General features: G+C 71.2%; 52 protein-coding genes, 1 tRNA gene and 1 pseudogene. 27 read left to right on the top strand and 27 right to left on the bottom strand.

From position 1 onward, the window contains the following. Positions 1-201: 201 nt before the first annotated feature. Positions 202-1,704: a PAS domain-containing protein gene (locus EXE44_RS15030; protein WP_137717819.1), complete on the bottom strand. Its 1,503-nt coding sequence runs from the start codon at positions 1,702-1,704 to the stop codon at positions 202-204. A gap of 73 nt (positions 1,705-1,777) precedes the next feature. Between EXE44_RS15030 and EXE44_RS15025 the strand changes: the two genes are divergently transcribed. Next, positions 1,778-3,295 (top strand): ATPase domain-containing protein, encoded by a 1,518-nt coding sequence (locus EXE44_RS15025; protein WP_137717818.1) that lies wholly within the window; start codon positions 1,778-1,780, stop codon positions 3,293-3,295. Positions 3,296-3,306: 11 nt separating this feature from the next. On the opposite strand, the gene EXE44_RS15020 is transcribed toward EXE44_RS15025, so the two are convergent. Further along, positions 3,307-3,942 carry a tRNA (cytidine(56)-2'-O)-methyltransferase gene (locus EXE44_RS15020; protein ID WP_137717817.1) on the bottom strand — a complete coding sequence of 212 codons (636 nt, stop codon included), beginning with the start codon at positions 3,940-3,942 and terminating at the stop codon, positions 3,307-3,309. 169 nt (positions 3,943-4,111) lie between these two features. Between EXE44_RS15020 and EXE44_RS15015 the strand changes: the two genes are divergently transcribed. Then, positions 4,112-5,158 carry a phosphoribosylaminoimidazolesuccinocarboxamide synthase gene (locus EXE44_RS15015; protein WP_137717816.1) on the top strand — a complete coding sequence of 349 codons (1,047 nt, stop codon included), beginning with the start codon at positions 4,112-4,114 and terminating at the stop codon, positions 5,156-5,158. A gap of 401 nt (positions 5,159-5,559) precedes the next feature. Here EXE44_RS15015 and EXE44_RS15010 read toward each other — a convergent pair whose 3' ends face one another. Then, on the bottom strand, positions 5,560-8,280 hold the full coding sequence (locus EXE44_RS15010; RefSeq protein WP_137717815.1) for an AAA domain-containing protein: 2,721 nt from the start codon (positions 8,278-8,280) through the stop codon (positions 5,560-5,562). Positions 8,281-8,401: 121 nt separating this feature from the next. Between EXE44_RS15010 and EXE44_RS15005 the strand changes: the two genes are divergently transcribed. After that, entirely contained in the window at positions 8,402-8,953 is a 552-nt protein-coding gene (locus EXE44_RS15005; RefSeq protein WP_121562719.1) for a hypothetical protein, read from the top strand. An 84-nt stretch (positions 8,954-9,037) separates the two neighbouring features. Further along, positions 9,038-9,205 carry a hypothetical protein gene (locus tag EXE44_RS20830; RefSeq protein ID WP_199241220.1) on the top strand — a complete coding sequence of 56 codons (168 nt, stop codon included), beginning with the start codon at positions 9,038-9,040 and terminating at the stop codon, positions 9,203-9,205. Positions 9,206-9,242: 37 nt separating this feature from the next. On the opposite strand, the gene EXE44_RS15000 is transcribed toward EXE44_RS20830, so the two are convergent. From EXE44_RS15000 to EXE44_RS14975, 6 genes are all read right to left on the bottom strand, one after another. After that, complete coding sequence (locus tag EXE44_RS15000) at positions 9,243-9,641, bottom strand: hypothetical protein (protein ID WP_137717814.1); 399 nt, start codon at positions 9,639-9,641, stop codon at positions 9,243-9,245. Positions 9,642-9,711: 70 nt separating this feature from the next. Then, positions 9,712-10,887 (bottom strand): hypothetical protein, encoded by a 1,176-nt coding sequence (locus tag EXE44_RS14995; protein WP_137717813.1) that lies wholly within the window; start codon positions 10,885-10,887, stop codon positions 9,712-9,714. Positions 10,888-10,890: 3 nt separating this feature from the next. After that, positions 10,891-11,274 (bottom strand): phosphoribosyl-AMP cyclohydrolase, encoded by a 384-nt coding sequence (hisI, locus tag EXE44_RS14990; protein WP_137717812.1) that lies wholly within the window; start codon positions 11,272-11,274, stop codon positions 10,891-10,893. Between the two features lie 80 nt (positions 11,275-11,354). Continuing rightward, the gene (locus tag EXE44_RS14985) at positions 11,355-11,858 is read right to left on the bottom strand and encodes an N-acetyltransferase (RefSeq protein ID WP_137717811.1); all 504 of its coding nucleotides are present in this window, start codon (positions 11,856-11,858) and stop codon (positions 11,355-11,357) included. 1 nt (position 11,859) lies between these two features. Further along, the gene (locus EXE44_RS14980; protein ID WP_137717810.1) at positions 11,860-13,194 is read right to left on the bottom strand and encodes a DUF92 domain-containing protein; all 1,335 of its coding nucleotides are present in this window, start codon (positions 13,192-13,194) and stop codon (positions 11,860-11,862) included. A 274-nt stretch (positions 13,195-13,468) separates the two neighbouring features. Next, positions 13,469-14,248: an HAD-IIA family hydrolase gene (locus EXE44_RS14975; RefSeq protein WP_137717809.1), complete on the bottom strand. Its 780-nt coding sequence runs from the start codon at positions 14,246-14,248 to the stop codon at positions 13,469-13,471. 149 nt (positions 14,249-14,397) lie between these two features. Here EXE44_RS14975 and EXE44_RS14970 point away from each other — a divergent pair, with 149 nt between their 5' ends. The 4 genes from EXE44_RS14970 (at position 14,398) to EXE44_RS14955 (ending at position 17,112) form a co-directional block, all read left to right on the top strand. Further along, positions 14,398-15,171, top strand: coding sequence for a GTP cyclohydrolase III (locus tag EXE44_RS14970; RefSeq protein WP_137717808.1), 774 nt, complete (start codon positions 14,398-14,400; stop codon positions 15,169-15,171). A gap of 98 nt (positions 15,172-15,269) precedes the next feature. After that, positions 15,270-15,509: a hypothetical protein gene (locus tag EXE44_RS14965; RefSeq protein ID WP_049931624.1), complete on the top strand. Its 240-nt coding sequence runs from the start codon at positions 15,270-15,272 to the stop codon at positions 15,507-15,509. A 157-nt stretch (positions 15,510-15,666) separates the two neighbouring features. Beyond that, positions 15,667-16,578, top strand: a complete 912-nt coding sequence (locus EXE44_RS14960; RefSeq protein ID WP_137717807.1) for a 1,4-dihydroxy-2-naphthoyl-CoA synthase — start codon at positions 15,667-15,669, stop codon at positions 16,576-16,578. 90 nt (positions 16,579-16,668) lie between these two features. After that, a complete protein-coding gene (locus EXE44_RS14955; RefSeq protein WP_121562710.1) occupies positions 16,669-17,112 on the top strand; it encodes a CBS domain-containing protein in 444 nt (147 codons plus the stop codon). Between the two features lie 22 nt (positions 17,113-17,134). On the opposite strand, the gene EXE44_RS14950 is transcribed toward EXE44_RS14955, so the two are convergent. Beyond that, positions 17,135-19,423, bottom strand: a complete 2,289-nt coding sequence (locus tag EXE44_RS14950; protein ID WP_137717806.1) for a nitric-oxide reductase large subunit — start codon at positions 19,421-19,423, stop codon at positions 17,135-17,137. Positions 19,424-19,664: 241 nt separating this feature from the next. Here EXE44_RS14950 and EXE44_RS14945 point away from each other — a divergent pair, with 241 nt between their 5' ends. Both EXE44_RS14945 and EXE44_RS14940 read left to right on the top strand, forming a co-directional pair. Beyond that, positions 19,665-20,117, top strand: a complete 453-nt coding sequence (locus EXE44_RS14945; RefSeq protein ID WP_137717805.1) for a MoaD/ThiS family protein — start codon at positions 19,665-19,667, stop codon at positions 20,115-20,117. A gap of 57 nt (positions 20,118-20,174) precedes the next feature. Next, the gene (locus tag EXE44_RS14940; protein ID WP_137717804.1) at positions 20,175-20,393 is read left to right on the top strand and encodes a hypothetical protein; all 219 of its coding nucleotides are present in this window, start codon (positions 20,175-20,177) and stop codon (positions 20,391-20,393) included. 271 nt (positions 20,394-20,664) lie between these two features. On the opposite strand, the gene EXE44_RS14935 is transcribed toward EXE44_RS14940, so the two are convergent. The 4 genes from EXE44_RS14935 to EXE44_RS14920 all read right to left on the bottom strand — a co-directional run bounded on the left by EXE44_RS14935 (position 20,665) and on the right by EXE44_RS14920 (position 21,941). After that, positions 20,665-20,749: transfer RNA gene (locus EXE44_RS14935), tRNA-Leu, on the bottom strand. A gap of 45 nt (positions 20,750-20,794) precedes the next feature. Next, positions 20,795-21,151 (bottom strand): ferredoxin, encoded by a 357-nt coding sequence (locus EXE44_RS14930; protein ID WP_137717803.1) that lies wholly within the window; start codon positions 21,149-21,151, stop codon positions 20,795-20,797. Between the two features lie 72 nt (positions 21,152-21,223). Beyond that, complete coding sequence (locus EXE44_RS14925; RefSeq protein WP_137717802.1) at positions 21,224-21,463, bottom strand: hypothetical protein; 240 nt, start codon at positions 21,461-21,463, stop codon at positions 21,224-21,226. Between the two features lie 19 nt (positions 21,464-21,482). Next, positions 21,483-21,941, bottom strand: coding sequence for a DUF5796 family protein (locus tag EXE44_RS14920; RefSeq protein WP_121562704.1), 459 nt, complete (start codon positions 21,939-21,941; stop codon positions 21,483-21,485). Between the two features lie 158 nt (positions 21,942-22,099). Between EXE44_RS14920 and EXE44_RS14915 the strand changes: the two genes are divergently transcribed. From EXE44_RS14915 to EXE44_RS14895, 5 genes are all read left to right on the top strand, one after another. Further along, a complete protein-coding gene (locus EXE44_RS14915; RefSeq protein WP_137717801.1) occupies positions 22,100-23,455 on the top strand; it encodes a hypothetical protein in 1,356 nt (451 codons plus the stop codon). Then, positions 23,452-23,913: a hypothetical protein gene (locus tag EXE44_RS14910; protein ID WP_137717800.1), complete on the top strand. Its 462-nt coding sequence runs from the start codon at positions 23,452-23,454 to the stop codon at positions 23,911-23,913. Before EXE44_RS14915 ends, EXE44_RS14910 begins: the two co-directional genes overlap by 4 nt. After that, positions 23,910-24,548: a hypothetical protein gene (locus EXE44_RS14905; protein ID WP_137717799.1), complete on the top strand. Its 639-nt coding sequence runs from the start codon at positions 23,910-23,912 to the stop codon at positions 24,546-24,548. The genes EXE44_RS14910 and EXE44_RS14905 overlap by 4 nt, the downstream gene beginning before the upstream one ends. Before the next feature lie 96 nt (positions 24,549-24,644). After that, entirely contained in the window at positions 24,645-25,571 is a 927-nt protein-coding gene (locus EXE44_RS14900) for a shikimate kinase (RefSeq protein WP_137717798.1), read from the top strand. Positions 25,572-25,606: 35 nt separating this feature from the next. Then, on the top strand, positions 25,607-25,900 hold the full coding sequence (locus EXE44_RS14895) for a chorismate mutase (RefSeq protein ID WP_121562700.1): 294 nt from the start codon (positions 25,607-25,609) through the stop codon (positions 25,898-25,900). A gap of 34 nt (positions 25,901-25,934) precedes the next feature. Here EXE44_RS14895 and EXE44_RS14890 read toward each other — a convergent pair whose 3' ends face one another. From EXE44_RS14890 to EXE44_RS14870, 5 genes are all read right to left on the bottom strand, one after another. After that, positions 25,935-26,519, bottom strand: coding sequence for an isoprenylcysteine carboxylmethyltransferase family protein (locus EXE44_RS14890; RefSeq protein WP_137717797.1), 585 nt, complete (start codon positions 26,517-26,519; stop codon positions 25,935-25,937). Between the two features lie 79 nt (positions 26,520-26,598). Further along, positions 26,599-26,991: a CopG family ribbon-helix-helix protein gene (locus EXE44_RS14885; protein WP_053770881.1), complete on the bottom strand. Its 393-nt coding sequence runs from the start codon at positions 26,989-26,991 to the stop codon at positions 26,599-26,601. 174 nt (positions 26,992-27,165) lie between these two features. After that, positions 27,166-28,326: an acyl-CoA dehydrogenase family protein gene (locus tag EXE44_RS14880; protein WP_121562698.1), complete on the bottom strand. Its 1,161-nt coding sequence runs from the start codon at positions 28,324-28,326 to the stop codon at positions 27,166-27,168. Between the two features lie 180 nt (positions 28,327-28,506). Continuing rightward, positions 28,507-29,727, bottom strand: a complete 1,221-nt coding sequence (locus EXE44_RS14875) for a mandelate racemase/muconate lactonizing enzyme family protein (protein ID WP_137717796.1) — start codon at positions 29,725-29,727, stop codon at positions 28,507-28,509. Positions 29,728-29,762: 35 nt separating this feature from the next. After that, a complete protein-coding gene (locus tag EXE44_RS14870; RefSeq protein ID WP_137717795.1) occupies positions 29,763-30,872 on the bottom strand; it encodes a mandelate racemase/muconate lactonizing enzyme family protein in 1,110 nt (369 codons plus the stop codon). A gap of 120 nt (positions 30,873-30,992) precedes the next feature. Between EXE44_RS14870 and EXE44_RS14865 the strand changes: the two genes are divergently transcribed. The 8 genes from EXE44_RS14865 to EXE44_RS14830 all read left to right on the top strand — a co-directional run bounded on the left by EXE44_RS14865 (position 30,993) and on the right by EXE44_RS14830 (position 38,536). Next, a complete protein-coding gene (locus EXE44_RS14865) occupies positions 30,993-32,312 on the top strand; it encodes a DUF362 domain-containing protein (protein WP_137717794.1) in 1,320 nt (439 codons plus the stop codon). A 121-nt stretch (positions 32,313-32,433) separates the two neighbouring features. Beyond that, positions 32,434-33,222, top strand: a complete 789-nt coding sequence (locus EXE44_RS14860) for an SDR family oxidoreductase (RefSeq protein WP_137717793.1) — start codon at positions 32,434-32,436, stop codon at positions 33,220-33,222. Further along, positions 33,219-33,566, top strand: a complete 348-nt coding sequence (locus EXE44_RS14855; RefSeq protein WP_137717792.1) for a cupin domain-containing protein — start codon at positions 33,219-33,221, stop codon at positions 33,564-33,566. Before EXE44_RS14860 ends, EXE44_RS14855 begins: the two co-directional genes overlap by 4 nt. 7 nt (positions 33,567-33,573) lie before the next feature. After that, entirely contained in the window at positions 33,574-34,395 is an 822-nt protein-coding gene (locus tag EXE44_RS14850; protein ID WP_137717791.1) for a fumarylacetoacetate hydrolase family protein, read from the top strand. Between the two features lie 52 nt (positions 34,396-34,447). Further along, the gene (locus tag EXE44_RS14845) at positions 34,448-34,876 is read left to right on the top strand and encodes a universal stress protein (RefSeq protein WP_137717790.1); all 429 of its coding nucleotides are present in this window, start codon (positions 34,448-34,450) and stop codon (positions 34,874-34,876) included. 173 nt (positions 34,877-35,049) lie between these two features. After that, entirely contained in the window at positions 35,050-36,159 is a 1,110-nt protein-coding gene (locus EXE44_RS14840) for a TAXI family TRAP transporter solute-binding subunit (protein ID WP_137717789.1), read from the top strand. Between the two features lie 155 nt (positions 36,160-36,314). Beyond that, entirely contained in the window at positions 36,315-38,306 is a 1,992-nt protein-coding gene (locus EXE44_RS14835) for a TRAP transporter fused permease subunit (protein ID WP_137717788.1), read from the top strand. Next, positions 38,303-38,536, top strand: a complete 234-nt coding sequence (locus tag EXE44_RS14830) for a hypothetical protein (RefSeq protein ID WP_053770891.1) — start codon at positions 38,303-38,305, stop codon at positions 38,534-38,536. The genes EXE44_RS14835 and EXE44_RS14830 overlap by 4 nt, the downstream gene beginning before the upstream one ends. Positions 38,537-38,785: 249 nt before the next feature. Here EXE44_RS14830 and EXE44_RS14825 read toward each other — a convergent pair whose 3' ends face one another. Next, complete coding sequence (locus EXE44_RS14825; protein WP_137717787.1) at positions 38,786-39,703, bottom strand: heavy-metal-associated domain-containing protein; 918 nt, start codon at positions 39,701-39,703, stop codon at positions 38,786-38,788. An 83-nt stretch (positions 39,704-39,786) separates the two neighbouring features. Further along, complete coding sequence (locus tag EXE44_RS14820; RefSeq protein ID WP_137717786.1) at positions 39,787-40,656, bottom strand: CheF family chemotaxis protein; 870 nt, start codon at positions 40,654-40,656, stop codon at positions 39,787-39,789. 232 nt (positions 40,657-40,888) lie between these two features. On the opposite strand from EXE44_RS14820, the gene fer reads away from it, so the two are divergent. From fer to EXE44_RS14805, 3 genes are all read left to right on the top strand, one after another. Next, positions 40,889-41,278, top strand: coding sequence for a ferredoxin Fer (fer, locus tag EXE44_RS14815; RefSeq protein ID WP_049931604.1), 390 nt, complete (start codon positions 40,889-40,891; stop codon positions 41,276-41,278). Positions 41,279-41,486: 208 nt separating this feature from the next. Further along, positions 41,487-41,861: an Htur_1727 family rSAM-partnered candidate RiPP gene (locus EXE44_RS14810; RefSeq protein ID WP_137717785.1), complete on the top strand. Its 375-nt coding sequence runs from the start codon at positions 41,487-41,489 to the stop codon at positions 41,859-41,861. After that, complete coding sequence (locus EXE44_RS14805; protein ID WP_137717784.1) at positions 41,858-43,093, top strand: TIGR04347 family pseudo-SAM/SPASM protein; 1,236 nt, start codon at positions 41,858-41,860, stop codon at positions 43,091-43,093. The genes EXE44_RS14810 and EXE44_RS14805 overlap by 4 nt, the downstream gene beginning before the upstream one ends. Positions 43,094-43,112: 19 nt before the next feature. On the opposite strand, the gene EXE44_RS20275 is transcribed toward EXE44_RS14805, so the two are convergent. The 3 genes from EXE44_RS20275 to EXE44_RS14795 all read right to left on the bottom strand — a co-directional run bounded on the left by EXE44_RS20275 (position 43,113) and on the right by EXE44_RS14795 (position 45,130). Continuing rightward, positions 43,113-43,280, bottom strand: a complete 168-nt coding sequence (locus tag EXE44_RS20275; protein WP_158293464.1) for a hypothetical protein — start codon at positions 43,278-43,280, stop codon at positions 43,113-43,115. Positions 43,281-43,349: 69 nt separating this feature from the next. Beyond that, positions 43,350-43,958 (bottom strand): helix-turn-helix domain-containing protein, encoded by a 609-nt coding sequence (locus EXE44_RS14800; protein ID WP_137717783.1) that lies wholly within the window; start codon positions 43,956-43,958, stop codon positions 43,350-43,352. Between the two features lie 128 nt (positions 43,959-44,086). Continuing rightward, entirely contained in the window at positions 44,087-45,130 is a 1,044-nt protein-coding gene (locus EXE44_RS14795; RefSeq protein WP_173230077.1) for a hypothetical protein, read from the bottom strand. Between the two features lie 146 nt (positions 45,131-45,276). Between EXE44_RS14795 and EXE44_RS14790 the strand changes: the two genes are divergently transcribed. Then, positions 45,277-46,110 (top strand): geranylgeranylglycerol-phosphate geranylgeranyltransferase, encoded by an 834-nt coding sequence (locus tag EXE44_RS14790; RefSeq protein ID WP_137717781.1) that lies wholly within the window; start codon positions 45,277-45,279, stop codon positions 46,108-46,110. Between the two features lie 90 nt (positions 46,111-46,200). Here the strand turns inward: EXE44_RS14790 and yciH are convergent, their stop codons facing one another. The 3 genes and pseudogenes from yciH to EXE44_RS14775 all read right to left on the bottom strand — a co-directional run. Continuing rightward, positions 46,201-46,494 (bottom strand): stress response translation initiation inhibitor YciH, encoded by a 294-nt coding sequence (gene yciH, locus EXE44_RS14785; protein ID WP_004596695.1) that lies wholly within the window; start codon positions 46,492-46,494, stop codon positions 46,201-46,203. Between the two features lie 54 nt (positions 46,495-46,548). Beyond that, a complete protein-coding gene (locus tag EXE44_RS14780; RefSeq protein WP_137717780.1) occupies positions 46,549-48,831 on the bottom strand; it encodes a DUF3488 and DUF4129 domain-containing transglutaminase family protein in 2,283 nt (760 codons plus the stop codon). Further along, positions 48,828-49,063 (bottom strand): annotated as a pseudogene (locus EXE44_RS14775) (DUF58 domain-containing protein); the annotation flags it as partial. The gene EXE44_RS14780 and the pseudogene EXE44_RS14775, both read right to left, overlap by 4 nt.

The raw sequence follows: 49,063 nt of genomic DNA, 5'->3' as shown, positions 1-49,063 counted from the left end.
GAGCGCGTGGCGCAGCGCGGCGTCCCGGTCGGCCTTCGGGAGGGCGAGCAGCCGCTCCTCGACCGCCTCTCGCTCGTCTCCATGGCCGACGCCGAGACGGGCCGCGTCCGCGGGACGAGCCGGCAGGAGGCCCGGACGCGGCTCGCGCGGCTCCGCTCGAAGCGGACGCTGTAGGAGGGGGCCCGCCGGTCCCGGTCCGACTCAGGGCCGCGCCGGGACCCGGAGCCGGACCGTCGTCCCGTCCCCGCCGGTGTCGACGTCGAACTCGCCGCCCGCCTTGGCGACGACCCAGTACATGAGCCAGATGCCGAGCCGGTCGGCGTGGGTCAGCGAGGTCTCGCCCGCCTCCAACACCTCCGTCTCGTGGTCCGGGATCCCGGGGCCGTCGTCGTCGACCTCGATGGTGACCCACCCCTCGGGGCGGCGTTCGACGCGCACCTCGACCGACGGCGACTGCGCGTCGTTGTGCTTCACGGCGTTCTCGACCGCCTCCCCGACGGCGACGGCGAGGCCGACGACCGTCACTTCGATCGGGTCGTCGCCCGGGAGCGAGAGCGTCACCTCGGCGTCCGGATAGCGGCTGCGGATCCGGTTCCGGATCTCGACCAGCTCGTCGCGGAGGTCGACCGGGGCGTCGAGCGCGGGGGCCGAGACCGTCTCGTCGACCGTCTGAACCGCCTCCGCGATCCCCGTGAGGTCCGCGGCCGTCTCGGTGATGACGTCGATCGACCGGCGCCGCGACTCCTCGTCGGGGTCGTCTCGCAGCAGGTCCGTGTACCCCGTGATGAGGTTCATCTTGTTCCGGAGGTTGTGGTTGAGAACTCGGGCCATCACTTCCAGCCGCCGCTCGCGGATCTTCCGATCGGTGATGTCCGTCTGGAACCCGACGAAGTGCGTGGTCTCGCCCGCCTCGTTCCGCAGGGGCTCGATCTGGAGCCGGTTCCAGAACTTCTGTCCGTTCGCCCGGTAGTTGAGGATGTCCACGTCCACCGACCGCCCCTCCCTGAGGCCCGCCCGGATCTCCGCGCGCGTCTCGTCCGAGGTGTCGGGGCCTTGGAGGAACCGGCAGTCCTCGCCCAGGCGCTCCTCGCCGTAGCCGGTCAGCGTCTCGAACCCCTCGTTGATGTACAGGAGGGGGTTGTCGTCGCCCGCCGCCCGCGCGAGGGTGATCCCGACGGGCGCCTCGTCCATCGCCCGCTCCTTGAGCCGCAGGTCCGCGACGGTCCGCCTGAGGCGGAGCGAGGTCAGCCGGCGCTCGATCAGGTTCGAGACCCGGGTGAGCAGAGCCTGGCGCCCGACCGGCAGCTCGATGACGTCGTCGACGCGCCCCCACGTGCGCTCGGTCGGCCGCCCCCGCGACTCCTCGCTCACCAACAGCACGAACGGGAGAAACGTCGGGTCGGCGCGCTCGCGGCGGGCGTCGAGCTCGTCGCCGACGGCCTCGAACGCGCCCGCGTCGAGGAGACAGCAGTCGAACGCGGCGTCGAGCGCGGCGGGGTCTGACTCGGCCCGGACCCGATAGCGCTCCCCCAACGCCTCGACGAGAAGGTCGCGGTTACGGTCGTCGCCCATCAACAGGAGGACGGTCGCGTCGTCGCCCGCGGAGGCCAGTGGGGACTCGTTCTCGGTGGTCAGCGGCACCTCGCGCTCGCCGGACTCGTCGTCGCCGACGCGGTCGGCCGAGGGGTCCGAGTCCGAGTCCATCTCTTTCCTACAAGGCGCGGCACTCACTAAGAACTACCTCATTTATATGTCGATCGCCGCCGACTGGTGTGGTATGCCATCACCGCTATCCGAGCGAGCGTCGACGGGGGTCGCCGGGCTCGACGAGGTACTCTCCGGGGGGCTCATCCCCGCGCGAAGCTACATGGTCCGCGGGCAGGCGGGGAGCGGGAAGACGATCCTGAGCTTCCACTTCCTTCAGGCCGGAATCGACGAGGGCGAGACGGCGCTTTTCATCAACCTCGAAGAGGACCTCCGCGACCTGAAGGCGAACGCGGCGGCGCTCGGGTTCGACACCGACGCGATCGACTTCCTCGACCTGAGTCCCAGCGCGGACGCCTTCGTCGAGGACGAGTCGTACGAGGTGTTCGCGCCCTCGGAGGTCGAGCGCGAGCCCCTGACCGACCGGATCGTCGAGGGGGTCTCCGAGGTCGACCCGGACCGCGTCGTCGTCGACCCGCTGACCCAGCTCCGCTTCCTGCTGTCCGACGACTACCAGTTCCGGAAGCAGGTGGTCGGATTCATGCGGTTCCTGAAAGACCGGGACGCGACGGTGCTGTTCACCGTCCAGAACACCGACTCGCTGCCGACGGACGACCTGGAGTTCATCACCGACGGGACGATCCGGCTCGACGCGGCGCAGTACGGCAAGACGGTCCGCGTGCCGAAGTTCCGCGGGTCGTCGACGCAGAGCGGCGATCACGCCTACCGGGTCACCGACTCCGGGATCGAGGTGTACCCCGCGCTCCAGCCCGGGTCGAACCGCGCCGGCGACGCCGAGTTCGAACAGATCTCCTCGGGCATCCCTGAGGTCGACGAGCTGCTCCACGGCGGGATCGAGCGCGGCACCGTCAGCATCGTGAGCGGGCCGACCGGCGTGGGGAAGACCACCCTCAGCACGCAGTTCATGAAGGAGGCCGCGGGCCGGGGCGAACGGTCCGTCATCTACCTGTTCGAGGAGTCCAGACGGACGTTTCTCGCGCGGTCGCGAGCGGTCAACATCCCGGTCGACGAGATGCTGGAGAAGGGGACCCTCGAAGTGGTCGAGGTCGAGGCGTTAGAGCGGTCGCCACAGGAGTTCGCGCGGCTGGTCCGCGACGAGGTCGAGGGCGAGGGCGCCGACATCGTGATGGTCGACGGCATCTCCGGCTACCGGCTGACGCTCCGCGGCGAGGAGGAGCAGATGCTCCAGCAGATGCACGCGCTCGGTCGCTACCTCAAGAACGCGGGCGTGACGGGCGTCTTCGTCGACGAGACGCGGAACGTCACGGGGGAGTTCCGGGCGACGATGGAGAACGTCAGCTACCTCGCCGACAACATCGTCTTCCTCCGCCACCTCGAGGTCGGCGGCGAGCTCCGCAAGGCGATCGGCGTCCTGAAAAAGCGGACGAGCGACTTCGAGCGGACGATCCGCGAGTTCCGCATCACCGAACACGGGATCACCGTCGGCGAGCCGATGTCCGGGCTCCGCGGCATCCTGAGCGGCACCCCGGAGGTCGTCGAGAGCGACCTGCCCCGGTCGGACCGGGACGACCGCGACGACCGCGACGACTGCGACGACTGCGACAAGTAGCGAGGGCCGACTCAGTTGCCCTCGTCGGCCTCGGCGCTCCCGTTGCCCTCGGCTCCGCTCGCTGTCCCCGAGGTACCGTCGGCGTCGACCACCGTCTTTCCCGTCGCCTCCGGTACCACGCGGCGGTCGGCGTCCGTCCACTCGCGGTCCAGCTCCGCGCCCGCGAACAGCCGGTCGAGGAACACCGCGAGCCCGGCGACCTCGGAGTGCGGCTGGTTCGTCACGCCCACGTTGAAGTCAGCGCGCTCGTACAGCGCCCACGGCACCTTCTCGCCGCCGACGACGACGAGGAGGTCGCGCGGCGGCGACGCCTCCCCCACCACCTCTGGCTCGTCGAGGCCGACCGCCTCGCGGACCTCCGCCTCCACGTCCTGGACGCGCTCGCCGTACATCGTCAGGTGGACGACCACCCCCTCGAAGTCGCGGACGATCGCCTTCTGGTCGTCGCGGAGTTCGACCGCGAACGGCCCGCCGAACCGGTCGGTGATGTCGCGGACCGTCTCCGCGGACTGCCCCGCGTTGTCGGGGAGGATCACCCGGTCGGCGCCGAGCGCCCGCGCCGTGAGCCCGACGTGCGTCGTCATGCGGTCGTCGCGCCCCGGCCGGTGGCCGTACCGGAGGACGACGACCTCGCGCGCATCGTTCATGCCACGGGCTGGGCGGGCGAGCCGGGTGTCGCTTTCGATGCGAGCGCGCTGGCGATCCTCCTCTCGGCCCGCCGAATTGATCCGCAGTCGTGGATCGAAACTTGTCGAGACGACCCGAGGTGACCACGTAACTGAAACCTTCTTGTGGGAGGCGGTCGCGGTATGCGGCATGACGAGCGTCAAGGAGTTCCGCGTCGACGAGCCGGCGGCCGCAGACGGGCTCGGCCGGGGTCGGTTCGTCTTCACGGACGCCTACTCGGTGTTCGACTGGGGGCAGATGCCCGACGCGATCCCGAACAAGGGCGCGAGCCTCTGCGCGATGGGCGCGTTCAACTTCGAACTGCTGGAGCGCGAGGGGGTCCCGACCCACTACCGAGGGGTCGCGGACCCCGACTCCGGTCACGTCGTGCCGCTCGACGAGGCCACCGCCCCGCCGACGGAGATGGCCATCGACCTGACGCAGGTGCCCGACCTCCCGTACGAGGGGCCCCACGCCGGCTACGACTACGACGCCTTCCACGCCGCGGGCGGGGAGAACTACCTCGTCCCGCTCGAAGTGGTCTTCCGTAACCGCGTCCCCGTCGGGTCCAGCCTGCGGCGCCGCAGGGAGCCCGCCGACTTCGGGCTCGACGACCTCGCCGGCGCCGACGGCGAGTGGCCCGACGAGCCGGTCGACCTCCCCGAGCCGGTCGTGGAGTTCTCGACGAAGTACGAGCAGCAGGACCGCTACCTGGCCCGCGCGGAGGCCGACGAGGTGGCGGGCGTCGCCGACGTCGACGCCCTCGAATCGCTCGCGCGCGACGTGAACCGCGTCGTCACCGACCGCGCCGAGGCGGCGGGCTTCGTCCACGAGGACGGCAAGATCGAGTGCCTCTACGTCGACGGCGAGCTGCGCGTCGCCGACGTGGTCGGCACCTTCGACGAGAACCGGTTCTCCTACGGCGGCCGCGGCATCTCGAAGGAGGTCGTCCGCCAGTGGTACAAGGCGAACGACCCCGACTGGGTCGCGGCCGTGAAGGAAGCGAAGGAGTCGGTCGCGGGCCGCGAGACGGACGACTGGCGCGAGCTCTGCGACCGCGAGCCCGAGCCGCTCCCTCCCGCGGTCGTCGAGGCCGTCTCCGACCTGTATGCGGCCGGGACGAACGCCTACACCGACCGCGAGTGGTTCGACGTGCCCGACATCGAGACGGCGCTGGACGCGGTCGACGAAATATAACCGAACGCGACCGCTGATGCCGGACCGGCGGCGAACACCGCCAAACACCAGACAGCTAGCATATACACGGTCGACTTCGGATCGACGGACAACACCGCCAAAGCCCCAGCCGGGAGGCGGGCGCACACTCGCTGTGCTCCTCGTCACTCGCTTCGCTCGTTCCTGCGGTGCTTGCCTCGCCTGCGCCCGCCTCCCGGCTGCCCCTTTGAGTCCCGCCCCGCACCGCACAGCGCCTCACGCCTCCCCAGCCTCGTCGGCCGGTCTTCGCTTCGCTCCGACCGGCCGACTCCCTCGCGCGTGCTCCTCCCGCCCTGCGGGCGCTCGGAGGCACGCGCCACCGCACCGGTTTATAAATAACCGACGCCGCCCATCGGCGTGAGTAACTCGGACTGACGACCCCGTCAGCGCCGCGCCCAGTCGAGCATGCGCTCGTAGAAGGGGTCGGAGGCGAGCGCGTCGGCGTCGCCGACGATCGTCAGCTGCTTTTTCGCCCGGGTGAGCGCCACGTTGACGCGGCGGTGGTCCTCGAAGATGGGCCCGTCGAGGTCGCCGGTGGCGACGAAGGAGACGAGGATCACCTCCTTCGAGGAGCCTTGGAAGCGGTCGACGGTGTCGACCGTCACGTCGGTTCGACGGCCGATCTCGGCGACCTGCGCGCGGAACGGCGCGATCACGCCGATGTCGTCGGGGTCGACGCCGGCGGCGACGTAGGCGTCGACGACCGCGGCGACGCGCTCGGCCTCGCGGACGTTCCGGTTGCCGTCGCGCTCCCCGTCCGGGTCGACGAACCCCACGCCGCCGGTCAGGTCGGGCGCGAGCGCGTCGGGGTCGACGCCGAGGTCCGCGAGCGTCTGCCCGGCGACCTCGGGCGTGGCGGGCCGGAGCGCGCCGTCGTAGAACTCCGCGGAGGCGAACGCCTGGATGCGCTGGCTCATCCGGTACTGGCGGTCGAGCATGACGCTCGCGTCCGGGTACGTCTCGATGAGGCGCTGGAAGAGCGAGGTCTTGAGGTCGTTCTCCGCGCGGACGACCGGCGGGAGCTGCTCGTGGTCGCCGACGAGGACGAACCGGTCCGCGAGGGTGATCGCGGCGTGGGTCCCCGGCTCCGTGAGCTGGGAGGCCTCGTCCACGAGCGCCACGTCGAACTCGCACTCGCGCATGACGCGGGAGCCGCAGGCCGCGGTGGTGGCGGCGACGACCGGCGCGTCCCGCAGCTCTGCCGCCTTCGCGTTCGGCTCGCCGCGCTGGACCAGCCGCACGTCCTGCATGTCGCCGCGGACGCCCGTCTCGGTGCCCACCCTGAGCACGTCGTCGAACCCCTGGTCGCGGAGCGCCTCCAGCGCGTTGTCGACCGCGCGGTTCGTGAACGCCGAGAGCAGCACGCGGTTCCCCTCCGCGACGAGGGCGCGGATCGTCCGCGCGATGGTGTACGTCTTCCCGGTGCCGGGCGGCCCGTGGATCAGCGCCAGGTCCTCGGCGTCGACCGCGAGCTCGACCGCCTCGTTCTGGGCCGCGTTGTTGCCGATGTACGCCTCGGGCGCGTCCGGGTCGTCGGTCCCGGGGCTGCCCGGCGGTCGTTCGCTCGGGTCCCGGAACTCGGGCTCGCGGCGGCCGAACAGCACGTCCTTGCGGTCCGGGTCGCCCTTCAGGACCGCGTCGTGGAGCGCGGTGAGCGAGCGGTCGACCGATATCTCGGACGGGTACACGTCGAGCCGGCGCAGCTCGACCGGCTCGTCCGTCTCGACGACCACCTCGTCGCTCCCGAGCGACGTTATCCGGCCGAGCTCCGCGTGGCCGGAGACGGGGTCGCCGTCGCTCGCGAGCGCCACGTCGCCCTCGCGGAGCTTCGAGACCGCGTCGCCGGGCTTCCGGGCGCGGAGCTCCCAGCGGGCGTCGTCGATCTCCGTCCGCGCGACCGGTTCGAGGCCGATCAGCGCGCGGTCGTCCGCGGCGCGCTCTTCCGGGCTCTGCTCCCACAGCTTCCGGTACTCGGCGTGGGTCTCGCGGCGCTCCTCCTCTAAGGCGACGTAGAAGCGGTCGAAGTAGTCGCGCTCCGCGTCGGGGATCGGCGTCCCGATCTGCCCCGCCTTCGACTCCTGGTCGAGCCGGCCGGAGACCACCATACAGGCGTCCTGCTCGAAGCAGTAGCTGCACGTCGCGTCCGCCTCGTACCCCGTCGGCACCGTCGGGCGCTCGCCGGGGTCGTTGAGCGCGCGCCACTCCATCGCGGCGAGGGCGTTGCGCTCGCGCACGACGAACTCCAGGAAGCCGCGCCCGACCGTGAACTCCTTGGCGGGCGCGAGGTCGCCCGACGCCTCGTTGCGGTCGAGAGCGGTGTTCTTCGTGTACAGCAGCGTCCCGATGTCGGGGTCGACGCCGCGCTCGTCGAGCATGAGCGCGTAGCAGGCCGCCTGGACCTTGTCGTGGAAGCGCGGCTCCCGCTTGGTGTTCTTCCCGGTCTTCAGCTCGACGGGCGTGCCGCGCCGGAGCGCGTCCGCGCGCCCCTTCAGCCCGAAGGTGGGCGAGATGAGGCTGAACTCCGAGCGCCACGTGTCGTCGTCGGAGAGCGTCCCCTGCGCGAGCCACCCCTCGATCGCGGCGGCGTTGCGGCGCACCTCGTCTTCGACCTCCGCGGTCTCGTAGCCGAGGAGCCCGAGTTCGAGCCCCGCCTCGGCGACGCGGTCCGCGACGGACGCCTCGAGCTCCATCCCGCGGAGCAGGTCGCCGAACACCTCGTGGACGATGGTCCCCTTGACCACCGGGTAGTTGAGCGGGATCCCGGAGAGCTTGTTCAGGTAGTACATCCGCGGGCACTGGACCCACGACCGGATCCCCGTCACGTCGACGAGGAAGTCGGGCTGGAGGACGACCCACGACTCGTCGGTCGTCGCGTACCCCGTCTCGCCGCGGTACTCGTCCTCCTCCGCGTCGGTGACGAGCAGCTCCATCCCCGGCTCCGCGTGCTCCGCCGTCTCCGTCCACTTCCCCCACAGCGTCACGTCGACCGGGTCGCCCGCGCCGCGGTCGGGCCGGACCCGCACCTCGCGGAGGTCGCGCTCGCCGTACGACGTCGACACCGTCCGCGCCTCCCCGACGGAGACGATCGGCCCCCGAACGTTCACGCCCCCGCTCGGCGGCGGCGGCGAAAAACGCTGTCGGTGGTCGGCGCGCGTCGGCCGTCGCCCCGGCGTTCGCCCGGCACCGACACGCTCTTGCGCTCGCGACCCCCACCCATCCACCAGCATGCGCGTACGAGACTGGGACGACATCCTCGCGGACGTCGCGAGCGACTCGACCGACCCCGACGGCTGGCGCGCGGTCGCCGGCACCCGCCGCGGCGGCCTCGGCGAGGACCTCTACTTCGGCCACCCGAGCGTCGGCCTCTACCACCTGAAGACGTACGCCAAGAACCCTCGCGACCTCCGCGGCGTCGGCGCGCAGGTCGCCCGCAGCGTCGACGACGAGCTCGACCCGCTCCTCCCGGACGCCGACAGCGACGGGCGGTTCGCGGTCCGGTCGGCCCCGGAGGACGAGGAGCACGCCGAGGAGATGGCGACACGGCTCACGGAGACGCTGCGGGTCCACGCGGAGGCGCCGACCGACCCCGATCACCTCTTCGAGGACGTGATGGAGGCCGTCGAGTCGCCCGCGTTCGGCCCGATGGAGTACGAGTTCGACGGCCGCCCGGACGAGCTCGACGAGCTCTCCGACACCTTCGAGGAGGCCGAGGAGCTGCTCACCAGCGAGCTCGACGACCTGATCGAGGACGACGACGTGGACCGCGGCTTCCACTGACCGGGGCGACCGCCCGGCCCGCGCGGAGCGGTTCCCGTCGACCACCGCCGTATCGGTTTTGTCTATCCGCGGCAAATACCGGGTATGGGTCTCAAAGAAGACACCGCGAACGGCGTAATCTCGCTCGGCATCGGCGTCGGCGTCACCTGGCTCGCAGCCGGGGACGGCGACCACAGCACGGCGGACCTCCTCGTCGCGGTCGCGATCAGCTCGTTCCTCTCGGGCTTCTTCACGAGCTACTTCGCGAAGTGACGCGCGGAGCGGCGAGGGCGAACCGGAACCGTCGCCCTCAGATCGCCGTCACCCACGCCCGGTACTCGGCGTCGAGCTCGTACACCTCCCGGAACGCGCGCTCGACGAACCCTGCGACGCGGTTCGCGTCCGAGCGCGCGGTGACGACGGCGTTCGTCCCCTCGGCCTCCTCCGGGCTGACGAGCTCGTCGATCCGGAACTCCGGGAACTCCGAGAGCAGGTCCTTCAGGCGCTCTAACTCCTCGTCGGTACAGTCCATGATCAGCTCCGTCCCCGCGAGCTGGATCCACGGCGGCACCTCGCCGCCCTCGGTGTCGTCGCTGTCGGGGTCGACGTCGACGGTCATCACGTCGCCGGAGCGCGCGCGGTGCGCGGCCGCGGCGTCGGCGAACAGCTTCAGCCGCTCGTCCTCGCTCGCGGCGTCGAATCTGGTCATACCCTCGCTCGGCCGCGACGGGGCTTAAAAATCCGCACTCCGCGGCCGCGAGGGCTCCGCCCGTCGCCGATCACTCCCGCTCCGTCTCCGCCAGCACGGCCTCGACGGTCGACAGCGTCCGCTCGGCCTCGGCGAGCCGCGCGTCGGCCTCCCCCTCCTCGATCAGGGCCAGGTCCTCGTCGTCGAGTTCGTGTCGAACCTCGGCCGCGCGGCGGAGCCGCTCGTACTCGTCGCTCCGCGCCAGCTCCCGGACGGAGCGCAGGGTCGCGACCGCCTCGTCGTCCGCGATCCGCCCGACGAGCGGGACCAGCTCGTCGATCTCGTAGGCGAGCTCGTCGCCCGGCTTCGGCGGCCAGTCGAGCGTCAGCGGCTCGCCGTCGAGCCGTTCGAGGTACGTCCGGTGGACCGCGACCGCGGTGCGGAGCGCGCCCGGGTCGTCGACGTAGTGCTCAAGCTTGGAGTTCGTGTAGTCGGCGTACTCCAGCAGCGTCGCGGGCGGCTCCTCGCCGGCCGCGTGCGTCTCGACGTACTCCGCGAGGTCCGTCGGCGGCACGTCGACGTCGACGAACGGCGTCCCGTCGGCGCGGTCGAGGAAGTCGAACACCTCGCGGGCCGACGCCGTCTTGAAGAACTCCTCGAACGCCGCCCGGACCGCCTCGTCGTACGCCTCGATCGGCTCGCGGACGCGGTCGAGGTCCGCGTCGAGGTCGGCGTCGGCCATCTCCGCGACCTCGCGGAGCCCGTCGAGCCGCGCGTCGAGGCGCTTGCGGGCCTCGCGGGCCGCCTTCCGGGCCGCCCGGTAGTCGTCGACCGCGTCGTCGTACGCCTCCAGGAGGTCGACGAACTCCCCGGCCGGCTCCAGCGCCTCGCGGGCGGCCGCGAAGTCCTCCTCGGAGAGTCGGCGCTTGTCCACCGCCTCGTCGGCCGCGTCGAACGCTTTCGCGGCCGGGAGGTCGTCGTCGACGTCGACCGCGTCGTCGAACTCGCCGCGGAACCGGACGTACGACTCGAAGTCGCCGGAGCCGACCGCGTCCTCCTCGAACCGGTCGAGGATCCGGTGCGCGTGCCGGTACGCGTCGGCCGCCCCCTCGACGCGCTCGCGGCCGTAGCCGTCGATCCGCGACTCGATCCGCCTGAGCTCGTCGTAGCGCTCGCGGAGGCGCGCGGCCGCCTCGCCCGCCTCGGCGACCGGGTTGCCCCCCTCGCCCTCGGTCCGTCCCGCGGTCCCGCCGGCGCTCTCGGACATCGGTCAGTACACCTCGTCGGGGTCGAAGACGCGCTCGCCGACGTGCTCGCCGTCTATCGTCCGGTGGAAGCACGACCGGTGGCCGGTGTGGCAGGCGCCGCCCGCCTGGTCGACGAGGTACAGGAGGGTGTCCGCGTCGCAGTCGACCCGGACCTCCCGGACCGACTGGGTGTGGCCGGAGGTGGCCCCCTTGTGCCACAGCTCCTCGCGGGACCGGGAGTAGTAGTGGGCCTCGCCGGTCTCGCGGGTGCGCGCCAGCGCCTCGGGCGAGACGTACGCGAGCATCAGCACCTCGCCGGAGTCGGCGTCCTGGGCGACCGCCGGCACCAGCCCGTCCTCGCCGAAGTCGACGTCGATCGGCTCGGCCTCCGCGTCGGCGTCACTCATGTCCGCCCGGAGGCGTGGCGCTCGAATAGTCCTTGTGCCTGCGGTCACCGCGCGGGAGCCGCCGTCCGGCGGTCCGGGCGCTACCCCCGCCGGAGCACGAGCGCGTCGCCGTCGGCGTACGCGTCCGGCCGCCGCTCGACGACCTCGAAGCCGAGCGAGTCGTACAGCGCGAGCGCGGCGTCGTTGTCCGGGTGCGCCTGGAGCGTCACCGGCCCGTCGGCGTCCGCTATCGCCGCCCGCAGGAGCCCGCTGGCGCGCCCCTCCCGGCGGAACCCGGGCGCGACGACGAGCTCGGCGAGGTGGACGCCGGGCCGGTTCGGCGCGTCCACCGGGAGCAGGTAGCCGACCACGCGTCCGTCCGCGACGGTCACCCGGGCGGCGCCGACCGCCAGGCCGTACTCCAGCAGGTCCGGGCTCGGCTGCCGGAGGTGCGACTGGAGCTCGCGGATCCGGTCGGCGTCCGCGGTCCGTCCCGGCCGGACCCTCGGGTCCGGGCCGTCGCGGTCGCCGTCGTCGCCGGCGGGCTCGCCGGCGCCGCCGTCGCGCTCGTCTCCGCCGGGGCCGGCGGCGTTCTCGCCCGCCATCTCACGCGGCCCCCCAGAGCGCGACGGCGACGGCCGCGCCGGCCAGCGTCGCGAGGAAGTTCACGGTCTGGTTCCCGATCCGGTCGCCCTCTATCAGGGCGCCGAGGAGGCTGTCGACGGTCATGCCGGCGACGCCCGCGGCGACGACCGCGCCGCCAGCCGCGACCCCACCCGGGGTCACCGGGTCGAGGACCGGCGCCCCGGCGGCGGCGAGGAGGCCGACGAGCAGTGCGCCGGCGAGTCCCGCCAGTTCGCCTTGCCAGGTGACCGCGCCGTCGGTGCCGGGCTCGACGCGGCGGAGCGTCGTCACCAGCCGCGGGCCGTCGAAGAGGCCGCCGATCTCAGAGGAGAGCGTGTCGGCCATCGCGGTCGCCGTCGCGCCCGCGAACGCGAAGCCGAGCGGCGCGGCCGGGACCGCGAGGTGCGGCGCGGCCGCGTAGCCCACCACCGCCGCGAGCGCGACCGCGGAGTTCGCCAGCACGTTGCCGGTGCCGCGGGCGCCCTCGTTCTCCTGGGCGACGCCCCGGGCGGCCTTCTCGTCGAACCGGTACTTCGAGGCGAGGCCGCCGACCGCGTAGAAGGCCATCAGCGTCGCGAACCACCCCACGCCGCCGAGGACGACCGCGAGCAGCGCCGCCACGACGCCGGTGAGCATCCCGGCCACCGAGGCGGTGCCGATGGCGAACGAGACGTAGCCGAGCGCGCCGGTCACCGGGAGGGCGACGAGGATGAGCGCGACGCTGACGGTCGGCTCCAGCGCGAGGAACCCCCACGTCACGAACGCGACGAGGATCGTCGTGATGTGCGCGTCGCGGGAGAACACCAGCGAACGGACCAGCGCGGCCGTGAGCGCGGCCGCCGCCGCGAGGAACAGGAGGAGGGGGACCGTCGCGCCGTCGACGGGGGCACCGGTCTGGAGCCGCACCCCCACCTGGCCGACGAGGGCGGCGGCCGTTCCGGCGACGACGTAGCCGGCGACGAGCGGGAACTCGTCGGTCGTCCGGCGCGAGACGACCGTCCGTCCGAGGCGGCCGACGCCGACCGCGAGCGTCGCGGCCGCGAACGCCTCGTACGGCAGCGGGGCGCGCGGCAGCGACGCGAACAGCGCGAGGCCCGCGCCGGCGAGCGCGAAGGAGACGAGCCCGTAGAGCCGCTCCGCCTCGCGGTCGCCGGGCAGCGCGAGCGTCTCGAACCACTCGCCGTCGCGGACGCCGAAGAAGGCCGCGCCGGCGACGGCGAAGAAGGGGACGGCGGCGGCGGTGTCGAGCGCCGGTGCGAGGACCGCAATGGCGGCCACCGCGGCGAAGATACCCGCGCGTCGGAGCCTCCGTATCACACCATCGGCTACCCCCGACGACCACTTAACGGTCCCGACAGCCGTCGGGCGGTCGCTTGACGCCGCCTCCCGCCGCGACGCCGCGCTCAGTACCGGTACTCGTTGAACTGGACCGCGTGTCCCTCCAGCACGCGGACGGACTCCTCGGGGTCCTCCTCGTCGTCGGCGGTCCGGTCCTCGTGTGAGTCAACCACTCTCATATGCGAGCGGTGCGCTCGCCGGTACATAACTGTTTCCCACGCGGTGAACGTTATCACCCTTCGCGACGCGGCGCTCAGCCGAGTACGCGGTCGATCTGGCCGAGGTGATCGATCACGTGGTCCGGGTCGATGTCCGAGGCCGCGAGGGCGGCCTCGTCGGTGACGCCCGACCGGACGAGGACGGTCGTCATCCCGGCGCGTTCGCCGAGCGCGATGTCCGTGTCGAGCCGGTCGCCGACGACGAGACACTCCTCGGGCGGATACGGGAGCCGCTCGCGGACCATCTCGATGGCGGTGTCGGAGGGCTTGCCGAGGACGGCGTCGGGCTCGCGCTCCGCGACGCCCGCTATCGCGTTGATCACGGCCCCGGAGCCGGGCACGTCGCGCTCGGGCGCCGGGATCACCACGTCGGGGTCGGTGCCGATGAACGGGATGTCGCGCTCCAAGGCCCACAGCGCGGTACAGAGGTCGTCGTAGTCGAACCCGCGGTCGATGGAGGCGACCAGGGCGTCGGCGGCGTCGACCGACTCGGTCGTCGAGAGGCCGGCGGCCGCGAACTGGTCGAGCAGCCCCGACTCGCCGATACAGAGGAGGTCGTCGTCGGCGTGGCGCTCTCGGAGGTACCGCGTGGTCACGCTGCCGGCGGTGAACACTCGGTCGGCGTCCACGTCGTACCCAGCCGCGCCGAGGCGGTCGACGTATGCCGGCGGCGCCTTCGTCGGGTTGTTCGAGACGAACAGCGTCTCGATTCCCGCCTCGCGGAGCCGGCGGTACCCCGCCGGGGCGCCCGGGATCGGATCGTCGCCGCGCACGACCGTGCCGTCGACGTCGACGACGGCGCCGCTGAATTCCATGTCGAGAGTGGGAGCGCCACGGCCGTAGGGGTTGCGCCCGAATTCGCTGCGTCCCGCGCCGCCGGCCGCATCGATCACGGACTCGGTACCGGTCCCACCTTCGGGATAACGGAAGGGTAAAGCGGCCGCGTTCCGTATCGATGGTCACTGTGACGACGACCCAGGTGACCCTCGTCCAGATCGACAACTACGGGCCGTGGACGACGACGCCGGAGCCGCGCCGGGAGATGGACCTCCAGACGCTCCAGTCGCGGCTCTACGCCGACGTCGCCCAGTTCCTCGGCCACCGCGACGCCTACGTCTTCTTCACCCGCTTCGACAACATGATCGCGGTGACGAACGGCGTCGACGGCGCGGCCCACGCGACCCTCCAGGAGTCGATCGGCAACCGCTACCCGGTCACCGTGAGCCTCGGGACCGCCGTCGCCGAGCGCCCCGTCGACGCGCTCAAGGCGGCGAACCGGCGGCTCCAGACCGCTGGCAGCGCCCAGGACGAGAGCCGGACCGAGGTGCTCGCCGGCGAGTACCTCTCGGAGACGAACCGGTCGGACCTCCAGGTCGCGCACTTCGACGTGATCAACGCGACCGGCAAGTACACCGACCAGCTCAACGAGTTCGACACGTTCATCAACATCGAACGGGCGTACGGCTCGCTGATGCGCCACCTCCGCGAGGCGCACGGCGCGCTCTCCTTCTTCGTCGGCGGCGACAACGTCGTCGCGGTCTGCCCCGACCTCCCTGAGTCGGCGTTCTCGTCGGCGGTCGCCCACGTCGAGGACGACGTCGACATCGAGCTACAGGTCGGCGTGGGGCGCGGCGCGTCCGCCCACGAGGCCGGCTTCGCGGCCAAGCACGCCCTCGAAGACTGCCGGCACGACGGGACGAACGTCGAACTGTTCGGCGCGCCCGCCGTCAGCGACTGACCGGCTCGCCGGGCGGTCGTTCTCCGCTCCCCCGAGGAATCAATTCTGATAATTTCGGTGCGAGGTTTTTATACACCGCTCCAATAGCTCCGGTTAGCATGTCAGAGGAGATAGTGTTCGTCTGTACGGCGGACGGCTGTGACGAGGGCCCGTGGGAGGGCTCGCACGACGCGATGGCGCACTGCTCCGAGCACCCGGACCACGGATACACGGGGATGCCGCGGTCCGAGATCGACCCGAGCCGCGAGGTGATCCCCGCGACCGCGACGCGGAAGCGCGACAACCGCAACCTCCAGCACAAAGGGCACCCGAAGGGTGCGTACGCGCAGAACGACTGACACGTCCCGGCGGGCGGGCCGCGGTCCCGGCGTCCGTCCCAGACCCCTGGCAGCGGCTCCCCGTCGTCGCCGCGGCACGCGAGGAATCGCCTCTCTGACGGACCCTTCTCCATCCGATCCGACGCCGTTTATGAGCGCTCCGGACGTACGGGTTCGCATGGTCTCGGAGATCTTCGATCCCGACGCGTGGGAGCCCGTCACCGACGAGTTCGACGACATCACCTACCACCGCGCCGTCGACGTCCCCGCGGTCCGGATCGCCTTCGACCGCCCCGCGGTCCGCAACGCCTTCCGGCCCGGGACGGTCGACGAGCTGTACGCCGCGCTCGACCACGCCCGCAAGCAGGCCGACGTGGGAACCGTCCTCCTCACCGGCAACGGTCCCTCGGAGAAGGACGGCGGCTGGGCGTTCTGTTCCGGCGGCGACCAGTCCGTCCGGGGCGGCTCCGGCTACGAGTACCGCGACGACGACGAGGCCGGCGACGACGACGACGACCTCGTCCGCGAGGCGCGGGCGGGCCGGCTCCACATCCTCGAAGTCCAGCGGCTGATCCGGTTCATGCCGAAGCCCGTGGTCGCGGTCGTCCCCGGCTGGGCGGTCGGCGGCGGCCACTCGCTGCACGTCGTCTGCGACATGACCCTCGCCAGCGAGGAGCACGCGAAGTTCCTCCAGACCGACCCCGACGTGGGGTCGTTCGACGGCGGGTTCGGCTCCGCGTACCTCGCGAAGCAGATCGGACAGAAGAAGGCCCGCGAGGTGTTCTTCCGCGGCAAGACCTACTCCGCCGAGGAGGCCGCGGACATGGGGATGGTCAACGAGGTCGTCCCGCACGAGGAGTTGGAGGACGTGGCTTTAGAGTGGGCCGACGAGATGACCCGGAAGTCGCCGACCGCGATGCGGATGCTGAAGTACGCGTTCAACATGGCCGACGACGGGATGGTCGGCCAGCAGGTGTTCGCGGGCGAGGCGACGCGGCTCGCGTACATGACCGAGGAGGCGCAGGAGGGACGCGACGCCTTCCTGGAGGGGCGCGAACCGCAGTTCCGCGACTACCCCTGGCACTACTGACCAGGGCGCCGAGACGCGGCCGCTCGCGCGAGGGCCCTCGGAGCGGCCGCCCCAGTCACCTACAAGTACCCCGCCGTGGTACCGCTACCCATGCTGGTCGAGGAGGTGATGACGACGGACCTCGTGACCTGCGACGTCGGCGCCACGGTCCGGGACGCCACGGAGTCGATGCTCCGCAACCGGATCGGCAGCGTCGTCGTCACGGACGGCGGGACGCCCGCCGGGATCCTCACCGAGAGCGACGTCCTCCACGCCGGGTACGTCACCGACGACCCATTGTCTGCGATACCGGTTCGCCAGGCCGCGAGCGCCCCGCTCGTCACCGTTCGGCCGAGCGCGACCCTCCGGAGCGCGACCGAGCGCATGCGCTCGGAGGGCGTCAAGAAGCTCGTCGTCGTCGACGGCGTGACGCCCGAGGGGATCGTCACCACGCAGGACATCGTCGACAACTACGCCGGGATCCGCCGGGAGGTCCGCGACCTCGCGACGGACGCGACCGGGTGGTCGGAGCGGTCCGACCGGCTCCGCGACTGAGGGCCGCCCGTTCAGGCGTCCCTCAGTCGTCGTCGCCGACGATGCCCTCCGCGACCGCCATGTCCTCGACCGCGGGGTCGTCCTCCGACGCGCGGAGGACGAACCGCCTGCGGATCAGGTCGGCGACGTAGATGGCCGTCCCGGCGATGATCAGCGTGTCCCCGGGGAGCCGCGCCCAGAACAGCGTTTGGACGAGGTCGCGCTCGTAGAAGCCGAGGCTGCGGGCCGCGGCGTAGCTCTCGGTGAACGCGACGTCGAGCTGGAGGAAGCCGACGGGCAGCACGGAGACGAACACCATCAGCGCGAGCCCGACGTTCCAGCACCAGAACGACGCCCGGAGCCACGAGGCGTCCCAGCGGTCGGGGTCGATCGACAGCTGGAGCATGTACGTCACCATGCCGAGCGCGAGGAACCCGAACGCGCCGAACATCGCGGCGTGCGCGTGCCCGACCGTGAGGTAGGTGCCGTGCTCGTAGTAGTTGATCAGCGGGAGGTTGATGAAGAAGCCGAGGACGCCCGCCCCGACGAAGTTCCAGACCCCGCTGGCGACGATGAACATGAACGGCAGTTTGTACGGGAAGCCGGTCTCGCTCATCGCGCGGTACTGCCCGATGGCCTCGTAGAGGATGAAGATCAGCGGGAGCAGCTCCAGCGTCGAGAAGACGCTGCCGATCGGCACCCAGTAGTCGGGCATGCCGATCCACCAGTAGTGGTGCGAGACGCCGATGACGCCGGTGCCCATCACCAAGAGCGCCTGGAGCATGACCGCCTTCTCCGCGCTGCGGCGCGAGAGCAGGTTCATCGAGACGAGGGTGAGGCCGATGATGGCGACGATGAAGAACTCGAAGGCGCCCTCGACCCACATGTGGACGACCCACCAGCGCCAGAACTCCGTGACGGCGATGTTGGTCGACGGCGTGAACATGAAGCCGGCGACGAACAGCAGGGTGATCGACCCGCCCGCGTAGAGGATCATGTGCGCGAGCCCGTAGATCGGCTCGCGGTCGAGCAGGGGCTTGAGGCCGCGGATCGCGAGGACCGCCCAGAGGACGAACCCGGCGAGCAGGCCGACCTGCCACACCTTCCCGACTTCGAGGTATTCGAGCCCCTCGTTGCCGAGCAGCCACCAGAGCTCGCCCGGGAGGTAGCCGTTCGCGCCGAGCCAGATGCCGCCCATGCCGCCGACCACGACGACGACGAGCGCGCCGAGCAGGACGCTCACGTACGTCCCCTGCCGCTTCGGCTCGTGGCCGGTGAGCAGCGGCGGCAGGAAGAGCCCGGCGCCGAGCCACGTCGACGCGATCCATAAGATTCCGAGGTCGATGTGCCACGTCTTCGCGATGGAGAAGGGGAGCAGCTGGAGGATGTGGATCCCGAAGATCCGCTCGATCCCGAAGAAGCCGGCCCGCTCGATGTAGAAGTGCGCGAGCAGGCCGCCCAGGAGTACCTGCGCGAGGAACAGCCCCGCCGCGATGGGGATGAACCGGAGGGCGGCGCGCTGGCTGGGGAAGACGCTCACGTCGCCCGGCTCGGGGACCGAGATCCCCTCCGCGGACGGCTCGGGCAACTTCACCGACTTGTACAGCAGGATCGCCGCGCCCGCGGCGCCGACGAGCAGCACCATGGCGATGACGCTCCAGATCATCGCCGACCCGGTGGCGTCGTTGCCGGCGCCGGGCGCGTACGGCCACTCGTTGGTGTACGAGTGGTCGGCGTTCGGGCGGTCGGTGTGCGAGAACCACGCGGTCCACAGCGCGAAGTCGGCGAAGTCCTCCGCCCCCTCCGCGGACTCGATCATCCCGACCGGGACGCCGCGGTCGTGGTCGCCCTCGTGGTAGCGCTCGACGTACGTCTCGCGCACCCGCTCGTGGGCGTACAGCTCCGCCGCGGAGTACTCCACCACGTCGCCGCCGTCGTGCGACGCGTCCAGTTCCTCGCGCACGAGCGCGTCGACCCGCGATCGCTCGCCGGCGTCGAGCGACTCGTACGCCGCGCCGTACTCGGCGTCGGCGTAGTACTCGCGCATGTACCGCGTCTTCAGCGCAAGCGTCTCGGCGGTGTAGTCCTCGCCGTAGTACGCCCCGTTGCCGAGGATCGACCCGTGGTTCATCAGCCCGTACTGCTGGAACGCCGCCTTGCCGTCCTGGACCTCGGTCGCCGTGACGACCGTCTCGCCGTCGGGCCCGACGACCTCGTCGGGTATCGGCGGCGCCTCCTGGTACGCGAACCACGCCCCGGCGCCCATCACGGCGAGGTTCAACAGGAACGCCGCGACGATCACCTTCGCTATCGTCTTTCTCGTGAGTCGCATGGGCGAGCGTACCGTCGGAACCCCCTATGCGGTTAGCGGCAACATGTTCGGTCGCGTTCCCGACGCCCGGAACCGCCGCAGTCGGGCGGTTTCAGACGCGTTCCCGGGCGCATCGCGAAACGCCCGGCCGCGCTCCGCGCGTTCGAGGGGCGCAGCCGGCCGACACCGCTCGCCGACGGGCCGGACGCCCGCGAACATGTTCGCGACCCGTCTTACACGGCCCCGCGGCGTATCGTCGAGCATGTCCCAGACCACCGAGACGGCGGAGTCGCCCCCGACCGACGCGGACGCGAGCGGCGCGGACGGGGCGGCGGCGACGGCGACCGAGGCGGAGACGACCGTCACCGTGCGGTGTACCGGCCACGTGCGCACCGAACTCGACGTGTACGAGTTCGAGTACACCTTCGCGGGCGACACGCTCCGCGCGTTCCTAGACGAGCTGTTCGAGGAGTACCCCCAGCTTCAGGACATGCTGATCGCCGAGACGGAGGAGGACGCGACCCACAGCGGCTGGGCGCCCGCGCCCGACGAACTCCCCGGCACGTGGACGAAGAACCCGGTCGGCGAGCAGACGACGACCTACGCCCGGATCCTCGTCAACGGCCACTTCAACGAGAACGAGAACGGCTTCGACACGAAGTTGGAGGAGGGCGACCGCGTCGCCTTAGTGTACCCGTTCATGTTCTGCTGTTAGCTCGCCGCCCCGGCCGCCGTCGGTGCGCTTTTTCCGGCGCCGCCGGTATCCGGGCCCATGTACGCGGCCCTCTACCGACTCGGAATCGGTGCGTACCTGCTGTGGCTCCTGTTGACCGTCCTGCTAATTCTCGGGCGATACACCCCGGTGCCGTCGTTCCGCGTCGTTCACCTCGGCGTCGTCGCCGGCGCCGTCGTCCTGACGCTGATCGGCGCCGCGCGACTGCTTCGGAAGGGGTACGGACGCGCGACGCGACTGCTCAACGAGCGGTCGTGAGCCGTCGTCGCGCTCTCGCCGCAGGAGTGTGGGGGACGGGATTCGAACCTCACTCACTCCGCTCGCTCCCTTCCCTGATTCGAATCCATTCCTAATCAGACACCTGCGGCTCGCGGAGTGCTCGCCGCAGGAGTGCGGGGGAAGGGATTCGAACCAACGAAAGACGGTCCGGGCGTGCGGCTCGCTTCGCTCGCCGTTCCGGGCTGCGACTTTCTGGGTTCGAAACCCTATTGTCCGATTGCTGCTGCTCGCGGGGTGCTCGCAGCAGCAATGCGGGGGGAGGGATTCGAACCCTCGAACCTCTACAGGAGCGGATCTTAAGTCCGCCGCTTTTGGCCAGGCTCAGCCACCCCCGCTCGGATTCGGCTACCGGCGGCGGGGTGAAACCCCTTTCGGAAGTCCTACCAGTCGACCGAGAGCGTCCCGTCGCCGTGCGGGTCCGGGGCGATCTCCTCGTCGGTGCGGCGGTCGACGACGTGGATCACGCCCGCGTCCTTCTTGGCGGGACACGCCTCGGCCGCGCGGACGTTCTCTTCGAGGTCCTCCTCGCCGATGTAGTACGCCTCGGGCTTCGCCATCCCGCTCACCACGTCCATCACCCAGTTGTCCGCGACCTCGGCGCACTTGCCCGCCCCGAAGCACTTGTTCGCCTCGAAGACGATCTTGTACGGCTTCTCGTCGATCGGCGGGCCCTCGCCGCCGATGTCGCTGGCGCGGAGCACCTCGTCGCCGCCGTCGGTCTCGACGTCGTCGCTCATGTCGCTCCCTCGGCGGTCGCGGGCCTTTCGTCTGTCGGTCGTTCCCGCTCGCTCGGACCGAGGCGGCGGCCGTCAGCCCTCCGTGTGGTCCGCGAGCAGTCGCTCGGCGTGCTCGGGCGAGTCGGCCAGCTCCCACCGGACCTTCGCGGCGTCGCCGTACGCCAGCGCCTCCTTCAGCTCGTCGCGGAGGACGCCGGTGCCGAACCCGACCGTGTCGCCGTCGGCGTCGCCGAGCTCGTACAGCGCGTAGCGGCTCGGCGCGCTCCCGACGGTCGAGCGGTCGAGGTCGCGCCAGGGCTTCGCGAGGCTCACGGCGTCGCCCTCGCCCCCGTCACCGGTGCGCGTCGAGGCCGTCCTCGGGTCCCTCGACGATCTCGTAGCTCCCCTCGGTCCAGCCGTCCTCGACGAAGACGAACACGCGACCGCCGGCGATCTCGGGGTCGGCGACGACCTCGTTGCGCTGTCCCTCGCGGCCGACGATCACGCCGGGGAACACCTCGTCGCGCTCGCCGTCCTCGACGATGACGCGGCCGACGCCGGACTCCTCCAATATCTCGTCGTCGGTCTTGTAGTCGTTCACGTACGTCATCACGCCCTCCGTCTCCGTGGGGTCGGTGACGAGGACGTGGGTCTCCTTGCCGGGGCCGGCGGTCACAGACCCCTCGGCCGACTCGGGGACGCCCCGGTAGAGGGTCGTCCGGCCGTCGAGGTACTCGACGACGACGCCCTCCTCGCGGAGGTCGACGCCGATCGAGGTCGGCGGCACGTCGCTGCGTGATGGCGCGGACATACGCGACGCTCGGAGTGCCGGCCTCAAAAGGGACGCGCTCGGGCCTCGCGCCGACGCGCGCCCGGCGACGAGCCGCCCCGAACGGCGCGCGGCGGGGCGGCCTCAGCCGCGAGAATCGGCGTACCACATTTAAGTTCCTGCCGCGGGGAGTGCGTGGCATGCAACGGACGCGACGGGCGCTTCTCGGGGTCGGCGCCGCCCTCGCCGGGACCGCCGGGTGTCTCGGCGTCGAGGGCGTCGAGTACCCCGACGCCGCCGCGGGCGCCGACGCGCCGGGCGACGGGGGCGACCCCGACGGCGACCCGCCCGAAGACGGCCCTCCCGACGACCCACCCGAGCAGACCGACGGCGACCCGCCGGACGCCAACGCCGCGCTGGCGGCGGCGACGCGCGCGGTCGTCGACGACGCGGTGTGGTTCGCGACCGAGTACCCGGAAGCGGTCGCGACGTACCGCGACGCGATAGCCGACGCGGTCGCGACGGTCCGGTCGGTCCGCGCGACCGTCGACGAGGAGGCGGCGATCGCGACCGAACAGGTCGACGCGGTCGCGGCCGCGGGCGAGACCGCCGCCGACCGCGCGGCCGAGGCGCTCGAACCGCACTTCTCGCCCGGCCCCAGGATTCGCGCCCGCGTCGACCGTCACGTCGCGGTCCTGCGGGAGTTCGCCCCCCGCAACGACGTCGACCGCGCGCTGGAGGAGCTCGACCGCATGCGCCGCGACCTCGCCAGCGTCGGGACCTCCATCTACGTCGAGGAGGAGTTCTCCCGGGACCCGATCTACAACCGGCTGTTCCGCCGACTGCTGGCGCCGCTCCCGCCCGCGGACCCCGAGCGCGGCCGCGTCACCGGCGGCACGCTCGTCGAGCTCGCCGTCGCGAGCCGCGACTTCTCGACGTTCGCGCACCGCCCGTACGACCGCGACGGGGTCGACCGCGACCGGATCCCGCGCATCTACGGCGACGCGTTCGACTCCGAGCGGCAGCGGGAGCTCCGCGCCCGGCTCGGCCCGATCCCGCAGTCGGAGGACCGCGTCGAGGAGCTGTTCGTCGCCTTCGCGCGGCGGCCGCCGCTGGGGACCCGCCGCCGGGAGGCGTTCGAGGGCTGGCCCCGCGAACTCGACGGCGTCCCGGTCCACGTCCAGCGCTACCCGGACGCCGAGACCGCCGAGGCGCGGCTCTCGACGGCCCTCGACGCCGGGGCGACGGAGGGGCGCGCGCCGGTCGACCCCGAGGCGACGCTCGCCGGGTCCGACTTCAGCGGGAACGCGTCCGCGGACGGGAACGCTACCGACGCGGACGGCGAGACCGACGACGGCCCGACGGCCTGGCACCGCTTCTACCACCGCGAGGCGGAGGGCGAGCGGTACGGCTTCGACGAGCACGCCGGCGTCCAGTACGGCTACCTCGTCCGGGCGGGGGAGTTCCTGCTCGCGACCGGCTTCTCCGGCGACGCGTGGGAGGAGCGGACCGGCTGGCACGGTCGCCTGCGGCACGGGTGGGTGACCGGCGCGTGAACGCGAACCAGATCGGTCTCGTCGCCGCGGCGTTCGCCCTGGTCGGCGCCGGCGTCGGCATCGTCGGCGCGGCCGCGACGGGCTGGGCCGAGGCGGCGCTCGCGACCGCCGCGACCGGCGAGACGGCGCGGTTCGGCCCGGTGTTCGTCGCGCATTCGTACCTCGCCGCGACCGCGACCGTCCTCGTCTCCGCCGTCCCGCTGGCCGGCGTCCTCGGCGTCCTCGTCGGCTCGCGCGCCCGCGGCGTCGGCTCCGCGGCGACGACCTGCGGGCTCGGGACGGGCCTCGGTGCGCTGGCGTACGGGCTCATCGCGGTCACGGTGATCGTGGTCTCGCAGGGCGACGCCGCCGCGCAGGCGCACGGCCTCGTCGACGCCGTCGTCCCGACGCTCGCGACCGCGTTCGTCGCCGGCGCCGTCGGCGCGTCGACCGGCGTCCTCGGGACGGTGATGCGATGACCGCCGACCGAAGTCGGCACGGCCCCGGTGACGGCGACGGCAACCGTCAGGACAGACCCATCCGACGCGCGTCGCGGCGAGGCGTCCTCGCGGTCGGCGCCGCCGGGCTCCTGGCCGGCTGCCTCGTCACGTCGGAGGAGGAGGGCTCGGACGCCCGGCAGACGGGCGACGGTGCGAACGGGAGCGACGCCGACGGCGACGGCAGCGGGAGCGGGTCCGGCGGCGATAGCGACGGAAGCGACGGGGACGAGTCCGAGGGCGAGTCGACCCCGGACGAGGTCGGTCCCGACGGCTCCGGGCTCGTCGTCACCGACGTGACGGTCCGCGACGTGACGGAAGGCGGCGGGTGGACCAGAGTTCGGGCCCGCCTGACCGTCCGGAACGCCGGCCGGTTCGAGTACGGGACTGTCGAGTTCCGCGCCGACGCGTACGCCGTCAGACCGGGCACGGACGAGCGCGAGGCGGTCGGCTTCGGCTACGTCACGCGCCGCTTCTCCCCGGACGACCGGTTCGGGGAGGGCCGCTCGCGCTCGTTCGACGTGACGATCCGCTTCGAGAGCGACGAGACGCCGGTCCGTCCCAAGCGCGACCGGTACGCCGTCGACGCGGCGGTGCGGCGCGCGGAGCCGCTCTGACGCGACCTCGATCGGGGTCGCGGTTCCAGTCCGCCCCCGGCAGAGAGACTCGCCGTGATCGCTACCTCTTTGTCCGCGGTCGCGAGCCGTGAACCCATGGAGGGACAGGCGGCGGCGCTCGGCGCCGGGACCGTGTTGAACGCGCTCGCGACCGGCACGGGCGCGGCGTTCGGCCTCGACGTCGAGACGCGCGCGACGGTCGAGCTGGACCCCGCGGCCGACGGCGTCGAGGGCGAGATAGCCGAGGACGCCGCCGCCGACACCGACCTGATCGAGCGCTGCGTCGCGCTCGCGACCGACCGCTGGGGCGACGGCGAGGGCGGCCGCGTCCGGACCGACAGCGACGTGCCGCTGGCGGCGGGCCTGAAGAGCTCCAGCGCGGCCGCCAACGCGGCCGTCCTCGCGACCTGCGACGCGCTCGGGCTCGCGGTCGGCGACGGCGGCCGCGCAAGTGACGACGCGGTCGCCGACGACCCGGACGACCCCGCGGTCGACGTCACCCGCCTCGCGGCCTGCCGGCTCGGCGTGCGCGCGGCCCGCGAGGCCGGCGTCACGGTCACGGGCGCGTTCGACGACGCGACTGCGTCGATGCTCGGCGGCGTCACCGTCACCGACAACGGCGCCGACGAGCTGCGCCGCCGCGAGGCGGTCGACTGGGACGCCCTCGTCTGGACTCCGCCCGAGCGGGCCTACTCGGCCGACGCCGACGTGGCGCGCTGCGAGGCCGTCGCGCCGATGGCGGACCTCGTCGCCGACCTCGCGCTCGACGGCCGGTACGGCGAGGCGATGACGGTGAACGGGCTGGCGTTCTCGGCCGCGCTCGGCTTCGACGCCGACCCCGCGGTCGAGGCGATGCCGCACGCCACGGCGGTGTCGCTGTCGGGGACCGGCCCGAGCGTCGTCGCCGTCGCGGACCCCGCCGACCCCGAGACCGACCTCGACGCGGTCGCCGACGCCTGGGGCGAGCGCCCCGGAACGCTGCGACGCACGACGACCAGGAACGACGGCGCGGCCGTCGAGTGAGCGCCCGAGACCACCACCGACCCCACTACCCACCAATGAGCGACACACCCAACGCGGAGGACCGAAGCCTCGACGAACTGCGACGCGAGATAGAGGACATCGACCGCGAGATCGTCGAACTGATCGCCCGCCGGACGTACGTCGCCGACACGGTCGCGGCCGTGAAGGAGGAGCGCGACCTCCCCACCACCGACGAGGGGCAGGAGGAGCGCGTGATGGAGCGCGCCGGCGAGAACGCCGAGCGCTTCGACGTGGACGCCAACCTCGTGAAGGCCATCTTCCGACTGCTGATCGAGCTGAACAAGGTCGAACAGCGAGAGAATCGGTGAGCGCATCGTCGCCGAGTCGGAGCGTTCCCGAAATTCAGTCGTCGTCGAGTACGCGCGTGAGCGTCCTGACGCCGACGAATCGGGGGACGCGCTCGCAGTACTCGTCGTAGGCGTCCCCGTAGACGTCGCGGAGCCAGGTCTCCTCGGCGAGCACTTGGAGGACGGAGAAGGCGGCGGTGGCGACGGCGAGCGCGCCGACGAGCGGCGAGTTCGCGAGGACGGCGGACGCCGCGAACAGGAGGACGTAGCCGACGTTCTGCGGGTTCCGGGTGTACCGGTAGAGGCCCTCGGTCCGCAGTTCGTCCTCGCGCCCCTCGGTCGCGGCCTCGCCGAGGTCGGCGGCGGACCTGTTGAGAACCGCGAACGCGATCGGCACGCCGACGGCGCCGACGCCGAGGTGCCACGGGGCCGCGAGCGGGCCGGCGTTCCAGTCGAGGACGCCGGTCGCGAACACCGCGGGCAACAGCGGGCGGCTGAACGCGAGGTAGAGGCGGCGCTTCCGGTCGTCGTCGCCCGCGGGCCAGAGCCGACGCTCGGGCGCGAGCAGGGAGACGACCATCAGCGCCGAGAGCCCGAGGAGACAGCCCGCCGCGACGGCGAATGCGATGAGACCGAGCATCGGTTCTAGTTGACGAACCGACAGGTATCAACCCCACGGTTCGGCCGGTTTCGCGTCGGGCGGTCCGGAAACTCCGAAGTCAATCGCCGTCGCGGATCATCATCACCTTCACGCGGCGGACTGCGTCGAAGTCGCGGAGCCGATAGGTCAGTTCGCGGACGCGCGCGGCGTCGCCGCGGCAGAACAGCGATTCGAGACACCACTCGCCTTGGTGGGTGTGGCTCGTGTTGAGGATGACGTCCTGGTACTCGTGTTGGACGCCGTGAAGCTCCCGGATCACCTCGTGGTGACGGTAGTCGAAGCCGAGGAGCGCGACGACCTCGCCCGCCGTGTCTTCGAGCCGCGCGTGCGACTCGACGTACTCCCGCATCGCCTCTCGGACCGCCCGCGACCGGTTCTCGATCCCCTCGTCCCGCCACGTCCGGTCGAACTCCTCGATCAGCCCCTCGGGGACGTTGAAACTGGTTCTCATCACCTCGTCGTCGGACCCGCGGGCAAAAGAGGGCCGGTATGCCGGTCCGCTCACCTAGGTACCACCAACCGCGACGCTCTCCCGCCGGCGACGGTCCCGCTCGACGGGGTCCGTCCGGACGGCTCGCTCGTCGGATTCGTCGAAGATAGGGTCGGACGGCGGGGGGCGGGCGAGTTACTGGTACGCCTGCATCCCGGTGAGGTCCTCGCCGAGGATGAGGGTGTGGATGTCGTGGGTGCCCTCGTAGGTGTACACCGTCTCCATGTTCGCCATGTGGCGCATTGGCGAGTAGTCGGCGGTGATCCCGTTGCCGCCGAGCATCTCCCGGGCGATCCGCGACTGGTCGCGGGCCATCCGCACGTTGTTGCGCTTGGCCATCGAGACGTGCTGCGGCCGCATCTCGCCGGCCTCCTTGAGGTCCGCGAGCCGGTGGGCGAGCAGCTGGGAGAGCGTGATCTGGGTCGCCATCTCCGCGAGCTTCTCCTGTTGCATCTGGAAGCCGCCGATCGGCTTGCCGAACTGCTCGCGGTCGGTGGCGTACTCGCGCGCGACCTCGAAGCAGTCCTGCGCGGCGCCGACCGCGCCCCACGCGATGCCGTAGCGGGCCTGCGTCAGACACGACAGCGGGCCCTTCATGCCCTCGACGCCGGGGAGGCGGTTCTCGGCCGGGACGCGGACGTTCTGGAGGCTGATCTCGCCCGTGATCGACGCCCGGAGGCTGAGCTTCTCGTCGATCTTGTTGGTCGTGACGCCGTCGCGGTCGGTCTCGACGAGGAAGCCGCGGACCGGCGTTCCCTCCTCGCCGTGGTCCTTCGCCCACACGACCGCGACGTCGGCGATCGGGGAGTTCGTGATCCACGTCTTCGAGCCGTTCAGGACGTACTCGTCGCCGTCCGGCTCGGCCATCGTCTCCATCGCGGAGGGGTTCGACCCGTGCTCCGGCTCCGTGAGCCCGAAGCAGCCGACCGCGTCGCCGGTGCCGAGCCGCGGGAGCCACTCCTCCTTCTGCTCGTCGCTGCCGAACGCGTGGATCGGGTACATCACCAAGGCGCCCTGGACGCTCGCCATCGAGCGGAGCCCGGAGTCGCACGCCTCGAGCTCGCGCATCAGCAGGCCGTACGCCGTCTCGCTGACGCCCGGCAGGCCGTATCCGTCGAGGTTCGGCGCGTAAAAGCCCATCTCGCCCATCTTCGGGATCAGTTCCGTGGGGAACGTGCCCTCGATCCAGTGATCTCCCATGTCGGGGACTTCCCCGTCGACGAACGACCGCGCGGAGTCGACGAGCAGCCGCTCCTCCTCTGACAGCGTCGACTCCATGTCGAAGTAATCCAGCATACGATCGCTTGCGATCCCAAGGATAAATAAGTATAGTTGTGTCCGCTCAGCGACCAAAACCGCCGATTTCTCCGTCGGCTGAGTCGGGCGCGACGCCGAAATCGCCGCCGGGCAGAGGCCGCGGAAACGGGCCGGCGACCATCCGGGTCCCCGGTCGGCGGGCGACCCCTCCGCGGCGTCTCAGTCCCAGCCGTCCGTCCCGTCGAGCAGGTGCTCCTCGACGACGGCCTCGTCGAGCTCGATCCCGAGCCCGGGCGCCTCCGGCACCTCGATGCGGCCGTCCTCGATCAGCGGCTCGTCGCGGGCCAGCAGGTCGTCCCACCAGTCGACCTCCAGCGCGTGGTACTCCAGCAGGTCGAAGTTCGGCGTGGCGGCGCCGAGGTGGACGCAGGCCATCGTCCCGACCGGGCTACAGACGTTGTGCGGGGACAGCGGCATGTAGTTCTCCTCCGCGCGGTCGGCGATCCGCATCGTCTCCGTGAGCCCGCCGACGGTCGTCGGGTCGGGGGTGACGATGTCGACGCCGTGGTCGTAGATCAGGTCCGACAGCTCGAACACGCGGAAGCGGTTCTCGCCGGTCGCGACCGGCGTCCGCGTCGCCTTCGTCACCTCCTTTTGCGCCTCCATGTTCTCGGGCGGGACGAGGTCTTCGAGCCACATCAGGTCGAACGCCTCCAACTCGTGGGCGAGCCGCTTCGCGCTCTCGACGGAGTAATCCCAGTGGCAGTCGAACGCGAGGTCGACGTCGTACCCGATCTCGTCGCGCACGGCCGCGACGATCTCCTTTTTCTCCCGGATCGCCGCGTTCGTCAGGCGCCCGTTGTACGGGTCGTTCTCGTTGTCCGCGGGGAGGTCGAGGTCGAACTTCAGCGCGGAGAAGCCCATGTCGGTGACGCGCGCGGCCTCGGCGGCGTACGCCTCGGGCGAGTACGCCTCGGCGTCGGCGTAGGCGGTCGCGCCGTCCTCCACCGCGTACGCCTCGCCGGCGTGGCAGTCGCAGTAGAGCCGGACCTCGTCGCGGTACTTCGAGCCGAGCAGCTGGTAGACCGGGAGCCCGAGGATCTTCCCGGCGGCGTCTAAGAGCGCGATCTCGATGCCCGACGCCGCGGTGACGACCTTCCCGGTCGTGCCGCCGTGGCCCGACATCTCCTGGAAGATGTACCGCACGAGCCGCCCCACGTCGAGCGGGTTCTCGCCGACGAGGAACCGGTTCGTGTACTCGACGAGCTCTGGGATCCCGCCGCCGCGGTACGCCTCGCCGATGCCGGTGACCCCGGCGTCGGTCTCAACCTTGATCAGGTTCCACTCGAAGTTCCCCTCGACGACGCAGGCGTCGAGGCCGGTGATCTGTACGTCTCGGTCCGGGTCGCGGGTGTCGATCTGGTCTGAGTAGTCTCGCATGTGTGTGGTGTTTGTGTTTCGCTGGTATCCCCGAGTCAGTCGTCTCTGAACCGCTCCAGCGCGTCCTCGTCGAGCGGGACGCCGTGGCCGGGACGGTCGGGCAGGTCGATCCGCCCGTCGTCGCCGGGTTTTAGGGGGTCGGCGACCACGTCGTCGAACGCCTTCACGTCCATGTCGCGGTAGAAGTACTCCACCCAGAGGCCGTTCTCGACGGCGCCGAGCAGGGAGGCGTGGAGGTTCCAGTTGTAGTGGGGCGCGATCTGAATGTCGTACGCCGAGGCGTGGTTCGCGATCTTCAGCCACTCCGTGATCCCGCCGCAGACGGTGGCGTCGGGCTGGAGGATCGTCGCCGCGCCGCTGTCGGCGAGCCGGGCGAAGCTGTGCCGCGTCCCCTCCAGTTCGCCGGTGGCGACGGGGTAGTCGATCCCGTCGTTCACCTCGGCCATCGTGTCGACGCGGTCGATCATCACCGGCTCCTCGACGAAGTACGGGTCGTACGGCGCGAACGCCCGGCAGTTGCGGAGCGCCTCGGTGCTGGACTCCCAGACGCCGTTGGCGTCGAGCAGCAGGGTGCGGTCGTCGCCGATCTCGTCGCGCACGGCGGCGACGCGCTCGACCTCCTCGGCGGCCGACAGGCGGCCGACCTTCATCTTCACGGCGTCGTGCCCCTCGTCGAGGTAGCGCCGCATCTCGCCGCGGAGCGCCTCGTGGCCCTTGTCGTCGCGGTAGTAGCCGCCGCTGGCGTACGACGGGACCGACTCCGAGTGCCCGCCGAGCAGCTTGTGGAGGGGCATGTCCGCGGCCTTCGCCTTCACGTCCCAGAGCGCGATGTCGACCGTCGAGATGGCGCGCAGGAAGAGCCCGCTCCGCCCGATCTGGACGTTCCCCTCGTACATCTCGTGCCACAGGCGCTCGGTGTCGCGGGGGTCCTCGCCGACGAGCAGCGGTTCCAGCAGCGACTCGACCGCGTCGGCGATGAGCCCCGCCCCCTCGTACCCCAGCGAGTAGCCGACCCCCTCGTGACCGGCGTCCGTCCGCACGTACGTGATCGCGTGGTCCCGGTAGGTGAGCGTCCGGTTGGAGAAGGAGACGGGGGACTCCAGCGGCAGCTTGATCGGAAACGACTCGACTTCGGTTATCTGCATGCGTGGTGCGGCGTCACACGGGTACAAGTAGACCGCTGTATCGGCAATGCTCACGGCACCGCCGCCCCGACCCCGACCGGCCACCGGCAGCTTTTGTATCGGCGCCGCGAGGGGCCCCGTATGGAGTTCCCCGAGCGAGCCGACGTCGACGGACTCATCGACCCGCAGCCGCTCCCGGAGTTCGCGCGGGTGCGGTACGAGCCGCGCACGGAGCGCCTCGACGACCCCGTCGGGGCGGCCCGGGAGTCGCTCGACGCGCTCGCACTCGACGGCCTCCCCGCGGGCGCGACCGTGGCGGTCGGGGTGGGCAGCCGCGGGATCGACCGCATCGACGAGGTCGCGGCTGGGGTCGTCGACCGCCTCGACGAGCGGGGCTTCGACCCGGTCGTCGTGCCCGCGATGGGCAGCCACGGCGGCGCGACGCCCGAGGGGCAGCGCGAGGTGCTGGCGGCGCTCGGGATCACCGAGGAGACAGTCGGCGCGCCGATCGACGCGCGCATGGCGGCGGCGGAGCTGGCGACGGCGTCCGTCGGCGACGCCGAGACGCCGGTGTACTTCGCCGAGGCGGCGCTCGAAGCGGACGCGGTGCTCGTCGTGAACCGCGTGAAGGCCCACACCAACTTCACCGGGCCGATCGAGAGCGGGCTCGCGAAGATGACCGTCGTCGGGCTCGGCAAGCAGCGCGGCGCGAAGGCGTTCCACTCGACGGCGATCGCCGAGGGCTACGTCGAGACGCTGACGGCGGCGCTCGACGTCATCGAGGAGGAGACCCCGATCGTCGGCGGCGTCGCGCTCGTCGAGAACTTCGAGGAGGAGATCGGTCACGTCGAGGGCGTCCCGGCGGGCTCGTTCCTCGACCGCGAGCCGGCGCTGTTAGAGCGCGCCTACGAGGAGATGCCGACGCTGCCGGTCGACGACGTCGACCTGCTGGTCGTCGACGAGATCGGGAAGGAGATCTCGGGCGCGGGCATGGACACGAACGTCATCGGTCGCTACCGCGTCCTCAACGCCCCCGACCCCGAGACCCCGGACATCGACCTCATCTACGTCCGGGGACTGACCGAGGCGACGAAGGGGAACGGCAACGGGATCGGGCTGGCGGACCTCACCCGGCGGGCCGCGGTCGACCAACTGGACCTGAAGAAGACGTACGCGAACGCGCTCACGAGCGGCTCGCTCGCGAAGTCCAAGCTCCCCGTGGTCGCGCCCGACGACGAGTTCGCGCTCCGGACCGCGGCGGCCGCGCTGGGGGCTTACGACCCGGAGACCGCCCGGATCGTGTGGATCCGGAACACGCAGGAGCTCGGCGAGTTCCGCGTCTCTGACGCCGTAGTCGAGGACCTCCCCGAGGCCGCGGTCGTGACCGACCGCGAAACCGTAGCGTTCGACGCGGGGACGGCGGCGTTCGAGCCGGCGGCCGACGGCGACGCGGACGCGTAGCGGTCCCGTCGGTCGATCGAATACCTTCGTCTCGGCCGGTCGAACCCGCCGCGTCGTCGCCTGAAACCGCCCGGTTGCCTGTAGGCAAACGTTTTCACGCCGCACTCGGGATGGGTGAGACATGGACCTACAGATCGACGGGAACGCGGCGCTCGTCACCGCATCGTCCAGCGGGCTCGGCAAGGCATCGGCGAAGGCGCTCGCCCGCGAGGGCGTCGACGTCGTCATCAACGGCCGCGACGAGGAGCGGCTGGCGGACGCGAAGGAGGAGGTCGAGGCCGTCGCGACCGGGGAGGTCGTCGCCCACTCGGCTGACCTGACCGAGGCGGACGAGGTCGCGGCGCTCGTGGAGGCGACCGTCGACGAGTTCGGCACGATCGACCACCTCGTGACGAGCGCCGGCGGCCCGCCCTCGGGCGCGTTCCTCGACACGGACGACGAGGACTGGCAGCACGCCTACGACCTGCTCGTGATGAGCGTCGTCCGACTGGCGCGGGAGTCGTACCCGTACCTCAAGGAGGGCGACGGCGGCACCATCGTCAACGTCACCTCCCGCAGCGTCAAGGAGGCCATCGACAGCCTCGTGCTGTCGAACTCCGTGCGGATGAGCGTCATCGGCCTGGAGAAGACCCTCTCGAAGGAGTTCGCCCCGGAGGTACGCGCGAACGCCGTCCTGCCCGGCCCCCACGAGACGAGCCGGATCCGGGACCTCGTCGAGGCCGCCGTCGAGCGCGGCGACTACGACTCCTACGAGGAGGGGCTCGACGACTGGGCGCAGAACCCGCTCGAACGCATCGGCGACCCGATGGAGCTCGGCAACACGGTCGCGTTCCTCTCGTCGCCGAAGTCGGGGTACGTCAACGGCACCGCCCTTCCGATCGACGGCGGCTCCACCGGAGCGAACCTATGAAGCCGGTGGCGTTCGACGAGGCGGAGACGTACGAGCCCGACGAGGGCTGGCGCCGCGTCTCGATGGCGGGCAGCGACCGGTTCTCCTTCGAGTGGTTCGAGAAGCCGCCGGGCCACAGCTCCCCGATGCACGACCACGAGAACGAGCAGGTCTGCCTCTGCCTGAAGGGCGAGCTCACCGTTGTCTCCGAGGACGACGAGGTCACGCTTCAGAAGAACGACTCCGTCCTGCTGGAGGCCAACGAGCCCCACAGGGTCGAGAACACCGGCGACGAGCGCGCGGTCGGCCTCGACGTGTTCGCGCCCGGGCGCTCGTTCGATTTCTGGACGGACCGGGAGGAGTGATCGGTCGATGAAGTACCTCGCGCGCACGGCGACCGGCGACCCGCTCCTCGGCGACGACGAGGGGTACGTCCCGCTCGACGCCGTCGAGCCGGACCTGGGCAGCGTTCGAGCGGCGCTCCCGCGAGCGGCCGCCGGCGACCTGGGAGACCCGGCCGACGCGCCGGCGGACCCCGTCCCGGCAGCGGACGTGTCGTTCGGCGCGCCCCTGGAGTCGTTCGGGAAGCTCTGGGGGATCGGCCTGAACTACGAGGAGCACGCCGGGGACCTCGACGAGCAGCGCCCCGACGAGCCGGCGAGCTTCATGAAGCCCCGGTCGGTCCTGACGGGGCCCGGCGGACCGATCCGGCTGCCCCCGGAGTCGCAGAGCGAGCGGGTCACCGCCGAGGCCGAGCTGGCGGTCGTGATGGGGCGGACGTGTCGGAACGTCGCCGAAGACGAGGTCGACGACGTGGTCGCGGGCTTCCTCCCCGTGATCGACATGACCGCCGAGGACGTGCTCCAGCGGAACCCGCGCTTCCTCACGCGGGCGAAGAGCTACGACACGTTCCTCGTCCCCGGCGCCGCGCTCGCGGTGCCGGAGGGCCCGGTCGACCTGGAGGGGCTCTCCGTGCGGACGGAGGTCAACGGGGAGGTGCGGGCCGAAAACGAGATCCGGAACATGCTGTTCCCGCCGGCGGAGATCGTCTCGTTCCACTCCGACGTGATGACGCTGGAGCCGGGCGATCTGTTCAGCACCGGGACGCCCGGCGCGGCGCCCATCGACCCCGGCGACGAGGTGCGGGCGGTCGTCGAGTCCGTCGGGTCCGTCACCGCGCCGGTGACGCGGTAGGCGGCCCGCTCCGGCAGCTACTTTTATTACCTGCTTTCGGGTAGTGGCGGGTATGTATCGCGTACTGCTGCCGGTCGGCGGAGAGACCGAACACGCGCCGGCCGCCGCGGACGCGGTCGCGTCGCTCCCGAACGCCGCCGAGGAGGTCGAGGCGGTGCTGCTCAACGTCTACGAGGGGTTCGAGGTCAGCGGCGAGGGCGGCCGCGTCGACTCCGAGGACGTGTGGAACGAGGAGAACTTCCCCGAGGCCGTCGCCGCCGTCGAGGCGCGCTTGGAAGAGGCCGGAGTCGACACGTCGAAGCGGCGCGAGCACGGCGACCCCGCGGAGACGATCATCGAGGTGGCCGAGGAGCTCGACGTCGACAACATCACGATGAGCGGGCGGCGACGGAGCCCGACCGGCAAGATGCTGTTCGGGAGCACGACGCAGTCGGTGCTGCTCGCGGCCGACCGACCGGTGACGGTCATCCTCGACGAGTAACCGGCGCCGGTACCGGGATCCCGACCGGTAATCGGATCCGATGTCCCCGCCCTCGACGGGTAACCCATTCCGGCGACGTGTTTGCTGACGTTCATTATAATGAATATTCCTTCGGTTTGAACTGAAATAAACAGACACATTGTTAATGATCGACTGGGAGTACTCTGTTGAGTATGTCCGAGAACTCAATCGATCGGCGTAAGTTCCTGTACGGTACAGGCGCGGTAGGCATCACCGGACTCGCCGGCTGTTCCGGCGGCGGGGACGGCGGCGACGGGGGAGACGGCTCCGACGGCGGCGACGGCATGGACGGCGGAGACGGCGGCGACGGCGGCAGCCAGGACCTCTCGCTGCGCGTCGGCACGTCGGCCGGCGGGACGCAGGACGTCGGCCTGGCGGTCGAGCGCGCGGTGAGCCAGGAGAGCGACACGCTGAGCTACTCGACCATCGAGAGCCCGGGATACATCGGGACGATCCGCCGGATGGCGAACGACCAGTTCAACGCCGGCATCACCGACAACAACTCGCTGTCGAAGGCGCTCAGCGACACGGGCGCGTTCTCGGAGCAGCCGGTCGAGCGCATCCCGCAGTACGGCTTCTACGCGTTCCCGTACAGCATCTACGTCATCGCCCGGGACGGCACGGGGATCGAGACGTTCGACGACCTGGCGGGCGCGAACGTCTACCCGGCCGAGCCGGGGTACTCGACGCGCGCGACGACGCTCGACGTCTGGTCGCAGGACCCGACGGCGGACGTCTTCGATCAGATGAACATCCAGAACATGGGCGTCGACTCCGCGCCCGGCGCGATGGAGGAGGGGACCATCGACGCCAGCATCGCGTACGGGACGCCCGGCGTGCGGTACACCGGCTTCGTCCAGGAGATCGCCTCCCGCGTCGACATCCACTACGTCGAACCGACCGACGCGCTCATCGAGTCCGCCGAGTCGTACGACGGGGCCGGCACCGGCACCACGAGCTACGACGACTGGTCCATCGCGGGCACCGACATCGGCACAGACGAGGTGTTCCACTGGAACCTCGAGGTGAACTACACGTTCAACCCCGAGGCGAACCCGGACGCCGTCTACGAGCTGTGCCGCGTCGTCGACGAGCACAACGACACCGTCAACGAGGGCGAGGCGCAGTTCAACGACTTCGAGTCGACCTCCGACATGCTCGGCTCCGCCCGCGAGAACATCCCGGTCCACCGCGGCGCCGTCCAGTACTACCGGGACAACGACGCCTGGGACGACAGCCTGACCGAAGGCGAAAGCCCCTAATCGGTCGGTAACCGGGCTTTCCTCTCCGTTCGCCGCGGTGTACCGATCAGTAATTTAAAATCATCGAATACGTAACCGACAACTCAGACACCAACTATGACACTATCACTCACGTCCGGGCGACCGACCAGCCGCTCTGCGGTACAGCCGCGCCAATGAGTACGGAAACGGCCTCGACGGACTCCGAGTCCGGACTCCTTCGGGGACTCGACGTCACCGTCACGGGGGCGGCGCTGCTGTTCTGGGCCGGCGTCCTCTACTGGGCGCAGACGCAGGCGATCTCGCAGGTGCGGTTCGCGACCGCGTTCGTCGGCGGCATCCTGACCGTGTACGCGCTCAACGAGACGCGGCTCGCCATCTCGGACGGCGACTGGATCGACGGCGCCGTGCTGATCCCCGCGTCGCTCGCGCTGATGACCGCGTCGGCGTTCTTCGCGATCAACTTCCAGGACGTGTACCTCCAGCGGCAGGGGTACGCGCTCGAACACGAGTACATGCTCGCGCGGCTCGTGATCCTCTCGCTGATGTACCTCACGTGGCGCGAGTTCGGCAACGTGTTCCTCGGGCTCGTCTTCGCCGTGTTCGGGTACGCGATGTTCGGGAACCTCGTCCCCGGCGTGTTGGGCCACGCGGGGATGAACCAGGCGACGCTGCTCCAGGCGACGGTCACGGACCTGTACGGGTTCTACGGGAGCCTGACGCAGATCACGGCCTCGTGGATCGCGCCGTTCCTGCTGTACGCCGGGCTGCTGTTCGCGTACGGCGCGTTCGACCTGATCCTGCGCGTCGCCATCGTGGCCGCGAAGTACATCGAGTCCGGGATCGCCCAGACCGCGGTGCTCTCCTCGGCGGTCATCGGCTCGATCAACGGCTCGTACACCGCCAACGCCGCGATGACGGGGTCGTTCACCATCCCGACGATGCAGGAGGCCGGGATGAAGGGCCACCGCGCGGCGGGCATCGAGGCGGTCGCGTCCACCTCCGGGCAGGTGCTGCCCCCCGTGATGGGGGCGTCCGCGTTCGTGATGGCGTCGTACCTCGGGGTGCCGTACCTCGACATCGTCGTCGCCGGCCTCGTCCCGGCCGCCATCCTGGTCGTCTCCATCTCCATCGCGGTCCACTACCTCGCCATCTCGGACTCCAGCAGCCAGGACATGGAGTTCTCCGAGTTCTTCGACGAGACGCTCTCGACCGAGAAGAAGGTGTTCGAGGCCATCCGGTTCGGCGTCCCGTTCGGGATCCTCATCTACCTGCTCGGCATCGCGCAGTACACCGTGATGACCTCCGCGCTGTACACGGTGGTCGCGATGATGATCACGGGGACGCTCATGCCGCCGCTCCAGCGGGTCGTCGACAGCTCGGGCGTCAGCCCGGTCAGCGAACTCGTCACGCAGGTGAAAAACACCGTTCACGGGATCCGGCGCGGCGCGATCATCCTGGCGCCCATCGCGATCATCCTCGTCGTCATCAGCGGCGTCGTGAACCTCTTCAGCACGACCGGAATCCCGGCGAAGATCGCGCTGCTTCTCATCAACATCTCGGGCGGCGTGCTGCTGTTCGCGGTGCTGCTCGGGATGGGGGTCGCCATCCTGATGGGGGTCGGCATGCCGACCGTGGCCGCCTACGTCATCGTGGCCATCCTCATCGTCCCGACCTTCGTCTCCGACTTCAACGTCCCGGCGATCACCGCCCACTACACGATGTTCTACGCGGCGATCCTCGCGGGGATCACGCCGCCGGTGGCCACCGCGGCGGTGATAGCCGCGGGGATCGCGGAGGCGAACTTCTGGCGGACCTGCGGGGCGGCGATCCGGATCGCCGCGCCGCTCTTCATCCTGCCGGTCGCGTTCGTCTACAACCCCGGCCTGATCTCGATGGACGTGGGGCTGAACACGCTGTACGTCGGGCTGCTCGTCCTGCTCGGCGCGGTGACGATCATCTACGGGCTGAACTACCCGTTCAAGATGCGCCCCGGTCGGAAGCTCGGCGCGCGAGCCCTGCTCGCGACGCTCGGCGTGCTGATCATGGTGTACCCGAGCAACGCCGCGAAGATCGCCGGCATCGCGGTCTTCGCGGCCGTGTTCGTCGCGGAGAAGGTGATGATCCGCGGTCTCACGCTGCCGTTCGGCAGGGGGGCGAGCCAATGAGCGACGACGACTCCCCCGAGGCGGTCGCCGAGCAGTCGGCACAGCAGGCCGGCGGGCTCGACGAGATCATTCCGGAGCCGCTGCTGCCGGTGTGGAACCAGGTGGAGAAGGTCCAGGCGTTCCGCCGGACGCACGGCTCGAAGTACGTCGGCGCGCTCGAACTGCTCACCGCGCTCGCGCTCACCGGCGGCTACGTCTGGTGGCTGCTCATCTACCTCGAACTGCTGTGAGGCCGCGGGCGGCCCCCGGCCGCCGCGACTATTCTCTTTCGTTCCCGTTCAAGCGCCCGCCGCGACGCTGCCCTTAACCCGTCGACAGTGATTGCCTCCGCTCGTCGAACGGCCGTCCGTCACGTCCGCGAGCGTTCCGCTCGCTCGCACGAGCGAGACGCTCCCGAGCGTGCGCGAGAAACGGGTAACCGTCGAACAACGCGAGGGCGAGAACCTACCGCGAGGAAAGCGCCGCGAACGCGAACCGCGTCAGCGACCGCCGTCGGTCATCGCGACCGGCTCGTCGGCGTCGACGTCGGCCGGCGCCTCCGCCGCCGCGTCGTCGCTCGACGCGGGGTCGGTCGCGGTGTCGGTGACGCCGAACTCCGTCCAGAGCGTGGCGACGACGACCGCATACGCGACGAGGTCGTAGTGGACCGCGCCCTCGACGCCGGCGAACGCGACCAGTGTGCTGTACCCGTAGAGGGCGGCGACGCCCCCGACGAACGCGGCCTCGTTGGTGAACCGGCCGTCGCGCGCCGCGGCGACCGCGCGGCGGATCGCGGGCGCGCAGGCGACGAGGAACGCGAGCCCGGACAGCGCGCCGAGGTTCACGAAGAAGTGCGTCGTCATCGACGAGTCGAGGATCGACTGGAGGTACTGGACCGTCACGGGGTCGTAGAACAGCCACTCCACCCGGGTCGGGTACAGCACCGCGATGTACGGCGTCGCGACCATCAGCCCGAAGAGGACCGCGACCGCGACGCGGGCCGACGCGAACTGCGCGGCCCGCCGCGCCTCGAACGCCTCGTCGCCGGGCGCGACGACGAGCCCGCACTCCGCCAACACCTCGCGGAGCGCCTCGCGCGACACCGACGGGTCGTGGTGAACGCCGACCGTCCCGTTGCGCCGGGTCGCCGAGGCGGCGCTGACGCCGTCGACGTCGCGGAGGACCGCCTCCACCAGCCCCTCGCGCCGGTCGGTGTCGATCCCCTCGACGGAGAACGTGTCGTGGTCGTGGTCCGACGGGACGCGGGCGACCCGCGGGCCCGATCCGGCTGCCTCGCCCGCGGGCGCCTCGTCCCCGGGCGGGCCGCGCTCCCCGGCCGCGTCGGGGGCGTCGATTCCGCGTTCGCGGACCACGGCGTCGAGCGGCGTCTCGCCGCCGCGGTGGTCGTTGTCTCGCATGAGAGGTACCTACGGTTACACAAGCATGAAACTTCCCCCCGCGGGGGCGGCGCGTTCGGCGGTCGACGCGGCGGCGACGCGCGTCAGGCGTTCACCGATTCGAGGTAGGAGCTCACGATCATCTGCCCCTTCCGGGTGAGCGCGGCCCCGCTCTCGCCGTCGGCGACGAGGTCGGCCTCGCGGAGCGTGTCGAGGATCATCGAGGTCTGGGTGACGTCGCCCGTGACCACGTCGGCGATGTTCGCCTCGCCCCCGGCGGAGTAGATCGACACGAGGATCTCCAGCTGCTCTTCGGTCGGGTCGAACGAGTCGAGGTCCTCCATGGCCTCGTCGTACTCGATCTTGATGTACCGGCCGAGGATGTTGAGCGCCCGCTCGTTCGGGACGGTCGCGATCGACGTGACCGTCTGTCCGTCGGTGACGTGGCGGAAGACGAGCGCCGGGCGCTTCGTGCCCCCGAGGGTGCGGTCGGTCCGCTCGTAGTCGATCACGGCGGAGAGGTCGACGACGAACGGCTCGGGGCAGTCCCCGAACCGTATCTCGCCGGGCGACACCGACACCGAGGCGCGGTGGTCGCCCGCGTCGGTGACGCGCCCGCCGACCTTCGCGGGGTGCCGCACGGTGACGGTGACGTTCCGCAACAGCACCTTGAACAGGAGCCGGACGAACCGGTCCATGTCCTCGGCCTCGCCCTCCACGAGCGCCGAGCGCCGCGACCCGTTGCGGTCGTACGCGACGGTGACGCTGTCGTTGAAGAACGAGCGCAAGTCGCCCGGGACGCTCCCGACGACGACGTCGAACACCCGCGAGAGCGGGATCGTCTCCTTCCCGTCGTCCGTCGCGAGGACCATTCGCCGCTGGCTCAACAGGACGCGACCCGTCACCGGTTCGTCGGTCCCGACACTCGCCGCGTGGACGCGGCCGACGAAGTCGGCGACGACGGACTCCTCCATCGGTGTCTCCTGAGCGCCGTACGCTATTTATTGTTACTCACCCCGTATCAGTCGTGATAACAATCTGTCACCCGAGCGCCGCGGGCCGCCGATCGAGCGGGTCGGATCGGGGGATCGGAGCGGCGAGACTCGCCGGACCGGACCGAATTTGTTCGGTCGACGGCGCCCGGCGTCGGGGCGGTCGGCTGGGGAACAGCAAAGCCTAATGAGGTGGGCACCAAACCGGCAGGTGATGCCCACAGTAGAATACCTCAACTACGAAGTGCTCGACGACCACGGCTGGTCGATGGACGACGACAACCTCTTCGAGGAGGCCGCCGACGCGGGCCTCGACGAGGAGGACTACGGCACCCTCGAAGTGAACCAGGGCGAGTACATCCTCGAATCGGCCGAGGCGCAGGGCTACGACTGGCCCTTCTCGTGCCGCGCCGGCGCCTGTGCGAACTGCGCGTCCATCGTCAAGGAGGGCGACATCGAGATGGACATGCAGCAGATCCTCTCCGACGAGGAGGTCGAGGAGAAGAACGTCCGCCTCACCTGTATCGGTAGCCCGGCCACCGACGAGGTCAAGATCGTCTACAACGCGAAACACCTCGACTACCTGCAGAACCGCGTCATCTGATCGGCTCTCTCCTGTGGTGACAGGCCGTTCTCACGCGGGACCGCGCCGCTCGCGGTCCTCGCATCTCTCGCCGCCCCGCCAGCGACCGCGTCGCCCGCCGCGGGCGGCTCCGACCCGGTGACCGCGCGCCGCCCGAACCTGTTCGGGCGAATTTCGCGGCCGTGAGAACGCGCGAAACCCCGTTCGGGGGACCGTCCGTACGGGGGGTATGGTCGAGAAGACGGACCGAACCGAGGACGCGAACGGGCCGCGGTCGGCCGACGGTCGCCGGTTCGAGGTGTTCGTCCGCGAGGCGGAGTCGGACCCGCTCCGCCACGTCGGCACCGTCGCCGCGCCGACGCCGGACGTCGCTCACGAGGAGGCGAGCAAGCTCTTCGCGTGGTACGCCCGCGACGTGTGGGTGTGTCCGGCCGCGGAGGTGTCCCGGTACTCCGCGGAATCGCTCGCGGCCGACGCGGACGGAACGGACGACGAGGCCGCCGACGCGGACGAACCGCGCGTCTACGAGGAGACCGAGGGGACGCCGACCGCCTCCCGCGCCGGCGCGCCCGCGGTCGACGCCGACGAGGAGGGGTCGCAATGATCTCCGTCAGCAAACTCCTCTGCGGGCTCGACGCCGAGAGCGACGGACTTCGATACGACGCGGCCGACGACTCCGAGGAGTCGCAGATCACGGAGGAGAAACAGCGACGGCCGGTCGTCGTCTGGAACACCACGAAGCGGTGTAACCTCTACTGCGAGCACTGCTACGCGGGCGCCGACGCCGAGGGCGCCCCGAACGAACTCTCCACCGCGGAGGGGAAGGCGCTCATCGACGACCTCGCCGAGTTCGGCGTCCCCGTCCTCCTGTTCTCCGGCGGCGAGCCCCTCGTCCGCGAGGACCTGCCCGAACTGATCGCCTACGCCGACGACAGCGGGATCCGGCCCGTCCTCTCGACGAACGGCACGCTCCTCACCCGGGACCGCGCCCGGGCGCTGAAGGAGGCCGGGCTCAAGTACGCCGGCGTCTCCGTCGACGGGCTCCCCGAGCGCAACGACCGCATCCGCGGCGAGGAAGGCGCGTTCGACGCCGCGGTCCGCGGCATCGAGGCCTGCCTCGACGTGGGGCTCAAGACGGGCCTGCGGTACACGATCACCGAGCACAACGTCGACGACCTCGCGGGCGTCGTCGACCTCCTGGTCGACGTGGGCGTCGACCGCTTCTGCTTCTACCACCTCGACTACGGCGGCCGCGGCGCCGACATCTCGGACGTTGACCTCTCGCCGGAGGCGACCCGGCAGGCCGTCACCGACCTCTGTGACCTCACCCGCGAGTACCACGCGGCCGGCGAGGAGATAGAGACGCTGCTCGTCGGCAACTACGCCGACGCCGGCCACCTCGTCGAGTACGCCGACCGCGAGATGGGGACCGACCGCGCGCGGCTCATCTACCGGTACCTCGAACGCAACGGCGGCGACCCGACCGGCGAGCGCGTCGCCGACATCGACCCCGTCGGCAACGTCCACCTCACGCAGTTCTGGCAGGGGTACTCGCCCGGCAACGTCCGCGACCGCTCGTTCGGCGCGATCTGGTCCGACGAGTCGAACCCGCTCCTCGCCGGGCTCCGCGAGCGCGAGGACCGCCTCACCGGCCGCTGCGCCGACTGCGCGTATCAGTCGATCTGCCGCGGCGGGTCGCGGCTCCGCGCGCTCTCGGCGCACGGCGACCCGTTCGCCCCCGACCCGAAGTGCTACCTCACCGAGGCCGAGCGCGCCGGCGACGAGGCGCTCGCCCGGATCGACGCCGCCGACCGGTCCGCGCCCGCCGACGACTGAGGCGCTCGCCCGACCGCGCTCACTGCCGCTCCTCGACCGCACCCTCGGCGTCTCCCTCAGTCCCGTACTTCGCCGAGAAGCGCTCCGCGGGCACCTCGCCGCGGGCGACGCCGATGGCGTCGCGGACGAGTTCGAGCGTGGCGTCGTCTCGGACCGGCTCGACGGCCGGCGGGTCCTCGTCGTCCATGTCCGGACCGAGGGGTCGGCGAGGCCTCCGCCTCCCGCTTTACCGGTGTACCGCTTCAAGAGCGACCGCTCACCGCTCGGCGCCGTCGAAGACGTCCGTCACCAGCTTCGCCTGCGCGGTGCGGAGCCGCTGGGAGAGCGCGGACTTGCTGATATCTAGCTCGTCGGCCAGCTCGCTCAGGCGCACGTCCCGGTCGTCGTCGAAGTAGCCGCGGACGACCGCGAGTTCGAGCCCGCGCCGCTGTTTCGGCGTCAGCGCGGAGAGGTCGAAGGTGACCTGTTCGGTCGCGTCCGGTCCCTCCACGACCGCCAGCCGCACGAGCCGCACGCGGTCGACGACCTCGCGGAGCTCCCCGACCAACCGGCGGACCGCGTCGCGGTCGTCGACGTAGGTCGTGACGAGGACCGTCCCGTCCTCGACGCGGCGGAAGTGCGGGACGCAGCCGAGCCGCCCGAACGCGTGACAGAGGCAGTCCTCGTCGACCTCCCCGGTCCCGCGGCGAACGTCGCCGTCCGGCGTCGTCACGTCGACCACGCACTCGTCGCCGACCGCGTTGACCGCCACCTCGGCGGCCTCGTCGGCCTCGGCGACGATCGGACAGCCGCGGTCACCGCTCGGGTCGACGTCGAGGTCGACCCGCAGGCGGCGGTCACCCTCGGCGCCGGCGGCGTCGGACATGTCAGTCGCTACGGACGGCGTCGGTTTCATCTTTCGGCGGATTCCCGGGATCCGGCGCCGCGCTCGGTCGGCTTCAAAAAGATTGGCGACTGGGTCGCGGTCGCGTCGGAGACCGGGGCGGCCGCGCCTCAGTCCTCGGACTCGGGGGCGGCCTCCTCGGCGGCCGGCTCGCTCCCGCCGGCCGACTCCTCTTCGCCCTCCTCGGAGCGCGCGGCGACGAGCGCCCCGCTGGCGACGCTGTACATCGGCTCCTCTGCGGAGCGCACGCCGCTGATCGAGAACGGGATGTTCGCGTCCGCGAGGTGGTCGGCGAACAGGTCCTCGAAGCCGTTCGGGCTGGAGGTGCCGCCGGTGACGACGACGGGCACGTCGAGGCCCTCCTCGACGTCCTCCTCGTCGACCTCGCGCGTGATGTTCTCGATGACGTAGTCGAGCAGGTTCTCGTAGTAGATGGCGAGCGCGCCCTCGACGCCGCCGACGTCGGTGCGGAAGTCGAGCTCGAAGTCGTCCTCTTTGATGCTCGTCACCTTGTCGACGGGCGTGCCCGTCGCCTGCGCGGTCTGCTCGTCGACCCAGTCGCCCCCGCGGGCGATGGAGAACTTCATCACGGGCACCGCGTAGTAGGCGAGACAGACGTTGGTCATCCCCGCGCCGAAGCTGATCCCGAGGCCGGTGAAGTTGTTGTCGGCCAGCTCGGAGTAGATGACCGCCATCCCCTCGTTGATCGGCTCGGGGTCGTACCCCATGTCGCCGAGCATCGACTCGAGCGTCTTCTCGTGGTACAGCGTCGTGAGCGGCGAGTCGATGGGGTCCGCCGGGCTGGAGTAGAACAGGCGCTCGTTCGGCTTCGAGGGCTCGCCGACCACCTGTTCGGTGATCAGCTTGATCATCGGGATGGCCGAGGCCTCCTCGCTGGAGAGGATGCCGTGTTGCATCGGCCGCCGGGTCTCCTTGTTGAAGATGTTCGCGAAGTTCAAGGCGTCGTCGCCGACGACGTACACCTTGTCGTCCTTGCGGATGTGGAGCACCTCGCTGCGCGAGAGCATCTGCTCGGCCATGTCGCTGTACTCGATCTCGACGAACGAGTTCCGCTGCTGTACGAACACCGTCTCCGCGCCTTCCTGCCGTCCGGAGAGGATGTTCATCGTACCGACGTCTAAGCCCTTAGCCATGTTCGAGTATTTCATTTCGGACCTGATAAACGTTCGTGGCGGATCGGTCCGGACCCGTCCGCGACCGGGCGAACACCTTCGGGACGGAGCGTCCCCCGACCGATCCCGCACCGTTTATTCCTCGCGGGCGGGAGTACGCGGACGACGTGCGAGACACGCTCCGCGGCCTCGTCGAGCTCGCCCGCCTCGGCAACTGCGTCGCGGCTGGGGTGCTCACGGCCACCGGCGCGTTCGTCGCCGGCGCGAGCGGCGCCGCCGTCCCGACCGCGCTCGCGGCCGCGACGACCGTCTTCGCGGTCGCCGCGGGCAACGCGATCAACGACTACTTCGACCGCGAGATAGACGCCGTCAACCGTCCGGACCGTCCGATCCCGCGCGGCGCCGTCCCGCCGCGGCTCGCGCTCGCGACGGCCGCGACCTGGTTCGCCGTCGCCGTCGCGGCCGCGGTCGCGCTCCCCCCGGCGGCCATCGCCATCGCCGCGGTGAACCTCGTCGCCTTGGTCACCTACACGAGCCTGTTCAAGGGGACGCCCGGCCTCGGCAACGCCCTGGTCGCGTACCTCGTCGGCTCGACGTTCCTGTTCGGCGGCGCCGCGGTCGGGAACCCGCGGGCGGTCCTCGTCCTCGCCGCGCTCGCGGGGCTCTCGACGTTCACGCGCGAGGTGATCAAAGACGTCGAGGACGTGGCCGGCGACCGCGAGGAGGGGCTCGCGACGCTCCCCATCGCGGTCGGCGAGCGCACCGCGCTGTGGATCGGCGCGGCCGCGCTCGTCGTCGCCGTCGCCGTCAGCCCGCTGCCGTACCTCTCCGGGACCCTCGGCGCGGCGTACCTCGCGGTCGTCGCGGTCGCCGACGCGGTCATGCTGTACGCGACCTACGAGGGGTTCGAGGACCCCGCGGCGGCGCAGCGCCGGTTCAAGTACGGCACCTTCCTCGCGGCGGCGGCGTTCGTCGTCGGGCGGGCCGTCGTGGTCGCGTGAGACGGGTCGCGCCGCCGCTGGCGGACGATAGCGCGTCGAAAAAGGCGGTCAGATCGAAGCGACGCTCGACGGCGGACGGTCAGGTGACGGTCACGCGACGTTGAAGCCCTTGTCGCGGAGGAAGTCCTCCACGCGACCCGAGTGGTTCCCCTGGAGCTCGATGGCGCCGTCCTCGACGGTGCCCCCGCAGGCGAACTTCGACTTGAGATCCGACGAGAGGGAGCTCAGATCCACGTCCTTCGGGTCGAATCCTTCGATGACCGTTACCTCCTTACCGTACCTGCGCTCGTCGATGCGGATGCTGATCTGCTGGGACTCCTTCGCGACGTCCTCGCAGACGCAGAGTTCCTGAGGCAGTCCGCACGTCGAGCAGACTTCCGACATTACAGCCCGAATCTACAGGACGCCCGTATTAAATAGTGTCGGGAAGCCCCCCGATCAGCGGACGAACCGCCCGATGAGCGGCAGTCGCTCCAGCGCGAGCCCGCGGACGGCCCGCCGGGCGGCGTCGGCCTCGGACCGCGTCACCGACCCGGCGTAGGCGGCGCGCTCGTACGCGGTCGCGACGGTCTCGACGCGCTCGTCGGCGCCGAGCGCACGCATCGTCTCGACGTAGCGCCGGGGGGTCTCCCCCGGCCGCCGCTCGCGGTAGGGCTCGGCGAGCAGCCGTTCGAGGTCGGCGAACGCCCGCTCCGCGTCCGCGGTCGGGTCGCCGCGCCGCCGCGGGAGCAACGGACCGATCCGCCGGCCCGCGCGGCTCGCGAGGCCGGTCCGCCGGACCCCCGCGACGCCGAGCCCGGCGACGAGCAGCCAGTAGAGCGCGGTCTCCGGGTCGGGGAGCGACCCGAGCGGGCCGCCGTCGCCCCCGCTCTCTCCGGTCTCCGTCGCCGGGCCGGTCGCCATCTGCGGCGCGGTCCCCGTCTGGGTCCCGTCGAGCCGCGCGATGGCCCCGGGCCCGAGCGACCCGCCGTCGCTCGCGTTCGCCGCCGTCGAGCCGTTCGTCCCGTTGGTCGACGCCCCCGCGTCGTCCGTCGGCTCCGCGTCGGTCTGGTTCGGCTCGGTCTCCGTCGCCGTGTCCGGCGACGACGCCTCGGTGTCGACGTTCTCCGCCCCGTCGGCGCGCGCCTCCGCGAGCCGGGTCGCACGCGCCTCGTCGCGGGGGTCCGAGGGGGTCGGGTCGAACGCAACCCAGCCGTGGTCCGGCACGTAGATCGACACCCACGCGTGGGCGTTCTGTCCGCGGACGACGTACTCGTCGTCGCCGACGCGCTCGCCGGGGGTGTAGCCCGTCTCCATCCGCGTCGGGATCCCCTGGGTCCGGAGCATCGCCGCCATCGTCGTCGCGAAGTAGACGCAGTAGCCCGCGTCCATCTCGAAGAGGAACGCGTCGGCCACGTCGCCCTCGGGCCGCTCGACGGTCAGGGAGTACTCGTACTCCGAGCGCAAGTACGCCTCGACCGCGGCCGCCCGCTCGTACGGCGACTCGGCGTCCGCGGCCGCGATGATCTCCTCGGTCCGCTCGCCGACCCGGTCGGGGGTGCTCTCGGGCAGCTGGGTGTACCGCTCCTCGATCGCCTCGGGGTAGTCGGTGCTGGCGTTCCGCAGCGCCGCGGGGTCGGCGTCGAGGACGCGGCTCGTCACCGTCACGTCCTCGCCCGGTTCGAGCGGCGCCGCGAGCCGGAGGCTGCCGCGCTCGTCGACCTCGACCGCCCCGCCGCCCGAGACCGAGACGGGCTTCCAGGGCGCGGGCAGCGCGCCCGACTCCGTCTCCGCGGTGACCGTCACGTCGACCGTCTCCGCCTCCCCCGGCGGCCCCGCCAGCGTGCCGTTCAGCGGGGTCCGCTCGCCGGTGCGCACCCAGCCGTCGCCGGTGTAGGTGTCGTAGGATCCGGTGTGCCAGTTCCGCTCGACGGGGCTCTCGATCGTGTACCGCACCTCGGGGGAGAGCCGCGTGGTGCCGATCACGTCGAGTTCGTCCTCGCCGCTCAGGCTCGACTCTAGCGTCGTCGTGCCGCGGTCGAGCCCCAGCGGCGCCGCCGCGCCCGCCGGGATCACGGTGATCGTCGCGCTCGCGACGACCATGACGGCGACCACCAGCGCGAACGTGCCCGCGTGGCCGCGGCGCCGGCTCGGCGTCGAGAGCGTCGAGAGGCCGACGGCGAGCGCGAGGCCGACCACGCCGGCGACCGCCGCCCCCGTCTCCGCGTCGCCCGTGAGCACGAGGAAGCCGAGGGTCCCGCCGGCGACGCTCGCGGCCGCGACGTGGCGCCCGCGGCCGGCGAAGTAGCCCACGAGGAACGTCGGCACCGGCGCCACGGCGAGCACCCACACGTCCGCGAGCGCCAGCCGCAGCACGGAGAGCCCCGTCGACAGCGCGAGGAGGTCCAAGGCGACGCTCCGGACCGTGAACAGCGCGCGCTGGCTCTCGGGGATCGCGAGGAAGTACCCCGCCAGCCCCGCGGCGAACAGCAGTCCCGCCAGCCACAGCGCGGTCCGCTCGCCGACCGCCCGCGCCAGCGCGACCCCGCCGAGCCCCGCGAGCGCGACGACCGCCGCGGTCCGCCCCGTCCCGCCGACGACGTTCGTCACCTCGAAGAAGACGGCGAGGTACGCCGCGGCGACGACCGCGACGCCGACGACCGCCGGGTCGGCCAGCCGCCGCTCGTCCCCGGCGGGACCGCCCGAGGCGAGCCGCTCCCGGACGGACGCCCCGCGGCTCACGGCGACGCCACCTCCCGTCCGTCCGGCGCCGCGTCGGCCCGGCCCGTCCCGGCCCCGTCCCCGGTCGCGCGCTCCGCTTCGGCCTCGCGGCGCAGGTCGGCGAAGGACTCGGACCGGTCGCCCGCGCGGAACCGGGCGTCGTCCGGCCCGGCGACGACCGTCACGTCGGCCTCGTCGTCGGCGACCGCGCCCGGGCCGGTCCGCGCCGCCAGCTCCAGCACCTCGCGCCGCC

The sequence above is a fragment of the Halorubrum sp. SS7 genome (assembly GCF_005435055.1).
GTDB classification, from domain to species: Archaea; Halobacteriota; Halobacteria; order Halobacteriales; family Haloferacaceae; genus Halorubrum; species Halorubrum salinarum.
Note: the sequence above shows the minus strand (reverse complement) of the source record. Positions and strands in the feature narration are given on the sequence as shown.

What these genes read in the sequence shown, in the direction of transcription:
- EXE44_RS15030 (WP_137717819.1), bottom strand. Translation starts at nt 1,704, where the DNA reads ATGGACTCGGACTCGGACCCCTCGGCCGACCGCGTCGGCGACGACGAG.
- EXE44_RS15025 (WP_137717818.1), top strand. Translation starts at nt 1,778, where the DNA reads ATGCCATCACCGCTATCCGAGCGAGCGTCGACGGGGGTCGCCGGGCTC.
- EXE44_RS15020 (WP_137717817.1), bottom strand. Translation starts at nt 3,942, where the DNA reads ATGAACGATGCGCGCGAGGTCGTCGTCCTCCGGTACGGCCACCGGCCG.
- EXE44_RS15015 (WP_137717816.1), top strand. Translation starts at nt 4,112, where the DNA reads ATGACGAGCGTCAAGGAGTTCCGCGTCGACGAGCCGGCGGCCGCAGAC.
- EXE44_RS15005 (WP_121562719.1), top strand. Translation starts at nt 8,402, where the DNA reads ATGCGCGTACGAGACTGGGACGACATCCTCGCGGACGTCGCGAGCGAC.
- EXE44_RS20830 (WP_199241220.1), top strand. Translation starts at nt 9,038, where the DNA reads ATGGGTCTCAAAGAAGACACCGCGAACGGCGTAATCTCGCTCGGCATC.
- EXE44_RS15000 (WP_137717814.1), bottom strand. Translation starts at nt 9,641, where the DNA reads ATGACCAGATTCGACGCCGCGAGCGAGGACGAGCGGCTGAAGCTGTTC.
- EXE44_RS14995 (WP_137717813.1), bottom strand. Translation starts at nt 10,887, where the DNA reads ATGTCCGAGAGCGCCGGCGGGACCGCGGGACGGACCGAGGGCGAGGGG.
- hisI (WP_137717812.1), bottom strand. Translation starts at nt 11,274, where the DNA reads ATGAGTGACGCCGACGCGGAGGCCGAGCCGATCGACGTCGACTTCGGC.
- EXE44_RS14985 (WP_137717811.1), bottom strand. Translation starts at nt 11,858, where the DNA reads ATGGCGGGCGAGAACGCCGCCGGCCCCGGCGGAGACGAGCGCGACGGC.
- EXE44_RS14975 (WP_137717809.1), bottom strand. Translation starts at nt 14,248, where the DNA reads ATGGAATTCAGCGGCGCCGTCGTCGACGTCGACGGCACGGTCGTGCGC.
- EXE44_RS14965 (WP_049931624.1), top strand. Translation starts at nt 15,270, where the DNA reads ATGTCAGAGGAGATAGTGTTCGTCTGTACGGCGGACGGCTGTGACGAG.
- EXE44_RS14960 (WP_137717807.1), top strand. Translation starts at nt 15,667, where the DNA reads ATGGTCTCGGAGATCTTCGATCCCGACGCGTGGGAGCCCGTCACCGAC.
- EXE44_RS14955 (WP_121562710.1), top strand. Translation starts at nt 16,669, where the DNA reads ATGCTGGTCGAGGAGGTGATGACGACGGACCTCGTGACCTGCGACGTC.
- EXE44_RS14950 (WP_137717806.1), bottom strand. Translation starts at nt 19,423, where the DNA reads ATGCGACTCACGAGAAAGACGATAGCGAAGGTGATCGTCGCGGCGTTC.
- EXE44_RS14945 (WP_137717805.1), top strand. Translation starts at nt 19,665, where the DNA reads ATGTCCCAGACCACCGAGACGGCGGAGTCGCCCCCGACCGACGCGGAC.
- EXE44_RS14940 (WP_137717804.1), top strand. Translation starts at nt 20,175, where the DNA reads ATGTACGCGGCCCTCTACCGACTCGGAATCGGTGCGTACCTGCTGTGG.
- EXE44_RS14930 (WP_137717803.1), bottom strand. Translation starts at nt 21,151, where the DNA reads ATGAGCGACGACGTCGAGACCGACGGCGGCGACGAGGTGCTCCGCGCC.
- EXE44_RS14920 (WP_121562704.1), bottom strand. Translation starts at nt 21,941, where the DNA reads ATGTCCGCGCCATCACGCAGCGACGTGCCGCCGACCTCGATCGGCGTC.
- EXE44_RS14915 (WP_137717801.1), top strand. Translation starts at nt 22,100, where the DNA reads ATGCAACGGACGCGACGGGCGCTTCTCGGGGTCGGCGCCGCCCTCGCC.
- EXE44_RS14905 (WP_137717799.1), top strand. Translation starts at nt 23,910, where the DNA reads ATGACCGCCGACCGAAGTCGGCACGGCCCCGGTGACGGCGACGGCAAC.
- EXE44_RS14900 (WP_137717798.1), top strand. Translation starts at nt 24,645, where the DNA reads ATGGAGGGACAGGCGGCGGCGCTCGGCGCCGGGACCGTGTTGAACGCG.
- EXE44_RS14895 (WP_121562700.1), top strand. Translation starts at nt 25,607, where the DNA reads ATGAGCGACACACCCAACGCGGAGGACCGAAGCCTCGACGAACTGCGA.
- EXE44_RS14890 (WP_137717797.1), bottom strand. Translation starts at nt 26,519, where the DNA reads ATGCTCGGTCTCATCGCATTCGCCGTCGCGGCGGGCTGTCTCCTCGGG.
- EXE44_RS14885 (WP_053770881.1), bottom strand. Translation starts at nt 26,991, where the DNA reads ATGAGAACCAGTTTCAACGTCCCCGAGGGGCTGATCGAGGAGTTCGAC.
- EXE44_RS14880 (WP_121562698.1), bottom strand. Translation starts at nt 28,326, where the DNA reads ATGCTGGATTACTTCGACATGGAGTCGACGCTGTCAGAGGAGGAGCGG.
- EXE44_RS14875 (WP_137717796.1), bottom strand. Translation starts at nt 29,727, where the DNA reads ATGCGAGACTACTCAGACCAGATCGACACCCGCGACCCGGACCGAGAC.
- EXE44_RS14870 (WP_137717795.1), bottom strand. Translation starts at nt 30,872, where the DNA reads ATGCAGATAACCGAAGTCGAGTCGTTTCCGATCAAGCTGCCGCTGGAG.
- EXE44_RS14865 (WP_137717794.1), top strand. Translation starts at nt 30,993, where the DNA reads ATGGAGTTCCCCGAGCGAGCCGACGTCGACGGACTCATCGACCCGCAG.
- EXE44_RS14860 (WP_137717793.1), top strand. Translation starts at nt 32,434, where the DNA reads ATGGACCTACAGATCGACGGGAACGCGGCGCTCGTCACCGCATCGTCC.
- EXE44_RS14855 (WP_137717792.1), top strand. Translation starts at nt 33,219, where the DNA reads ATGAAGCCGGTGGCGTTCGACGAGGCGGAGACGTACGAGCCCGACGAG.
- EXE44_RS14850 (WP_137717791.1), top strand. Translation starts at nt 33,574, where the DNA reads ATGAAGTACCTCGCGCGCACGGCGACCGGCGACCCGCTCCTCGGCGAC.
- EXE44_RS14845 (WP_137717790.1), top strand. Translation starts at nt 34,448, where the DNA reads ATGTATCGCGTACTGCTGCCGGTCGGCGGAGAGACCGAACACGCGCCG.
- EXE44_RS14840 (WP_137717789.1), top strand. Translation starts at nt 35,050, where the DNA reads ATGTCCGAGAACTCAATCGATCGGCGTAAGTTCCTGTACGGTACAGGC.
- EXE44_RS14835 (WP_137717788.1), top strand. Translation starts at nt 36,315, where the DNA reads ATGAGTACGGAAACGGCCTCGACGGACTCCGAGTCCGGACTCCTTCGG.
- EXE44_RS14830 (WP_053770891.1), top strand. Translation starts at nt 38,303, where the DNA reads ATGAGCGACGACGACTCCCCCGAGGCGGTCGCCGAGCAGTCGGCACAG.
- EXE44_RS14825 (WP_137717787.1), bottom strand. Translation starts at nt 39,703, where the DNA reads ATGCGAGACAACGACCACCGCGGCGGCGAGACGCCGCTCGACGCCGTG.
- EXE44_RS14820 (WP_137717786.1), bottom strand. Translation starts at nt 40,656, where the DNA reads ATGGAGGAGTCCGTCGTCGCCGACTTCGTCGGCCGCGTCCACGCGGCG.
- fer (WP_049931604.1), top strand. Translation starts at nt 40,889, where the DNA reads ATGCCCACAGTAGAATACCTCAACTACGAAGTGCTCGACGACCACGGC.
- EXE44_RS14810 (WP_137717785.1), top strand. Translation starts at nt 41,487, where the DNA reads ATGGTCGAGAAGACGGACCGAACCGAGGACGCGAACGGGCCGCGGTCG.
- EXE44_RS14805 (WP_137717784.1), top strand. Translation starts at nt 41,858, where the DNA reads ATGATCTCCGTCAGCAAACTCCTCTGCGGGCTCGACGCCGAGAGCGAC.
- EXE44_RS20275 (WP_158293464.1), bottom strand. Translation starts at nt 43,280, where the DNA reads ATGGACGACGAGGACCCGCCGGCCGTCGAGCCGGTCCGAGACGACGCC.
- EXE44_RS14800 (WP_137717783.1), bottom strand. Translation starts at nt 43,958, where the DNA reads ATGTCCGACGCCGCCGGCGCCGAGGGTGACCGCCGCCTGCGGGTCGAC.
- EXE44_RS14795 (WP_173230077.1), bottom strand. Translation starts at nt 45,130, where the DNA reads ATGGCTAAGGGCTTAGACGTCGGTACGATGAACATCCTCTCCGGACGG.
- yciH (WP_004596695.1), bottom strand. Translation starts at nt 46,494, where the DNA reads ATGTCGGAAGTCTGCTCGACGTGCGGACTGCCTCAGGAACTCTGCGTC.